Genomic DNA, 46,501 nt, shown 5'->3' on the forward strand with positions numbered 1-46,501 from the left:
ACTGCAGATCGGCCGCGGTCCCGCACAGGTACTCCGCCTGCAGGCGGACTAGCGACTGCAGGCCCGACAGCACCGTGAGATTGACGCTGGCCAGCGCCTCGATGTCCTTGCGACGGGACTCCAGGATCGCCACCGGGTTGAGGCGGTTCTGCTTGACGAATTCGAGCAGCTTCTTGTGCGGGGCGAACGTGTTCGCGGTGTTGGTCGATTCCATTGTCATGGTCTCCATTCAGGTTGCGTTAAAAAACTCATGGACTGCGGCGTGCCGCGCGTCAGGCTTCCATCACATAGCGTCCGGGCGCTGCGCCGCACGGCGCATGGCGTGCGTTACCCGGCGCCGCGGGTGCCTTGCACTTCGGCCCGGACCGCTGCTTCAGCCACTGGCTCCAGTGGCTCCACCACGAATCGGGCGTGGATTCGGCGCCGGCCAGCCAGGCCTCGGGATCGGTCGTACTGTCGCTGTTCGCGAAGAACTTCGCCTTCGGGTTGCCGGGCGGGTTGATCAGGCTTTGAATGTGGCCGCTCGAACTGAGAACGAATTCGGTCTGTCCGCCGAAGGCGCGCGCCGACCGGAACACGCCCTGCCACGGGGTGATATGGTCGGTTACACCGGCCACCACGAATTTGTCGCACTCGACCTCGGACAGGTCGATGGGGGCGCCCAGCACATTCAGCGCCCCTGGCGTCGCGAGCAGGTTGTCAGAGAGGATGTCGAGCAACTGGCAGTGAAACCCCGCCGGCAGTCGCGTGGTGTCGTTGTTCCAGTACAGGACGTCGAACGCCGGCGGAGCCTTGCCCAGCAGGTAGTTGTTCACCCAGTAGTTCCACACCAGATCGTTGGGCCGCATCCATGCGAACACCCGCCCCAGTTCCTCGCCGTCGAGCACGCCGCTGGCCCGGCTGCTTTGCCGTGCCATCGTGACAGCTTCCGGCGTGGCGAACAGGCCGAGCTGTGACTGCTCGTCCAGGCCGAAGACGGACACCATCAGCGTGGCGGCATTCACCAGTTTCTCGCCACGGCTGGCGCAATAGCCCATCAGCGCCGCCATCGTCATCGCGCCGGCGCAGGCGCCATGCAGGTTCACATCGTCGCTACCGGTGATATCGCGGATCGCATGGATGGCTTCGATCAGCGCCGTCACGTAGGTGTCGAGGTCCCATTCACGCTGCGCCACGGTCGGGTTGCGCCAGCTCACCATGAAGACCTGGAATTCCTGCTTGAGCAGGTACTCGACGATGCTCTTGCCCGGAGCGAGGTCGAACACATAGAACTTGTTGACCTGCGGCGGCACGATGAGCTGCGGGCGCGCGTGCACCTTGGCCGTGACTGGTGTGTACTGGATCAGTTCGAGCACTTCATTGCGAAAGACCACCGTGCCCGGCGTCGTCGCCAGGTCCCGGCCAACACGAAACGCGCTCTTGTCGACCTGGGACGGCATGCCCTGGTTGGTCAGGGTGTCGGTCAGCAGGTTGGTCATGCCGGACAGCAGGCTGAGACCGCCCGACTCGAACGTCTCCCTCAGCGCAGCCGGGTTGCCCAGCACCGTATTGGTCGGCGCCAGCGCGTCGAACACGAGCGACGTGAAGAACTGCGCCCTCTCCTTGCTGCGCGCGTCCATGACGGAGCGGCTGACAAAGCCGGTCATGGCATCGCGCCAGGCAAGATAGCCCTGCAACGGCATACGGTACAGCGGGTTGTCGTGCCATTCCGAATCCGCGAATCGACGGTCGCGCGCTGGCGGGGGAGAAGCCGTGCCGTCCAGCACGCTCAGCAGGTCATGCGCCAGCTGCGTCTGCTGTTCCAGCAGCAGCGCGGGCTCCTGGACGCATTGCGCGCCGATCTGCTGGGCGGTGGAGACCAGGTCCTCCGGGCGCAAGCCCACGAAAGGATTGGGGCTGGCCACAGCCAGGCCGCCGTTGTCGGGCAGGACCTGCGGGGTGACCTTCGCCGGCTTCCTGGCTTTGCTTGTGCGCGCTTTCGTCGTTGTCATCGCATCTCTCCTCAGGCMACCAGCARTGCCAGCGAYTCGGCGACCAGGGCCGGCYTGGCCTGSCCTTCGATCTCCATCGTGTTYTCCGTSCKCAGCATGACGCGGCCYTCGCCYTTGTCCTCYGCCGCCAGCAGCYYCACRCGATTGCGCACGCGGGCACCCGCCTTCACCGGCGCCAGGAAGCGCGTCTTCTCCAGCCCGCAGTTCACCGCGGCCTTGGCATCGCCGGGGACGATACCCATGCGGGTGATCTGGCCGCCCAGCAGGGAGAGCGTGAGGAAGCCGTGCGCGACGGTGCCGCCAAAGGGRCTCTCCCGGCCCGCCCGGTCCACGTCCACGTGAATCCACTGGCGGTCTTCCGTGCAGTCCGCAAATGCATCAATGCGCGCCTGATCCACTTCGACCCACTCCGATACGCCCAACTCCTGGCCGACGAACGCGCCAAGCGTCGCCATGCTGTAACCATCGATTGCCATGTTGTCTCTCTCCACCTTCTCTAAATCTGCCCTGACTTCGTCAGAACGTTGCATCGTTTCGGGGCCACGAATCCATGCCCGCGGGGCGCGCCAGGCGCCAGGACATGGCCGGCAAGGAATTCTGCGGTTGCGACCCTGGCGCCGTAGAACGCCTCGTCTTCGCCGTGCATCTCAACTGCAGCGATGTGCGCCCGCGGCTGGTTGGTTTGCTGCACTGCGACATCGATGGGGTGATCGTAATATCGGGCAGCGCGAAGGCGATTACCGGAACCGGCCCTTTCACTGACAAATCCCGCCGTTTTCAGCCGCAATGCGCGGCGCCCGGGCGCCAGATGCCGCTAGCGCCTCCCGAGGTGGCAGGATTTGTCAGTCGACGGCCAGCCTTGCCAATCGGCGCCAATGGCCGACAGTGGCCGACAGTGGCCGAGAAAGTGGCCGAGAAAGTGGCCGAGAAAGTGACCGAGAAAGTGACCGAAAGTGGCCGGCAATGGGCGGGTCAGAGGGTGCGGCGGTAGGCGTTTGGCGTGCTGCCAGTCCAGTGCCGGAAGGCGCGATGGAAGGCGGTGGGATTGTCGAAGCCTACGTCGTAGGCAATTTCGGCGATGGTGTCTTCGGAGCGCGTCAGGCGCTGGATCGCAATATCGCGCCGCACCTCATCCTTGATGGCCTGGAACGTCGTGCCCTCGGCCGACAGGCGCCGGCACAAGGTGCGCACCGAGTGGTGGAGCGCCTGCGCGACAGCGTCGACGGTGGGCGACGCGGGCAGGCATTCGGCCAGGTGCTGACGCACGCGGTGACAGGTCAGCTGCTCAGCGAAGGCGACGAAAATCCAGTCTTCGGGCGCGCGCGCGAGAAATGTCTCGAGGTCCGGCTTGCGTTGCCTGACCGGCAGGTCAAGGTAAGCCGCATCGAAGCTGATCTGCGTGTGCGCGCAGTCAAAGCGCACCGGGCCCGGAAACAGGTAGAGGTGATCGCTGCTCTGCGGCGGAATCGGAAAAGCGAACTCCGCACCGTTGAGCGGGATCCGCTGGCGGATGAGCCACGAGGCCATTCCATGCACCAGTTTCAGCATCAGTTCGCAGCCAATCACGCTGACGCCGGGGCCAGCCGGGTTCGCCACCAGCTCGACATATCCAGCCGCGCCTTCGCGCCGCGACGCCAGGCGGAATTCGTCCAGGACCAGATGGAGGAACTGGCCAAAGCGATGCAGCGCCACCTCCAGCCTTGGCGCGTCGAGCAGGCTGAGACCGAGAAACTTCAGCACGCCGTTGCGCAGTGGGCGGCTGAAAATGCCCGGCATTTCATCGTCGAGTTCCATCGCCAGCCTGCGATAGAGCGTGGCGAACTGTTCCTGGGTCACCCGTGCGCCGGGTTCGCGCAGCAGCTCGTGCGCGATCCCGGACTGCTCGGCAAGCCGCCCGATAGCGGCCGGATCCGCGCCCGACAGGAAGGCGTTGACGACGGAAATGGGGACGGTAGCGGACAGGCCTGTCAAATGGGGGGCGCAGGCAGTGAATGCCGGTCGGGGATGGTGACGGTACATTCTGGCACAGGTGCGCTGCAATGAGAGCGTGGCCCGGTGCCAGGCCTTCGCCTGCCCGCTGCACCACGCCCGCCATTGCGCGACACCGCGCGAGCCACGAGACCAATCCAGGGCGAAATGGGCGTGCCTGGCCGCCTCAGACCGGCTTCTGGTCGCCCGGCTCGCCGGTATGCGGCTGGTCCTCGACCCATTGCCAGAACAGCTGGTAGCCCACCGCGAGCACCACCGGGCCAATAAACAGGCCGATGATGCCGCCGGTAACCATGCCGCCCAGCGCGCCGATCAGCACCACCGCCATCGGCGCGTCGACGCCGCGGCCCAGCAGCAGGGGCTTGAGCACGTTGTCGACCAGGCCCGCGATGAAGACATAGACGGAGAAGGTAATGGCGGCCACGGTGGGACCCTCGGTGGAAAAAACGTAGAGGATCACGGGGATGGTAATCAGCGTGACCGGCAACTGCATGGTCGCGAGCAGCAGCACCGCCAGGGCCAGCAGGCCGGCGGCGGGAATACCCTTGATCACGAAGGCCACGCCAATCAGCAGCATCTGAACGAAGGCAATGCCTACCACGCCCTGGGCTACCGCGCGAATGGTGGCGGTGCACAGCACGGCGATGCGCGAGCCCCGGTCCGGGCCGAAGATGCGCGAGGCAATCTGCACGGCGCTGCGGCTACCCTGCTCGCCATGCGCCATGAAAATGCCCGCGATGATCAGGGCGAAGACAAAGATCAGGAAACCCTCGCCGAGGCCTGCAAGCATGCCCAGCAGCGCGAGGCTGACGTCCTTGAGCTGAGGCGCGACCTTCTGCAACAGACCGGTCAGGTCGGTGGCGGCGTGCTGCCAGAGGGCATAGAGTCGCTCCCCCACCACCGGCCAGCCCGCGACCGACTCGGCCGGCGGCGGAATATGGAATTTCCCGCTCTTGACGATGTCCATGGCATGGCTCACCGAATCGGCCATGGTCGTGCCCAGCATGTAGGTGGGAACCATGATGATGCCGATGGCAACCAGGACGATCAGCGTGGCGGTGCGGCCGTCTTTGTTGCCGAGCTTGCGCCTGAGGCTTATCTGCAGCGGATAAAGGGTGACCGCCAGGATCAGTGACCAGACGATGAGATTCAGGAACGGGCGGAATATCTGGAAGCAGAAGATCGCCAGAACGGCGATCATCCCGGCACGGATCAGTACATCGAGCAAGCCACGGGACAGGGCCTTCTCGGAAATGGGCGTGGGCAACATCCGCTGTCTCCTTGCAGGTCGCTGCAAAGGTATCGCATGGGTAAGCCGTGCCACGGCTTCTTGTCCGCGCCGCCGGGGCATGTCCAGGCAGCCCGATACGTCCAGGTTCGTGCACCGGGGAGCCACGACGGATCGAGGCATGACGCCCGGACTACGGTGATGTCCATCCACGCAACGCACGCCACGCTCAATCCTGATGCCAGTGCGTTCGCCAGACGATGTTAAAGATAGGTCCTATATTCGGTGAATTCCAGTCTAGGCCAGCAGGAAAGCAGGGACAACCTCGAAGGGTACGCCCCAAAGACATAGCCACGGCCCCATGGCGCCGCTTACCGGCGCCCCCTTGTGGTAGCCGCGGTCCGGGTCCGTGCCGCTCGCCAAGGCTTGCTCCCGGTTCGATGCCACGTCGGCGGGGCGATCACGTGAGAATTCGCGATTAAAGAAATGAACGCGCTCTGGCGCGGTCAACGGCGTTCGTGCCGTAGTCACCAGTGGTGCGATGCGCCGGCGCGACATCGTGGAATGGCTGTTCGAACGCGGCGCGGTTGTGCTTCACGCTATCGCAAACACCTCGCCGGTCGCGAGATTCTCCGGCTGGCACGATTTCACTGAAGTGGCCCGGAAGTAGCGGGCAAGACTGGCACGGCGAAGGGGAGCAGGCCAGCGGATATCGCRTTTTCCCTGACTGTCCCGAGATGTAAATTGAGTGTCCCATATTGTCAAATTGTTCCCGGCCGTTGTCCGATACTTCCGTTACCGAAGGCCATTTCATATGAATCAGTTCCGCCGCTGCGCAGCAGCGCCGGCAGACACCAGATACCAGGAGCACACTCATGCAATTCCTCGACGATTCCCTGCACCCCGAAAACATGGACAAAGTAGTCATCACCGTGGCCCCGTACGGTCCCGAGTGGATGCCGGCGGATTTCCCGGATGACATTCCGGTGACGATGGAAGAACAGGTCCAGAAGGCCGTCGATTGCTACAACGCCGGCGCCACCGTGCTGCACCTGCACGTGCGCGAACTGGACGGCAAGGGCTCCAAGCGCCTGTCCAAGTTCAACGAACTGATCGCCGGCGTGCGCGCCGCGGTGCCCGACATGATCATCCAGGTGGGCGGCTCGATCTCCTTCGCGCCGGAAGACGACGGCCAGGCSGCCAAGTGGCTGTCGGACGACACSCGCCACATGCTGGCTGAYCTSGAYCCGRMRCCGGACCAGGTGACCGTGGCGATCAACACCACGCAGATGAACATCATGGAGTTGCTGTACCCCGCATACCTGAAGGGTACGTCGCTCGAGCACCCGGCCTACCAGCAGGCCTACCGCGAAATGACGGTGCCGGCCGGCCCGGGCTGGGTGGAAGAGCACCTGCGCCGCCTGAGCGCCTCCGGGATCCAGCCGCACTTCCAGCTCACCGGCATCCACGCCATGGAAACGCTGGAGCGCATGGTGCGCGCCGGCCTCTACAAGGGCCCGCTGAACCTGACCTGGATCGGCATCGGCGGCGGCTTTGACGGCCCCAACCCGTTCAACTTCTTCAACTTCGTCCACCGCGCGCCGGACGGTTGCACCCTGACCGCGGAATCGCTGCTGAAGAACGTGCTGCCGTTCAACATGATGGCCATGAGCATGGGCCTGCATCCGCGTTGCGGCATCGAAGACACCATCATCGACCAGCACGGCAACCGCATGACCTCGGTGCAGCAGATCGAGCAATGCGTGCGCGTGGCCAAGGAGCTGGGCCGCGAGATCGCCTCGGGCAAGGAAGCCCGCGAGATCTATCGCATCGGCACCTGGTACGACAGCGCCGAGGAAACCCTGGCCGCCCACGGCATGGCGCCGAACCGCAAGGCCGGCCAGAAGAACCTGCCCCTGCGCGCGGCCTGACGCGCGAAGCACTGGCCGCAGGCGCAAAGCCTGCGGCCAGTCCGTTGCCCGCGCCCGGCGCGCCCCACCTAGCCTCATCGAAATCATGAACCCGTCCCCATCCGTCGCGAATCCGTGCATCAACATCTGCCGCATGGACCATGCGGGCAGGCACTGCCAGGGTTGCGGCAGGACGCCGCTGGAAATCGGCTGCTGGGAGCGGATGACCGAAGCCCAGCGCGCCGAAGTGATGGCCTTGCTGCCGGCGCGCCTGCCCTGGCGCAGCGGGCAGGCCTTGCCCACCCCCTGATCCTGAACTGCCTGCCGCGGCCTGCATCGGGCACGCCGGCCGGCGTCATCAAGCCGCCGCCATGAACAATCCGTCCACGCTCTCGGTCGAGGCCTATTTCGACCTGATCTGCCCCTGGTGCCTGATCGGAAAAAAGCACCTGGAAAACGCCATTGGCCTGCTCGGGCGTGAGCGCCCGGACGTTACCGTGCACGTGGAATGGCGCTCCTACCCGCTGATCCCCGCCACGCCTCCGGCCGGCTTGCCCTACCGTGATTTCTACGTGAACCGCCTGGGCAGCCCCGAGGCCGTGGCGTCACGGCAGGCGCAGGTCCGTGCCGCCGCGCGCGAGGCCGGCCTCACGCTGGCGCTGGACCGTATCGAGATCTTCCCGAACACCTTGCTGGCCCATCGCCTGGTACGCCTTGCCAGGCAGCAGGCAGGTGCCGAAGCGGCATCCGCCCTGATCGATAACCTGTTCACGCGCTACTTCATCCGCGCGGCGAACATCGGTGATCCCGTCGTGCTGCGACAGGCCGCGACAGAATGCGGCATCCGCATGCCGGACCAGGGCGCTGCCCCCGGGCACCATGACCTGGACTGGCTGCCGTCACTGCACGCCCCGGCGGATCCGCCCTTGCGCAGCGGGCTCGGCGTTCCGCACTTTGTCTTCAACGGCACCCACAGCGTGTCTGGCTCGCGGCTTCCCGACGCGTTGCTGGAAGCCATGCTGCGGGCGCTGGCGCGCGCGAAGCAACGCGCCACCCTGGCTGCCACCTGAACCCCTTCGCGAAGGCGGAATTTCATCCGCCGGCGCCTCGCTTTCCCGCATGATCCCGTGTACCGCCCCCGACAAGGGAAGACTGGCACGGCTTTCCATATTCCATATCCCATATCCATAACGGAGACAGACATGCCCAACCGCCCCGCCCTCTTTCGCGTGCGCCACGCCGCCGTAGCCGCCGTGCTGGCCCTGTCCGTGCCGGCGGCGATGGCGTGGACCAACAAGCCTGTGCGCATGCTGGTGCCGGCCCCGGCCGGCGGCACCATGGACGTGATCGCCCGCCTGCTGGCCGACCAGCTCTCGGCGGACCTGGGCCAGCCCGTGGTGGTCGACAACAAGCCAGGCGCCGGCGGCGGCATCGCCATCAACGCCTTGCTGGCGGCGCCACCCGACGGCCAGACCATCATGGTGACGGCCACCAACGTGCTGACCGAAGTGCCGCATGTGCTCAAGACGCCGTACAACACCATGAAGGACATCCAGCCGCTGGCCGCGGTCGCAAGATCGCGCCTGCTGCTGGTTGGCGCGCCATCCCTGCCTGCCAGGGACTTCAAGAGCCTGGTCGGCTACGTGCATGCCAACCCCGGCAAGCTGAGCTTTGCCTCCTACAGCGCCGGCACGGCGTCTCACTATGCCGGCGTGATCATGAACCAGAAGGCCGGGCTGGACCTGCAGCATGTGCCTTTTGCGGGCTCCGGGCCGGCGCTGGTCCAGGTGATGGGCGGCCAGATCCCGCTCATGTACGACGGCATGGTGACGTCGTTGCCGATGATCAAGGCCGGCAAACTGCAGGCCTATGCGGTTGCCTCCAAGAGCCGCTCGCCACTGCTGCCGCAAGTGCCCACCTTCGCCGAACTGGGTTATCCGGATGTGGAGTTCAGCAACTGGGTGGGCGTGATTGCCTCGGCCCGCGTTCCGGCCGAGATGGCGCAAAAGATCCAGGCAGCCACCTACAAGGCGGCCGCCACGCCAAAGCTGCAGGAACGGATGCAGGCCCTGAGCTATGAGCCGATGGCTGCGCAGACGCTGCCGCAGCTCAGCCAGTCGCTGCATGAAGAGTTCGAGCGCAATGCGGGGATTGTGAAGGCCTTCAATATCCAGCCCTGACTGCGGCAGCCCTCCGGCTCGCTTGTACGACGCGCCTCCTTCGGGAGGCGCTTTGCTTTGCGCCTGTCGTGGTGGCAAGGATGGTCCTTCGCCGGGTAGCGGGAACGATGGAGGTGGTTGCTGCGCATTTCGCGCGGCTCGCCCTTCCGGCAAGAAAAAGCGCCAGCCCCCGCCTGAGGACTGGCGCATAGTTTTCCTTACTTCACTTACTTCCCTTACTTCCCTTACTTCCCTTACTTCCCTTACTTCCCTTCAGACCGCTTTTTCACGCAGCTGCTTTTTATTGATCTTGCCTACGCTGGTCTTCGGCTGGGTATGCAGGTAGCCGCCCGCCCACAGTTCCTCCGAGGCTGCCGGCTTCCCGAAATAGCCCTTGGTCAGGAACGGTGCGCGCAGCACGATCTCGCCGCGGCTCTTGCCGTCGCGCGGCAGGTCCTGCATGTCTTCGCTGACGATACGGTAGTCCACCAGCGTCACCGGGCGGCCTGTCGAGCAGCGCATGCGGACTTCTTCCGCACGGTCGCTCGGCTTGCACCCTGGCGGCAACTGGGCCAGCGAGACGATCGGGCCGGTCTCCGACATGCCATAGCCGGCGAAGATGTCGATGCCTCGCGCCAGTGCCGCTTCGCACAGGACCGGCGGCAGCGCCGAGCCACCGATGATGATCTTCCAGCCCGAAAGATCCTGGGCGCCGTCCTGCGAGGACTGCAGCAGCATCTGCAAGATGGTCGGCACGCAGTGCGAGAAGGTGACCTTCTCCGTCTCACGCAGCTTCAGCAGCATGTCGGGCGCGTAGCGGCCCGGCAACACGGTGCGCAGGCCCAGCATGACGGCGATGTACGGGATGCCCCATGCCAGCACGTGGAACATCGGCGTGATCGGCATGTAGACATCCTCGCGGTGCATGCGCTGGCCCTCGCGGGGCGAGCACAGGCTCGCAGAGGTTGCCAGCGTGTGCAGCACGATGTCGCGGTGGCTGTAGCAGACGCCCTTGGGGTCGCCGGTGGTGCCGGTGGTGTAGAAGGTGGCGGCCTTGGTGTTCTCGTCGAAATCCGGGAAGGCGAAATCGGGCGAGGCCGCATCCACCAGGGCCTCGTACTCGCCCGCCAGCGGCAGCGTCAGCGCCGGTGCGGCCTCGCCGTCCGCCATCAGGACCAGGCGCGGGTTGCCTGTGAGCTGCCCGCGGATCTCTTCGAGCACCGGCGCGAAGTCGGGGTGAAACAGGATGACGTCCGCGCCGGCGTCGTTCAGCGTGTACAGGATCTGCTGGGGCGAAAGCCGCACGTTTACCGTAAACAGCGTCGCGCCCATCATCGGCACGCCGAAGTAGCATTCCAGGTAGCGATGGCTGTCCCAGTCCATCACCGCGACCGTGGTGCCGTGCCCGGCGCCGAGCGAGGTCAGCGCCGAGGCCAGCTGGCCGATGCGGCGGCGGAAATCGCGGAAGGTGTAGCGCATCTGGCCGCGGTAGCTGATTTCCTGGTCGCCATGGAGACTCAGGGAATTGATCAGCAGCTGCTTGACCAGCAGCGGGTAGGCGTACGCGGACTGCGTGGGAATAACCAGGTTGTCTTGCATGATTGTGTTGCCTCCACGCGCGCTCAGAACGGCTTGCTGCCGATGATACCCGCGCGCTCCATCTTGCGGTGGCACGGCGCATAGTCCATCACCGCATAGTGCTGGGTAGCACTGTTGTCCCAGATSGCCACGCTGTYKGGYTGCCAGCGCCAGCGCACCTGGTACTCAGGGACATATGCCTGGCTGACGAGGTAGCGCAGCAGATCGGCCGCGCCGGGATTGGCGTCCTGGCCAAAACGTACGCGGGCGGCCGTGTGGTAGTTGGTGAAATGCGTGGTGAAGGCATTCACGTAGAGGATCTTTTCGCCGGTCTCCGGGTGCGTGCGCACCACCGGGTGCTCCGCATCGGGAAACTGGGCCTTGAGCGACAGCCGCTTTTCGATCGGCATGGCCGCGCCGAAGGAGGCCTCGATGCTGTGGCGCGCACGAAGGTCGGCAATCTGCTCCTTGATGTGCGCCGGGAGCCTTTCATAGGCRAGCGCCATGTTYGCCCACATSGTGTCSCCGCCCACCGGCGGGCACTCCACGCAGCGCAGCACGGCGCCGAACTGCGGCGCTTCGCGCCAGGTGGTATCCGAATGCCAGGCGTTCTCGTAACGGTCGTTGGGCTGGTCCGGGGTCTTGTAGATGCGCACCAGGCCCGGGTGCTCGGGATCGCTGCCGGCAACGGGGTGATCCTCGAGCTCGCCAAAGCGGCGCGCAAAGGCGACATGCTCATCACGGCTGAAATGCTGGTTGCGCAGGAACAGCACGCGATGCTTGAGCAGCAGTGAGCGGATTTCGGCGAACAGGCCAGCGTCGCCAACGGCGTCGGCAAGATTGACACCGGCCAGTTCCGCGCCCAGTGCGCAGGTGAGTTGATGGACTTGCATGTGCATCCCTCCTCAGATGACGAAGATCGACGAGCCCGTCGTCTTGCGCGATTCCAGGTCACGATGGGCCTGCACCGCATCCTCCAGGGCGTAGCGCTGGTTGATTTCGATCTTGATACGGCCGGCGCCGACGTGATCGAACAGTTCCGAGGCCAGTGCCGTCTTCTCCGCCGGATCGAAAATGTAGTCGGCCAGTGCCGGCCGGGTCAGGAACACGGACCCCTTCATGGCCAGCAGCACGGGGTCGAACGGCGGGATCGGGCCCGAGGCCGTGCCGACGCACACCATGGTGCCGCGGCGCTTGAGCGAATCCAGCGACGCCATGAAGGTCGTCTTGCCCACGCTGTCGAACACCACGGACACACCCACGCCGTCGGTCAGTTCGCGCACCCGCTTTGCCACGTCCTCATGGCTGTAGTTGATGATGTGGTCGCAGCCGTGGGCGCGGGCCACTTCGGCCTTGGCTTCGGTGGAGACGGTGCCGATCACGGTCAGGCCCAGCAGCTTGGCCCATTGCGAAACGATCAACCCGACGCCGCCGGCCGCGGCATGCAGCAGGATGGTGTCGCCCGCCTTGAAGGGATGGATCCGGCGCATCAGGTAGGCCGAGGTCAGGCCGCGCATGGTCATGGCCGCGGCGGTCTCGAAGCCGATGGTTTCCGGCAGGCGGATCAGCGGCGCGGCCGGCACCAGCCGCTCGGTGCTGTAGGCACCCAGCGTGTTGATGAAACCGGTGTAGGTCACGCGATCGCCGACGGCCACGTTGGTCACGCCCGGGCCAATGGCCTGCACCACGCCGGCGGCTTCCACGCCCATGCCCGCGGGCAGCGGTACCGGGTAAGTGCCATTGCGGAAATAGGTGTCGGCGTAGTTCAGGCCGGCCGCCACGTGGCGGATGCGCACCTGGCCGGGGCCGGGATCGCCGACTTCCATGTCCTCGTAGCGAAGAACTTCCGGCGCTCCGGCCTCGTACATGCGGACTACCTTTGCCATGCTTATCTCCTTGATCTGTCGCTGCGGCGCAGAGTGCGCCGCGCATGCAGAGAATGTAGGCCCTGGCTGGCCGCGGCGCTTTGCATTTGCCCCCGCGGACTTTGCATTTCATGCCACGCGCGCCTATCATCCGGCTTGCGAAGACAAGACGGGCAACCCGCCAAGGGCAAACCCGGAGCAGGCAAAAGAGCAAAGAGGAGACTGAATTGGAGACGCTGGTGCGTGCGGCTGCACTGACCAACTTCTTTGAAGTGGCAGGAGACCTTGGCATCAACCCGCAGTCGCTGCTGCGCGCGGCGAAACTGAGCCGTATGCTGCTGGCCGATCCGGACCAGCGCATTCCCGTCAATGCCTGTGCCACGCTGCTGGAGTCCGCCGCGCTGGCGGCCGATTGCCCGACCTTCGGCCTGCGCATGGCCGAATCGCGCCAGTTGTCGGACTTTGGCGTGATGAGCCTGCTGATCAGCCAGCAACCCACGCTGCGGGATGCGCTGGTTACCACCATCCGCTACCGGCACCTGGTCAACGAGTCGGTGGCAATCGTGCTGGAGAACGCTGGCAAGGCCGTCATCATCCGGCAGGAACTCGTGCTGAACGCGCCCTCGCGGCAGGCCACCGAACTTGCCATCGGCGTGGTTTTCCGCATGTGCAGGGCGCTGCTGGGCCCGCACTGGCGACCGCACAGCGTCAACTTCACGCACCCGGCACCCGCCGACCTGGGTGTCCACCGGAGGCTGTTCGGCTGCCCGCTGGAGTTCGACAGCGAGTTCAACGGCATCGTCTGCCTGGCGGCAGACCTGGACGCGCCGAATCCAACCGGGGATCCGGCCATGGCTCGCCATGCGCAGCGCTTCGTCGAGATGCTGCCTCGCGTCAATGAGCCGTCCATCGGCCGTGACGTGCGCAATGCCGTCTACCTGATGTTGCCGATGGGCCGCGCCACCTGCGAGGGCGTCGCCCAAGGCCTGGGCCTGAGCCTGCGAACCATGCAGCGCCAGCTTGATGAAGCGGGCGAGACCTTCACGGACATCCTCAATGAAGTCCGTAGCCAGCTGGCACGACGCTATGTGGGGAACCCGCAGTATTCCCTGCTGCGGGTGTCCGAACTGCTCGGCTACGGCTGCGCTAGCTCGTTCACGCGCTGGTTCTCCGCCCAGTTCGGTGAATCGCCGGTGGCCTGGCGCCGCAGGCATGCCGCCAGCACGCCGGCATCCAGGCAAAGCGAAGGCGCAGCCACAGAGGTGACGCAGAGCGATCCCCCATAGCTGTGTTCCATTGAGCACAGTCGGCGTGTTGCCTTCTTGCATCCCGGACCGGTAAGACGCCACGCTTCAGCTATATTCGAGCAAGTGGGTCAAGCGGCATCCCGCCAGCGGCGCGCCCCGGACTTGCGGGACGCTGGCGAAGACCCGCGCGGCAGAATGCGCTCCTTAAATACGTAGACGGCTTTCCCGAAGTTGCGCAGGTCACCAGGATCGTCAGGGGAGACGGGTGCCATGGTCTTCTACATCTGTGTCTTCGTTGCCGGCATTGCCGACAACGCCGATGACGTGTTCCAGCCCCTGCCGCCTGGACCCGGCGTCGATGCACGCATGGCGAAGACAAGCAGGCCTGATGCGGGCGCGTGCGCCATATGCCGGCCCTGATCCGTCCACGGCGCGCACTGTTGGCCGGCCTGCTCGCGTTGAGCGGCTGCGCGCGCGTGGGTCCGGACTTCCAGGCGCAGCGCGAGAACTGGACCAGCCAGTGGAACAGCCCGGCTGTCGGACAGGCCAGCGAGCAACGGTTGCAACCCGATTTGYGGCAGTGGTGGCAGGTCTTCGCCGACCCGACCCTGGAACGCCTGATCGCCGAAGCCGATGCGCACAATGCCGGCTTGAGGATTGCCGGGCTGCGCGTGCTGGAAGCCCGCGCCCAGTTGGGCATTGCCCTGAGCGGGCGCTATCCGCAACGCCAACAGGTCAGTGCCGACGCCCTGTACATGGATCGCCGGCAGTCCGGCGGCCGCAACGCCCAGAATAGCCGCTTCTGGCAGTACAGCGCGGGCTTCGACATCGGCTGGGAGCTGGATTTCTGGGGACGCTTCAGCCGCGCCATCGAGTCGGCCGATGCCGCTTATTTCGCCGCCATGGCCAACCATGAGGACGTGCTGGTCTTGCTGCATGCGCAGATGGCCGAGACCTACTTCGCCCTGCGCACCGCCGAAGCGCGCCTGCGCATCGCCCGCGAGAACGCCCGCCTGCAGAAGCGCAGCTATGAGATCACCGAGCGCCTGTTCAAGGGCGGCGAAAGTGATGAGCTGGATCTCCAGCAGGCCAAGACGCAGTACCTTGGCACCCTGAGCAGCATCCCCGAACTGGAAAACCAGATCGTGCTTACCCGCAATGCCCTGGCTATCCTGATCGGCCGCCCCCCCGGGCAGTTGCCTGAACTGCCGGAGCTGGCGCAGAGGGAGGGAGTGATCCCGCTGATTGACCGCGCGGTACTGCAAGACGTGCCAGCCAATCTGCTGCTGCGCCGTCCGGATATCCGCGCCGCCGAACTGCAGGTCGCGGCGCAATCGGCGCTCATCGGCGTGGCGAAGGCAGATCTCTATCCTTCGCTGTCGCTGCTCGGCAGCATCTCCTGGTCCGCCAGCTCTCTGGCGGGCACGCCGAATAACCTCGCCCTGATCGGTGGTCCCAGCCTGCGCTGGAACGTGTTCGACTATGGCCGCATCAAGAACAATGTGCGCGTGCAGGATGCGCGTCTGCAGCAACTGATTGTCGCCTACCAGGACAGCGTGCGGCAGGCGGCGCGCGAAGCCGACGATGCCGCCAGCAGCCTGGTCAGGGCACTGGAGCGCGAGGACATCCTGCGCGAGGCGTCGCTGGCCGCCGACCGCTCGCTGACGCTGGCCAGCGCGCTTTTCCGCGAGGGCTACTCGGACTTCCAGCGCGTGCTGGATGCCCAGCGCGCGCTGTTTGCCCAGCAGGACGCCTACCTGGTCAACCGCAGCAATGCCGTGAGCGACCTGATTGCCCTCTACAAGGCACTGGGCGGGGGCTGGTACAGCGGGCAACCGCTGGTCGACCCGGCCACCCGCGAACAAATGCGGCAACGGACCGACTGGGGCGATCTGCTGGATGAGGCGGACCGCCAGCACACCAGCGCGAAGCTCCCCTCGCAGAGGCCCGACTCCGATGAGTGATACCCAGCGACCCCTGGCATCCACCCCGCCCGAAGTGCCGGCCAGTGCGCCAGCCGATGCGCCAGCCAATGCGCCAGCCGATGCGTCGGCCGCGTCGTCGTCCAATACGCCGGCCAGCACACAACCACAGGCCGACCCCGGCAGGAAGGCGCTCAGGCTTGTCATCGGCCTGATTGTGCTGAGCCTGGCCTGGTATCTGCTGGCCGACCGGTTTACCCCTTACACCCAGCAGGCCCGGGTGCAAGCCTTCGTGGTACCGGTCGCCGCGGAAGTGTCCGGGCGGGTGACGCGCGTGCATGTGCGCAACAACCAGGATGTCGCGGCCGGCGCGCTACTGTTTGAAGTCGATCCGGTGCACTACCGGATCGCGGTAGACCGCGCCCGTGCCGACCTCGAATCCACGCGCCGCCAGATCGGCGCCAACACTGCCGGCATCGATTCGGCGCGGGCATCCCTGCGCGCCGCCATCGCCAACGAAACCAAGGCACGCCAGGACAGCGAGCGCCTCGAACGCCTCTACAGCGAGGACCAGGGTACCGTCTCGCTGCGCCGCCTGGAGGTGGCCCGCGCCACCCACGAACAGGCCGCGGGCCAGGTCGCCGCGGCCCGCGCCGAAGTGGAGCGCGCGAAAGAACTGCAGGGCGGCAGCGAGGAAGAGAACGCCAAGCTGCGCAGCGCCGCCACGGCCCTGGAAAAAGCCGAACTGGACCTGGCCAATACCCAGGTACGTGCGCGCACCGCCGGCCTGATCACGGATCTGCGCACCGAAGCCGGGCTGTATGCCGCGGCCGGCGCGCCAGTCATGACACTGATCGCCATCCACGATGTGTGGGTGAGCGCGGACCTGACCGAAAACAACCTGGGCCACGTCGACGTCGGCACACCGGTTGGCATCGTGCTCGATGCCTTTCCAGGCAGGGTCTTCGAAGGCCGCGTGCGCAGCATCGGCTACGGCATCAGCACGGGCCAGAGCACCCCGCCCGGCAGCCTGCCGACAGTACAGAACAGCCGCGACTGGCTGCGCCCGGCCCAGCGCTTCCCGGTGGTTGTCGAGTTCGCGCCCGGCCAACTGGCCGCGCTTCGGGGCATCCGCGTGGGCGGGCAGGCCGAAGTCATGGCCTTTCCCGGCGAGGGCAATCCGCTCCATCCGCCCGGCCGCCTGTTCCTGCGCTTGATGAGCTGGCTTTCCTATGTCTACTGATTGCGTTCATGCCAACGTAGCCGCGCCGCCGTCCCGGGGTCCGCTGCGCCTGGCCAGCGGCACGGCGTTATGCCTGGCAATCAGCTTCGGCCTGGACTTTTCCATCCCCATGGTCGCGCCGGTGCTCGCCGTGTTCCTGCTCGCCACGCTCGACCGCCCGCTCCCGCTCAAGGCAGGGTTGGGGCTGGCCCTGATGGTGACGCTCACCACCGGCAGCGGCCTGCTGCTCATCCCCGTGCTGCGCTATTACCCGTTCAGCGGCGTGTTGCTGGTCGCGCTATGCCTCTACCTGGCCTTTCGCTTCGGCCTGCGCGGCGGAAACAACCTGGTCGCCACCTTCCTGGTGGCTGGCCTCACCATGATCYCCGCCGCCGGATTTGCTGATTTCGGGCTGGCCCTGACGGTCATCGGCGCCCTGGCCAAGGGGCTTCTGCTCGGCGTGCTGGTGCTGGCGCTCAGTCACTGGCTGTTTCCCGAACCCGCCCGCAGGCGTCCCGGGCCCGCCGCCCCGGCCGTGCCGGCCGGCGACGCCGACCGGCTGGCCCTGCGCGCCGCGCTGGTGGTGTTGCCGGCCTTCCTGCTGGCACTGACCGCGCCGGACAGCTACATGCCGATCATCATGAAATCCGTCACCCTCGGCAGGCAAAGCTGCACCACCAAGGCTCACGGTGCCGCCCGCGAGCTGCTGGGATCCACCTTGCTCGGCGGGCTGCTGGCGGTCCTGTTCTGGTGCGCACTCAAACTGTTCGTGCACCTGTGGATGTTTTACCTGTGGATGCTGCTGTTCGGCCTGCTGCTGGGGCGCAAGCTCTATGCGACCAGCCCGACACGCCAGCCGCCCGGCTTCTGGGTGAACACCTTCGTGACCCAGGCCGTCGTCGTTGCCATCTGCCTGCGCCGTTATGCGCGCTTCAGGCGGACCCGGCAAGGACATGAATCCCTATGGGCGGATATCGTGCTGCTGTCTGGCGTGATGCTGCTGACCTTGCTCTGCAATATCGCGCAGATTGCCATATGGGCTACCTTGTTCCTGATGCTCGGCGAGTTCCGTGATTTCTCCACGGCGCTGTATCACTCTGGGGTCAACTTCTCCACCCTTGGCTATGGCGATATCGTGATGTCCGAACGCTGGCGCCTGCTCGGGCCACTGGAAGCGGCCAACGGCATCCTGATGTTCGGTGTCTCTACCTCGTTGATGACGGCTGCGGTGCTGGATGTGATCAGGTATGGCAAGACCGAGGGCGGATCGCCTTGATCGGGTGCGGTCCGGCCCTGCCTGCCCGGACTGGCGTTGGCGCCGCAGACGCGGGCGCCGCCAGTAGTCATTGCGCGACACCGCGCGCCTTCGGATTTGACATACGTCCGGGCATGACTACGCTTAGTCTGGTCTGCACCTCAGGGCCAGACCAGTCGGTTCGAGCACGCCAGCGTCATCGTCACTCAATGGAGAGCGTATGCGGATGTCCCGGAAATCCATGCTGGCCAGCCTGATGGCGCTGGGAATTGCCACCGCTGGCCTGGCCCAGCCCGCGCCGGGCCAGGGTGCCGCCAATGCCATATCCGAGGCCGTACAGAGCGGCGCCAGTCCCTATCGCCCTCCGTCGGCCGACGCACTGAGTCCGGATGACGCCAGGCGCGCCAGGTGCGAGGAGCTCAAGGAGCAATTCAACGCCACCTCGAGCCAGCGGTCTTACCAGTCATCCGGCCCGGCCACGCAAAACGCGCAGGGGCGCACCATTCCCAAGATCGAGCGCGACCAGACGCGCAAGCAATTGCAGGAGACCTACCGCGCCAACTGCACGTAGCGAGGCGGCAACGCGGGGCTGCCCTTGTGGGACTGCCTTGCCGCGTGCGAAGCACGACAYCGTGTCTCGACCATGTGCGTCAAGGATGTTGCGGTGTTCCGGAGTACCATGAAAACGCGGATTCCCGAGGAGAATGCGATGGCGATGAAACACAAATTACGCGTGGCGATGGCCGTGGGATGCATGACGCTGGCGCTGGTATCGGGTACTCCCCGCGCGGAAGACATCCCGTTGGTCACCGGCAGGCATTGGACCGAGTCATCGGAACAAATGAAAAAGGCTTACCTCGTCGGTATCGCCAATCTGGCCCTGGTCGATATCGCCTATCAGGCTGGCAAGCCGCCGACCGACTCCCAGAGCATCGTCCCACGCCTTGCGAAAGGGCTGAAGGGCCAGACCCTCGACACGGTGCGCGAAGGACTCGACCGCTGGTACGCCGCGCATCCGGACCAGTTGCAGCGACCCGTCCTCGAAACGATTTGGTTCGAAATGGTTGTGCCCGGGCTTCAGCGCACCAAGTAGGAGAATCAGATGAAACGACTCGAACGAATTGGCGTGACGCTCGCCCTCGCCGGCGTTGTTGGCTGCACGAACATGACGCCGCAGCAACAAGGGACGGTGACCGGCGCGGGCGTGGGAGCCCTGGCGGGCGCAGGCATTGCGGCCATCGCGGGAGGCAGTGGCTGGACGGGGGCCGCCATAGGTGCGGTCGCCGGCGGCGTCGCGGGCAATATCAAGGGAAGCAAATAGCGCTGAGAGAGCGAGCCTCGGGGACCTCAACCCGGCTGGGGGGGGTGAAGATGGACGCACCGAAGCAGTCGTCCAGGCTTCAACGCGCCGACTGCCAGGCCCGATGCCCGCCAGCCAGCGAGGCGTGCCAGGATTTGCCTCTCCACTCAGCCATCGGTCTCCTCCCGGTCCACCCAATCCACGGGATAGGTCGCGAGATAGCTGCTGACGGCGGCGCCCAGTGTCGGGAAGAATGCCGTCTCGCCTATCCGCGCGAACAGCCCGAATCGTTTCAGCTTGTCCTTGACGGGATCCTTCATCTCGGCCACGCACAGCTCGATGCCAGCCGCGTGCAAGGTTCCGTCCAGCTCGGCAAGCATGTCCGCGGAGGTGACGTCCACGCTGGTGACCGGCTCCGCCGAAACGACCAGCCAGCGTACCGGCGTGGGCGATGCCGCCACCGCATCCAGCACGCGGTCATGGAACAGTTCGGCGTTGGCAAAGAACAAGGGCGCATCCCAGCGAAACAGGACCAGGCCGGGGATCAGGCGCGCTTCGGGGTAGCGCTTGATGTCATGGTAGCCCTTGACGCCCTCGGCGCGACCCAGCACCGCAGAGTAAGGGCGCCAGCCGTCCCAGAGGAATTCGATGACGGCAATCACGATGGCCAGGCCAATGCCTTGAATCGCACCCAGCACAGCCACGCCGACCGTACAGACGATCGATAGCCAGAACTCCCAGCGCTGGATGCGATAGATCCGTCGCAGGTCGGCGACCTCGATCAGCCCGATGGCCGATGCGATCACCACCGCGGCCAGTGCGCTGGTGGGCAGATCCTGCAGCAGGTCCGGCGCCACCAGCAGCAGCAGGGCAACGGCAAGCGCGCCGACTACGCCGGACAGCTGGGTCCTGGCACCGGCGGCCTCGGCCACGGGCGTACGGGACGAACTGCTGCTGATGGCGAAGCCCTGAAAAAATCCGGCGGCCAGATTGGCGACGCCGAGCCCCACCATCTCCTGGTTCGGGTCGACATAGGTACGAGTCCGCGCCGCATAGACACGAGAGAGCACGCTGGTGTCCGCGAACGAGACAAGGGCAACGGCGAAACCGCCGGTCAGGACGGGGACGATATCGCCGGTGGTGATCCACGGGATGGCGAATGCTGGCAGGCCTTGCGGAAGAGGACCCAGGACCGACACCCCGAAGCGCGCGGCAAGGTCCAGCATGCCGACGGCGACGGTCGCTCCCACCACGGCGACCAGGATGGCCGGCACGCGCTTGTTTCCCTTGAGCAGCAGGATCACCACCAGGGTGGATGCGCCGACCATGAACGCGACCCAGTTGGTCTTTCCATCGATCACCGCTGTGGTGATAGCCCACGAATCTCTCAGCGGTCCGTCGGACTTGATCGAAAAGCCGAAAAGCTTGGGCAACTGGCTGATCAATACCGTCAGCGCGATTCCGTTCATGTACCCATAGCGAATCGGTTTGGAAAGAAGCTCGGTGATGAAGCCAAGGCGCGCTATGCCGGCCAGGATACACACCGCACCCGACACGACCGCCATCATGCCCGCAAGGGCGACCGCGCGATGCGCATCGCCCCCGGACAGTGGCAGGATGACAGCGAGGATGACGGCGGCCAGCGAGGAATCCGGGCCCAGCACCAGAATGCGGCTGGGCCCGAACAAGGCATAGACGAACAGCGGAACAATGGTCGCATAGAGACCATGGATGCCAGGCAGGCCCGACGCCACCGCGTAGGCGATGCCCACGGGTACCATCATCGTGGTGAGCACGAGCCCCGCCACGATATCGTGCCGCAGCCACGCCGCCTGGTACGCGCGGAGCGTGCGCAGTCCCGGCAGCCACCGGCCCCAGCCGGCATGATCGGTGACCCGGCGCGGAATCCGGCCAGGTTCGGGGTGCGGGGGTGGAGAATCCGGAGGGCTCATGAGGCCGCGGCTGTTCAGCCTGTTGTACGGCACAGCAAGGGTCCGACCCGGATCTTGGCGACGGCATCGTCACCGCCAGGAACGGAGCGCTCCCTGGCGCCGGTCCTCGCTAACGCCTGAACGCAGGAACAGGCGGGCCAACCGGCCTGCCAATCATTTCTGCCCGGCCTTGGCGCGTGCGGCAGAGATCGCCGTGTCACGCTCCTTGGCCGCGGCAGATTTCTGCTCGTCGAAGACCTTTTGCGCTTCGCCGACCTTGCGCTTGTATTCCTTCCTGGCGGCGGCGATTTCCTCGCGCATCTTCACGATTTCGTCATTTTGACCTTGCGCGGCCGCGGCCGAAGCGGCGTGGACCCAAGCCGGTGAAGCACTGAACGCCATCGCAAGCATGATGGATGTTGCCATCTTTACCATGATCCTCTCCCGCTTCGTTTATCTTCATCGCGGCAGCATTGAAGCCTGCCGCCACCTCGCCACATCGGCGCCTCAAACCAAGCGCTAATATAGTGCCCGGTTCACGAGAATCAAAGGAGCATCGAGAAGCACCACGCTCACGGTGCCTGGAGCACCAGGCAGGAATCCTTCATGCAACGCCGTTCCACCTGCCGCGCCCCGGTGGCGGTTTCATGGCCGGCTGGCCTGCGCCACGACCGAGGCCTGATAGCTGTCGACTGCCTGCTCCAGATCGAAGAACATCCGTTCGCGCCCCAGTGCAGCGCCCAGGGGCGCGCGCTGCACCAGTGCGAGCACCCCCGGGTTCAGCCCGACCAGCCACAACGCCCCGCCGTCCTCGCGCCACCTCGCCTCCGCCTCCGTCAGCATCTTGAGCGCCGTGTATTCGAGATCGAACACGGCACCGAGATCCAGCGCGATGACCTGCGGCTTCGTGGCGACGATCTGCAGGCGCAGCTTCTGGCCAAGCCGCTCGGCATTGGCGAAGAAGATACGGCCTTCCGGCCGCAGCATCAGCAGGCCCGGGAAGCTTTCATCCTCCGGGTGCTCGGCGCAGGCCGGCCGGAACACGTTGGTGCCCGGCTTGCGCCCGAGCACATGGAGCGGAGGGTCGGACACCTGATGGGCAAGCGCCACGAGCGAGACGACAATGGCGACGACGATCCCTTGCAGCGTGCCCAGCAGCACGACGCCGACCATGGCGATCAGCGCCCACAGGAACTCGGTGCGGCGCACATCGAGGATCGCGCGGAACTCCGCCGGCTGGATCAGGCCGACCGAGTACACGATCACCACCGCGGCGAGGGTGGCTTGCGGCATCTTCCCGATAAACGGCGCAAGCAGCAGCATCGTGCCCAGGGTCATGGCCGCGGTCACCAGCGTCGACAACTGCGTGCGCGCCCCGGCGACCCGGTTCACCGCGGTCTGCGACGTGCCGCCACCGGCCGGCATGGCGCCCGATAACGCGCCTGCGACATTGGCCAGGCCCGTCGCCAGCAGTTCCCGGTTTGCTGTCGGCGTGCGCTCGCCTCGCTGCGCAAACGCGCGGCCTGCCGCGATCGACTCGGTAAAGCTCATCAGCGCGATGCCCGCCGCTGCGGGCCAGAGGTCGGCAACCAGAGCGAAGTCCGGCATGACAAGCGTGGGCAAGCCGGTGGGTACGTGGCCGACCACTTCGACCCCGTGGCCTTGCAAGCCGAGCAGACCAACACCCGCTATCCCGGCGGCCACGGCAATCAGCGGGGCCGGCGCGCGCGGGAACACCCGCTCGATCGCCAGGAGCATGACAACGGTGACGGCCGCCACCGCCACGGTGTACACCGACGTGTGCCCAAGCCCGGTGCCGATGGCCAGCACATTGTGGAAAAACGTGCCCTTCGTAAAATGTATGCCCAGCAGCTTCGGGATCTGGTCCACCACGATCACGATCGCGATCCCCGCCTTGAATCCGGTCAGCACCGGGTCGGAAATGAAGTTGGCGACAAAGCCGAGCCGCAGCAGCGCGGCCAGCACGAGGATGACGCCCACCAGCACGGTCAGGGTCGCGCAAGCGGTCAGCAAGGTGCCAGCGTCGCCGCCAGGGGCCACCCGCCCGAGCGCGGTCGCCGCGAGGATGGCAAGCGTTGCCGTCGAACTCACGCTGAGCGGCCGCGACGTGCCGAGCAGCGCGTACACCACCATCGGCAGGAACGCGGTATAGAGCCCCACCTCGACCGGCAATCCGGCGACGGTCGCGTAGGCCAGCGCCTTGGGAATCACCACTGCGCCCGCCGTCAGGCCGGCCACGACATCCGGCTTGATCCAGTCTTTGCGGTACTCGCGGATCCACTCCGGCACCGGCAAGGGAAAGCCGCCGGACGAGTGCTTCGATGACTCATGTTCCATGCGAACCTTGCCTTCGCGCCCTGGACATCGCTACTTACTTGATCGAATAGCCGCGCCCTTCCATGCAGGCCGCGTAGGCCCGATAGTAGGTATCCATCGCGCCTTGACTCTGGGACTGCGCAGAGGCCTGGGCCGAGCGCTGGTTCTGCCGTGCCCGCGCCCCGCCGGCCATGGTCCCGACGGCAGCACCCGCGGCCGCGCCCTTGCCGGCATCGCCCGCAATGGCCCCGATGGCCGCGCCACCCGCCGCGCCGCGCGCCGCACCCCGCACGCGCTCCCCTCCGCCCACCGCGGGCCCGGACGGCGGCGGCGGCGCCGCGGCGACCGCTGCCGGATCGATGCCAGTATTGCTCTTTGCCCACGAGTAGCACGCTCCGTCATCCTTTTGCTGCTGCTGCGAACTCTGGCCCTTGGCCGGGTAGGCGATCGGCTTGGATTGCGCCAGCGCCCCGAGCGGCACCATGGCGGCGACGGCAGCGCAAACCAGGCGCTTGTTCCACGTGTTCATGACAACTCCTTCATTGCAACTGCCCCGGGCTCGCTCATTTGCCGTTTGCCAGTGTGTCGGCCTGCTGCAGCGGCCACCCGGCACCCAGCGACTTGTAGAGCGAGACCATCAACCCGAACTCCGAGCCGCGCAGGCTTGACTGGTCCAGCTGCGCATTGAACAGCGCGCGCTGGGAATCCAGCACTTCGAGGTAGCTCGTGTAGCCGCCCTCATAGCGATCCTGCGCAAGCGACACATAGCGCTGCAGCGCGTCCACTTGCGTATCCTTCGCCGCGCGCTGCTCGCGCGTGCGTTGCACCCCCACCAGCGCGTCCGCGACTTCCTGGAAGGCCGTCTGGATCGCCTGCTGATACGCGAACAGCGCCTGCTGCTGGCGCGCTTCGGCTTGCTTGACATCCCCCGCGATGCCGCCGGCAGTGAAGATCGGCATGCTCACGGCGCCCGCGAATGACCACGTGCGCGCCGAGCCCACCCACAAGCCGGACAAGGCCGTGCTTGCCGCGCCGAACAGTCCGGTCAGGGAGATCGTGGGAAAGTACTCGGCGCGCGCCGCGCCGATCTGCGCGTTGGCCGCGATCAGTTGCTGTTCGGCCTGCAGCAGGTCCGGACGCTGTTCAAGCAGCGCCGACGGCAGCCCGGCGGGAATCTCGGGCGAAGTCAGCTCGCCGATGGACTTGCCGCGCTGGATGTCGGCCGGATTCTGGCCGACCAGGACCGACAGCAGGTTTTCCTGCTGCGCGACGAGCTGCTCGTAGAGCGCCACGGAGGTGAGCGCCGACGCGTATTCCGACTGCGCCTGGCTGACCTCGAGTTCGGACACCACGCCGCCTTCGAAGCGCTGCTGGAACAAGGTCAGCGCGCCTTGCCGACTGGCCAGCGTCTGCTGGGCGATCAGCAAGCGGTTGTCCAGGTCGCGCAGGCTGATGTAGCCCGTGGCTACCGCCGCCACCACGCTGACCTGGGTGCTCCGCCTGGCCTCGCCGGTGGCGACCCACTGCGCGCGTGCCGACTCGGTCTGCCGCCGGAGCCGCCCGAACAGGTCGATCTCCCAGGTAGCGAATACGTCCGCCCGCACCTGGTTGAACGGATTATTGACAGGTACGACGTTGCCCGCCCCGGTGGCCAGACGCTGGCGGCCACCGCCGATCTCCGCGCCGACCTGCGGAAAGAGCCCGGCGCGAGTCGACATCAGCCGCCCGTAGTATTCCTCGACACGCGCCAGCGCGATCAGGATGTCCTTGTTCTGCGCCAGCGCCTTGGCGATGAGGTCGTCAAGCACCGGATCGTTGAACTGGGTCCACCAGTGCATGTCGATGGCAGGGATCGCGTTGGCATTGGCATTGGCATTGGCATTGGCGCTGGCGCTGGCGCTGGCATTGGCGCTGGCATTGGCGTTGGCGTTGGCGTTTGCGTCGGCGTTTGCGTCGGCGCCGGACTGGGCAAAGCGGTACGCGTCCGGCACGTCCAGCGCCGGGCGCTGGTAGTCCGGCCCGACCGCGCAGCCCGCCAGCACGAGCGCGCCGGCCGCGGCAAGCTGCCGCCTCCGGGCGGGTTTCATGACTCCCCTCCGCTCGATGCCGGCGTCTCCGGACGGGGAGTGGGCGCCGGCGCCGCCGGCGCGCTCCCCGCGGCCTTCCTGGCCGCCCTGGCTTCCAGGCCCCAGAAGAACATCGGGATGAAGAAGATGGCAATGACCGTGGCCCCCAGCATCCCGCCGATGACCCCGGTCCCGAGCGAGCGCCGGCTCGCCGCGGACGCGCCGGAGGCGATCGCCAGCGGAATGCACCCGAGGATGAAGGCCAGCGACGTCATGATGATCGGCCGCAGGCGCAGCTTGGCGGCCTTCACCGCCGCCTCATACGGACTGAGGTGCTCCTTGTGGAGCATCTCCACCGCGAACTCGAAGATCAGGATGGCGTTCTTCGCCGCCAGCGCAATCAGCACGGTAAGACCGATCTGGAAGTACACATCGTTCTCCATGCCGCGTATCAGGATGCCCACCAGCGCGCCGAACAGCGCGAACGGCACGGCGAGCAGCACGCCAAGCGGCAGGGACCATTTCTCGTACTGCGCGGCCAGGATCAGGAACACCATCAACAGGGCGAAGCCAAACACCATGGTGGCGGTGGACCCGGCCTTCTTCTCCTCGAAGGCCTGCCCGCTCCAGCCATAGCTATACCCTTCGCCGAGCACCTCGCCGGCCACCTCCTCCATCGCGGCAAGGGCCTGGCCGGAGCTGTATCCCGGCGCCGCATCGCCGGTGATCTTGGCCGCCGGGAAATTATTGAATCGCGTCACCAGATCGGCGCCGGCCACATAGCGCGAGGTCGTCACCGCCTTGATCGGCACCATGTCGCCCTTCGCGTTGCGCGTGTAGAGCTTTTCGATATCCTCCGGCCGGGAGCGGAACTCGGGCTCGGCCTGCAGGATGACCTGGAACAGCCGGCTGTTCTTGGGAAACTGGCTGACATAGAGCGAGCCGAACATGGTCTGCAGCGCCGAGTAGACCTGTTCCACCGGCACCCCCTGCGTTTCCGAGCGTTCGCGATCCACATCGACCAGGAACTGGCGCGAGCGCGTATTGATGGTGGTACTGACGCCACGCAACTCGGGGCGCTGCCGCGCCTTGGCGATAAAGGCACGTACCCTGTCTTCAAGCTGTTGATACGTGCCGTCTCCCGTGCTCTGCAGCCAGAATTCGAAGCCGCCCGTGGCGCCGAGTCCGGGAATGGAGGGCGGATTGACCGGGATGACCAGGCCCTCCCGGTACGTGGAGAATTCCCGGGTGGCCTTGACGATCAGGTCCTCGGCGCTCTCGCCCTTCCCGCGCTCCTTGAAGCCCTTGAGCGTGACAAACAGCGTGCCGGCGTTGGTCTTGTTCTGGGAATCGATCAGGCTATAGCCGTCCGGCGTCGCCACGGATTTCACGCCGGGCTGGCGGGCGAGCCATTCTTCCGCCCGCTTCGAGAGTTCGCTGGTCCTGTCGAGGCTCGCCGCGTCCGGCAGGATCACCGCGCCCAGCAGATAGCCCTGGTCCTCCACCGGGAGGAAGGACGATGGGATGCGGGTGAACATCAAGACGCTGACGACGATCATCACGACAACCAGGCTCAGCGAGATGACGACCCGCTTGATCACCAGCTGCACCGTGCTGCCGTACCCCTCCACCATCCGGTCGAAGGACTTGTTGAACCAGCGGAAGAACCGGTTCTTCTCATGCTCGCCGGGCTTGAGCAGGATGGCCGCCAGGGCCGGGGAAAGCGTCRGTGCCACCACGCCGGACAGCAGCACGGAAACGGCGAGCGTGATGGCGAACTGCTTGTAGAGCTGGCCGGTGATGCCCGAGAGAAACGCCACCGGTATGAAGACCGCCAGCAAGACCAGCACGATGGCGACCACCGGACCACCGACCTCGTCCATGGCGGCCTTGGCCGCCTCCTTGGGCGGCATCTTGAACTCCACCATATTGCGCTCGACGTTCTCGATCACCACGATCGCATCGTCCACCACGATGCCGATGGCCAGCACCATGCCAAACAGCGTGAGCATGTTCACGGAGAAGCCCAACGCCGACATCGCCGTGAAGGCGCCGATGATCGACAYCGGCACCGCCAGGATCGGCACCAGCGTCGCCCGGAAGCTTTGCAGGAAGAGATAGACCACCAGGATCACCAGGATCACCGCCTCCGCCAGCGTGTGGATCACCTCGTTGATGGATTCCTGGACAAACTCGGTGGTGTCGAGGGCGATTTCGTACTGCAGGCCCGGAGGGAAGCTCTTCTTGAGGTCGGCAAGCGTCTTCTTCACCCCGGCGGCCACCGCCAGCGCGTTGGCTCCCGGCTGCTGGTACACGGCAAGCAGCGTCGCGGTCTTGCCCTTGTAGCGGCTGCGCAGGGAATAGTCCTTCGAGCCGAGCTCCGCCCGGCCGATGTCCTTGAGCCGCACCAGCGCCGCTCCGCTCGAGGCCGCGCGCAGGATGATGTTCTCGAAATCCTCGGGCTCGGTCATGCGGCCCTTGGTGGCAACCGGGAAGGTCTGCTTGACCGGGCCGGCCGTCGGCGCCTGCCCGATGCGCCCCGCGGAGAACTGCTGGTTCTGCGCGCTGACGGCGTTCTTGACGTCATCCACCGTGATGCCCAGCCGCGCCATCCTGTCGGGTCGCAACCAGATGCGCATGGCGTAGTCCGGCGTGCCGAAGATCGATGCCTGGTTGGCCCCCGGGATACGCTTGAGCGCATCCAGCACGTAGATATTGGTGTAGTTGTCGACGAAGTTCTGCGGGTAGCTGTTATCCGGAGAGTAGACCGCGATGACCATCATGAAGGCCGAGGACCGCTTCTGCACGGAAACCCCTTGCTTCGTGACAGCGTCCGGGAGCGTCGGAAGCGCGAGGTTGACACGATTCTGGACATCCACCTGCGCCAGCGACGGGTCGGTCCCGATCTCGAAAAAGACCGTCAGCGTCATGTTCCCCGTGGAGGAACTCGTGGACGACATGTAGAGCATGTTGTCGGCGCCGTTGACCTGCTGCTCGATCGGCGCCGCGACATTCTGCGCCACCACCTCGGCACTGGCGCCAGGATAGGTGGTCGATACGGTGATGGTCGGCGGCGTGATCTCCGGGAACTGGGCCACCGGCAGATTGAACATGGCAACCAGTCCGCCGACCACGATGATGATCGACAGCACCGAAGCGAAGATCGGCCGGTCGATGAAGAAATGGGAGATCTTCATGGCTTGCGACCCTCGCTGCCGGCGGCGGGAGCGCTGGCGGCATGCGCGCCCGCCCCACCCTTTGCTGCCGCCGGGACTGGCTTCACCGGGGCGCCGGGCGCCAGGCGGGTGGCGCCATTCACAATCACCATGTCACCGGGCCGCAAGCCCGAGCGGATCACCCAGTTGTCGCCCGACCACTCGCCGACCTCGACCACGCGAGACTGCGCCTTGTTGTCCTTGTCGACCGTCCAGACCGACTCGCCGCGCTGGCCCTGGATCACCGCCTCCTGCGGCACGGCGACCGCCTGGGTCCGCTGCGCGCCAATCAGCCTGACCCTGACAAACTGGCCCGGACGCAACAAGCCCTGCGGGTTGGCCATTTCGGCGCGCACGAGGTACGTGCCGGTATCCGCGTTGAACGACGCGTCGGCAAAGGCAATCCTGCCCCGGCTGCCGTACACCGTGCCGTCGGCCAGGACGATCTCGACCTCGAGCGCCCCGCGCTCCGGCAGCTTCAGCGAACCGGACTGCTGCTGCGAGCGCGACTGGAGCACCTCGTTTTCCGACAGGCTGAAATTCACCCACATCGGATCGAGCTTCGCCACATAGGTCAGCAGGCTATTGGTTGGGTCGATATACGAGCCGACCTGCCTCTTCGCAAAACTGGACAAGCCATTCACCGGTGAGGTGATCGTCGTATAGCCAAGATTGAGCTTGGCGTTGACAACATTGGCGCGGGCCGCCTCGACCGCCGCCGCGGCCGCCTGCTCCTGCCCGACCGAGTCGTCGAGGTCCTTCTGGCTCAGTGCATTCTTCGYGGCAAGCGGCCGCACGCGGTTGAGATTGGCGCGCGCCGTGCTGAGCCGGGCCTGCTGTTGCGCCAGTTCGGCCTCCGCCGCGGTCAGCGCGGCCTGGAATGGCTTCTGGTCCATCCGGAACAGCAGGTCGCCCTTCTTGACCAGCGAGCCTTCTGTGTAGAGGCGCTGCTCGAGGAACCCGTTGACGCGGGCGCGGATCTCGACCTGCTGGGAGCTTTGCGTCTCGCCGACAAACTCGAACACCACCGGGACGTCGCGCAGTGCCACCGTGACGATGCCCACCTCGGTCGCGACCGCGGCGGGAGGTGGTGGCTTCTCTTTCTGGCAGGCGGCGACAAGGATAGTCGCAAGCAACAGGCAAACGTAGCGATAGCTTCGTTGTTTATTGTTCATCACGACTCCCACCCCCAAGATCCTGTGGAATCACTTCTTTTCTGCCGTACGCCGCGGTGCAGGGCGCGGTGCCGGTGCGTCAACTCGCCGCGGGGCTCCATCTGCGCTTGCCGAAAATCGATGAGCCCCGTGGAGCTCATGGCTCCGCTTTTCCTGGGGACCCTCGCCCTCATGTGTGTTTTAGATCATTCTCGTGCTTCTTGCCGAATTCTCGTACTGCATTTTTTCGATGCCGTGTTTCGCGCAAACAGGTGTGCCGTGTCACCGCCAGCGCACAGGCAGCGATCCATCCACAAGTGCGACCGCAGAGCATGCCGCGGCGAACTGTTCGACCGGTCTTGCGGCGCGCATCCGGGGCGTGCACTACAACAGGCGCTCCGCTTCATCGAGGAGCGACATCGGAGACAGCATGCCGGCGCGCGCAAAGCGCACCAGGGCAAAGGTGCGCACCAGCGGCGGATCGCCCGGGACCCGGGCGCTTTGCAGATCGATTGCATCKCCCGGTGCCGTGCTCTGTTCCGGCAGCAGCACATTCATCCGGCTCAGGCGGATGTTCCGGTGCTCCAGGGAGAACCGCGAACCCGCCTCCTCGAACACTTCGCCGAGTCCGTCGATCTGGCGCTCCAGGGCATCGGATGCCACGCCGAGCCGGGCGAGTTCCTGAGCGTTTTCCTCGATCTGTTCGCGCAGCCTGGCATGTTCCGCGGGCGCCACTTCGCTACCGCCCCCCACCACCGAGCGCATACCGGTGCCCCGCCGCTCCAGCAGATGCAAGCGCGCCTTCAGGAGCTCCAGCTCACGTTCGATCACATTGCGCCGCGACATGCCGGCGGCAAACCGGGCCAGGCCCTCCAGCGCCAGCTGATCCAGCATTCGCCGCACGATCTCCTCGCGCAGCCCGGCGTCAGTCCGGCCACAGATCCGCACCTGGTGATCGCTGAAGCAGATCGTGGTTTGCTGCACATCGGTGCGCATCACGTCTCCCTCCAGCGCGACGCCCAGCGTGTGCCGCTCGGCCATCGCCATGCCCAGCACCGCATAGGCCTCCCGCGCGTCCGGTGCGTGCTCGAAGAACTCGCGCAGGTCCGCTGAGCGGCTGAAGGCAAGCTCCACATCGTGCGCCGTACCGAAAAAGGCATGGATGTAGGGATCCGATCCCCACGCCACCGCGCTGGCTTCGCGCGGCGCAGGAAGGCCCGCCGCCAGCCCGCGGACAACGTCCAGCGCCAGCCCGATCTTCGGCCCGAGCCGTTTCTGGTAGTGCGGCACCAGGCGCAGGCGCGGACTCAGGCCGAGGACGCGCTCCGTCATCTCGGCAATCTCGTGCTTGCTCCGCTTGTCGCGCTTGCCTTGCTCGTGCGCGCCCGGCTCGCGCCGGCGCAGCAGGTCCAGTATGCTCATCGATCGGCTCCCCTCGTTGCGCGCGACCCCGCGCCACCGGTTCGTGCTGCAGTTCGCGCTCAGGCCTGTGCGCGGCTGGCGCGCCGCGGCTTATCCAGGGGCGATGCCGGCCCCGGCCGGCACCGCAAGCCGGAGCTTGACCACGCGCAGCATGGCATCGTCGGGGCATGGCGTATCGTCGAAGCCGAGCCGGCGCGCAAGGCCGCGCATGGAATGGTTGGAAGACAACACGAAGCCCTCCATCCATCGGTATCCCCGCGCGCTCGCGGCACCAATCAACGTTTGCATGAGGTGCCGCRCCAGTCCCAGCCCATGCCAGTTGTCGTCGATCGTCACGGCGAATTCGCAGACCTCGCTGCCAGGACCCGCGGCATAGCGCGCGCCGCCGACGATGACCTCTGCCTCGCCATTGCCTGTGACGGCCACCAGCGCGAACTCGCGCTCCGGCATCGGGTGGGTTGCCGATTCGAGCATGGCGTCCGGCAGTTCCCGCATGGAGGCCATGAATCGCGTATAGCGGGAATCCACCGATAGGCGGTGGAAGGCGGCCAGCAGGGCTGCCTTGTCTTGTCCGCCGATCTGGCGCAGCAGAATCTGCCGCCCGTCGCGCAGTGTCACGCGGGCGGGCAGCGATGGCTCCGGGATGGAATCGTCCGGCATGATGATCTCGCTGGTGCTGACATCAAGGGGGCGCTGGTGCGCGAACCGGGTGCAGTCCGGAGGCCGACGCCGTCAGAACCGCTCGGGGACATGCCTGTAAGGATAATCCGCCTCCTTGTAGCCGCCGGATTTTTGCCGCGCCGGCAGCTTCACCTTCTTGTGCGGCACGGCCTCGTAGGGAATCTTGTCCAGCACGTGGCTGATGATGTTGAGGCGGGCGCGCCGCTTGTCGTTCGAGTTGGCCACGTACCAGGGCGCGTAGTCTGTATCGCTGGCGAGGAACATCTTGTCGCGCGCGCGGGAATAGTCATACCAGCGGCTGTAGGATTTCAAGTCCATATCCGTGAGCTTCCAGGTCTTGCGGCCATCGTCGATGCGCGACGCAAGGCGGCGCGTCTGCTCCTCCTCGCTTACCTCAAGCCAGTATTTCAACAGGATGACACCGGAACCGATAATGGCCTTCTCGACCAGGGGCACGGCCCTCAGGAACGCTTCGGCCTGCTCCTCGGAGCAGAATCCCATGACCCGCTCCACGCCAGCGCGGTTGTACCAGCTGCGGTCGAAGATCACCACTTCGCCGGCGGCGGGAAGGTGCGAGATGTACCGCTGAACGTACATCTGGCTCTTCTCGCGCTCCGTGGGGGCCGGCAAGGCAACCACGCGGAACACGCGCGGACTCACGCGCTCCGTGAGGGCCTTGATGGTGCCGCCCTTTCCCGCGCCGTCGCGGCCTTCGAACACGATGCAGACCTTGCAGCCGGTCGCCAGCACCCATGCCTGCAGCTTGACCAGTTCGATATGCAAGCGCCGGAGTTCCTTCAGGTATTCCTTGTTGCCTAGCCGGTCCCCGGTGGCTTGCTCGTGTTCAGCCGCCTTTTTCGCGTTTGCCATGTCCGTTCTCCTCAGCCCCGCGCTTCGCCTTGCACGCTACTCCGAGATCACAACCTTAGTTTGCGTTCCGGCTTATTGCAAATCTTACTTGCGGGCAAAACAGCACTCGCGAAACGCGTCGGCGAAACGGATAACTTCTACGCTGTATCAACAGTGATACACCCGTGCGGTCGCGTTTTGCTTGCAGGCGGGGCCGCCCAGGGCGATGGCGCAAACGCCGTGCATGGGCACCGCACAAACGGACGGAGATCTATTGGCCGGCATCCCCGTGCCTTACGGTCCGCGCCTGCGCCCGCCATTGCGAAACACTGCAGCCGAACTGGCCGCCGAACCAGCGCGAGAACGCGCTCAGCGAAGAGAAACCCAGCAACGTGGCCACCTCCGAAAGCGGACGCCCGCGGTTTTCGATATACGGGATCACCAGGCCGGCGCGCACGTCGTTGACGATGCCGGAGTACGTTGCCTCCTCCTGCGCCAGACGCCGGTGCACCGTGCGGCGGTCCACGCCGAGGAACTGCGCCACGCGCTCGACCGAGCAGACGCCGGACGGGAGCAAGGCGTAGACCAGCTTCTTCACCTTGTCGGGCATGGTGGTGTTGGCCTGCGCAAGCAGCGTGCCGAGATACTGCTTCACTTGCTGCGCCATCACCGGATCATAGGAGGGCAAGGGCGACTCCAGGTCGGACGCCACGCAGATGATGCCGTCGAAGTCCTGGTTGAACTGCACCGGCATGCCGAAAACGCGCAGGTACGTGGCCGTGCTGGCAGGCGCGGCGCTTGTGAAGCAGATGCTGCGCGGACGCCACGATGCGCCCAGGAACAAGCTCAGCATGCGGAACACCACGCCTACGGCCAGATCCGTGGCCTGGCGCAGCGTACCGGGCTCGTCACTCAGGACCTGCAGGTGGATCATCACCATGCCCTCGGACTCTTCGACGCGCATGGCCAGCGCTTCGTTTTGCAGGCCCATATAGCGGACCATGGAGTCCAGCGCACGGCGCAATGTCGGCTCCTCCCGCACCACGAAGGCGAGTGGCCCGAGATTCGAGAATTCTCGCAACTCGGCCATGCGCAGGCCGAAGTCGTCAACCCGGGCCGCCTTGGCGGACATATCCAGCAGCCGCCCCACCAGTCCGGCCGCCAGCCGGATGTCGGGATCCAGCAGCGCCGCACGGCTGATCTTCGCCGCCCTTAGCTGCTGATAGGGATCAAGGCCGACGGCGCGCGCCACCTCGACATAGTGGGTGAGACTGGCACTGCGGAGATAGTAGGCCATTGCCGAAATCGTGGGTTCGCTGACTCTCCCGAAATGTAAATTGAATGTCCCGGATGGTCAAATCACTGCTGGCCATCAGCCGATATTTGAAGCAAGGAAAAACCGCTTTCTCCGCATCGGCTCCGCTGCAGCAGCGTCGGCCGCCGCTGCCCGGCAGGTCACGCCCACCRGGAATCGGGAATCGGGAATCGGGAATCTGGAATCACGAGTCGCCCGTGCCGGGCCAGAAGCACGGTCTATGCATCTGCGATGCCTGACCTGACCAGCCCGAACTCCAGCAGCGCGGGAACAAAGCAATGGTTCCTCACCCCTCTCAGGGACATCTTCGTCAGCACATATCGCTTGAGGATCGAAAGCCCGGACCAAGCCTCCCCGGTAATCGGCGCCAGTTCGGCCAAGGCGTACTGCGCCAGGACCGAGTCAGGTATTTTCGAAGCCTGGAGCCATGCCGCCTGAGCATCCGGCGGGAATGTCTCTGGCACCTTGTTAAGGTGCTTCTGCATGATGTCCCGGAGGCTGGAGGCAAAATCACCCGCGTTGCCGGCCGTGGCGGGTGGAAAACCGGCGAGCGCCTCACGGGCCTCGACGGGAAGGGCTTGCCATTCCAAAAGGGAGAATGTGTATCCGTAAAAATCCAGATTGAAGCGGAGACACATGGGCACGTATTTCAGGTTGTCACATGCCTCTATCTCAAACACAAACAATGGCAATTTCTCATAGAGAAACATGGCAATCCCCTCGGACCTTGTAGTCGGTGTGAAAAGYCAGGCGTGCCGCTGAACTCGCGATCGCCTCACGCATACCACTGCCGCATCCCTTCGTGACTGAGTATAGGACGCGAAGGGGAACCTCTCGCACGAGGAACAGCGAGACACCGGTGGCCACCAACATACCGCTGGATAGCCTGGCGCTGGCGCCAAAAGCTGGTGCCGGAGGATTTGCGACAACCGGCGGGGCGTGCCCGCCGGAGGATTACAACGCGCGCATCGCGCATCCAGGCGGATTCCACCTGCGGGTGCCCGCGCGGGAGCGGGAGTGGCACACGCCCTCGGGAAAGGCGGTGTTCCTGGTCAATGCACTGACCCCGGACTCGCCCATCGCGCGTGCGCGCGAGGCGTACGGGGAACGGCTGATGACGCTGATGACCACGCGGTCGCATGACCAGTACAACACCACGGTGTATGCGCTCGACGATCGGTATCGCGGCGTGTTCGGCCAGCGGCGCGTCGTCTTCATCAACCGCGACGACCTTGCAATGCTCGGCCTGAAGGCCGGCGAATGGATCGATATGACCACGGTCTGGGAAGACAATATCGAGCGCCGCGCCGATGGCTTCCTTCTGGTCGAGTACGACATCCCGCGCGGATGCATCGGCGCCTATTATCCGGAGACGAATCCGCTGGTGCCACTGGGCAGCGTAGCCGACGGATGCAATACGCCGACCTCCAAGTCGGTCCCGGTCCTGTTGCACCGGAGCGCCGCGCCAACGGCAGCCGGACAGGCGTGACGGGCCACGGGTACCCGGCGCCGGTGGGCGGTACAGCGCTAACGCGGGTCGCCGCCCTCGCCCTGCAGGCCCGTCTCCACCATGTCGATCAGCCGCTGCCCGATGTCGTAGGCCTGCCCCGGCGCCTGCGCCAGCAAGTGCAGCGGCCCGTCGATGACCAGCATGGACAGGCCGTGCACCGCGGACCACGCCAGGTATTCCGCGCCGGGCCGGCGCGCAGCGGGTAGCAGGCCGGCGGCGGTCATCTTGTCGAGCGCCGCGCCCAGCAGCTCGAACGGGTTCAGGCCGCTGTCGCCTTCCCTGGCCGGCATGGGCACGCCGCGCAGTTCGCCCGGCACGGAAAAGGCCGTGCGGAACAGCCCCGGCTCGGCCAGGGCGAAACGCATATAGCCGGTGCCGACCGCGCGCAGGCTGGCGCGCGCCGCATCCGCTGGCGGCGCTGTCCCGTCGACCTCGGCGAGATCGGCCTCGATCGCCATGGCCAGCGCCGACAAGGCCGCGAAGCGCACCGCCTGCAGCAGGTCGTGGCGGCTGGCGAAGTGCCGGTACGCGGCATTGGGCACCACGCCGGCACGCCGCGTGGCCTCGCGCAGCACGACCGCATCCGGGCCGCCGTCGCGCGCCAGGTCCATGCCGGCATCGAGCAGCGCGCGCCGCAGGTCGCCATGGCGATACGTATTGCGGGCCGGAGCGCCGGCCGGCGCGTCCGGGGGTACCGCCGCAGGTGCGGATTGCGCCGCCTCGCCTGGTTCCGACATGGCGGCGGCACCCTTGCCAGCCGCCCGGCCCGCGGTGCCGGAAGTGCGCTTGGCACCCGTCATTTTTCCTCCATGTGGACAGCGTCCATTTTCTCGACTATGGTAGTGGACAGTGTACACAACGATGTGGCCGGATCACAGCAGCGGCGCCCATCACGCAATCCGGCGAAATCCGGCGCAATATCGACGCAGCGTGTGACCAGCACCCCCAGGGCGGCGCGCCGCAGGAGGCCTGGGTGCGCGCCACCTTGTGTTTTCGCAAGATCGCCGGCCGGTGGCTGGTGGTGCACGAGCATGCATCGGTGCCGATGCCGCTCGATCCCGAACGACCCTGAGAACGCCATAAGGAGACAAAATGCTGGTCCAACCCTACCTGTTCTTCGAAGGCCGCTGCGAGGAAGCGGCGGAGTTCTACAAGCGCGTACTGGACGCGAAAGTCGAAATGCTGATGCGCTTCAAGGAAGCGCCGCCGCAACCGGCAGGCGCGCCCGAGGGATGCGCGCCCGCCCCCGGCGACGCAGAGAAGGTGATGCACATGGCCATGCGCATCGGCGAAAGCACGGTGATGATGTCCGACGGCCGTTGCAGCGGCAAGCCGAGCTTCGAAGGCATCGCGCTGTCGGTAAGCGTGCCCGATGCGGCTGCCGCGGACCGCGTCTTCAACGGGCTGGCCGAAGGCGGCCAGGTCCAGATGCCGTTGGGCGAGACCTTTTTCGCGCACCGCTTCGGCATGACCGCCGATCGCTTCGGCGTGTCGTGGATGGTAATCGCGGAGAAGAAGCCCTGAGGCACTTCCTTGCCTGGCGGCGCTGACCGGACGGCGCCCCTGGTTCTGCCGGTCCGACCCGATCCAGGCGCCACTTGCTGCGCGGCGGCCGTAAAGCCCGCCGCGCCGGCTTCTCCCTTCCCGCCCTTCCCGCCCTTCCAGCCCTTCCCGCTTTCCTTTTCATTGCGCCGTCGCTACGCCGTCAAGGCGGGTGACTACGCGATCGAATCCCGGCGGGCACCTTGCTGGCCGCGAGCGTGCGCCCGCGCGCGCCTTGCGATCCGGCCGGTCTCACGCTCAGGGCGTGACGCTGGGCGCGGTCGCGGCTGTGGCGGCGGGCACGGCCGACGGCGCGGCCGGTGCCGCCGCCCCCTGCGCTTGCAAGGGGCAGCGCGCCTGCGCGCTTGCCCGCCTGGCCTGCGCCTGCTTCTGGGCGCGYGCGCGTTCKATCACGGTCCAGTCGGGACCGGCCAATGCCGGCAATGATGCAGCGAGTGCCGAGACGCTTGCCAGCGACAGCACGATCTTGTTCAGGGAAATCATGGGGAGGGTGAGACTGTTGGTTGGTACTGCGGGGGACTGCGGGGGACTGCGGTGAACTGCGGTGAACTGCGTGGCGTGGCGTGGCCAGGGACAATCTGCGCGCAACGCGGCGGCAGCGGTCTCGCCGGCCGGCCCGGCCCCGGGCGGAGGATTCCCGGGGCCGGGCCGGTTGCGCCGGTCAGGCGCTGGCTTTGCCTGCCACGCCGCTGTGGGACGGCGTTGCCGACACACCGGTCAGGTCGCGGCCAGCCAGGTCGAGCGCCGCGGCGCCATGGGCGCCATCGGTGAACGCATCGCGGCGGTCATTGACGCGCGCACCGTCGGTAAACGGGTCGCGGCGGTCATTCGCGCGGGCGCCGTCGGTGAACGGGTCGCGCTTGCCGTTGTGCAGGTTGTAGCCGTACTTGTCGCCGGCACTGGTGCTATCTTTCGGACCCTGTGCACTGGCTTGCGTCGATGCCATGACGCAAAGGCCAAAAGCGGCTGCGGAAACGAGGGTCGTGAAGAGCTTCTTGTTCATGATTGCTGCTGGAGTCCAGAATGGGCGGCACTTTCCACTTGTGGTGGAGCGGGATAGGCGGATCTGCGTCCCGCATGTCGTCTGTTTCGCCTTTTTGCATGTACCGGCGCGGTCGGAAGCGCGGTACAGACGACAGTGTAGCCATCGCCTAGCATTCCCGTGATGAATTAATATTCTGCATTCCAGTCGGAATTTTCACAGTATTGGCCGCGGCTCTGCCATGCCGGCGCAGCCGGGCGCGCCCCACGCAGCAACGCCTCCGCGCGGTCAGTGATGCTCGCCTGTGTTCTGCGCCACCTTCGGGCTGTTCTGCCAGCCGCCCCCGAGCGCCAGGAACAGATTGACCTGGTCCATCGCCACCTGGCTGTCCGACGCGGCCAGCGCCGCCTCTGCCGCTGCCAGCGTCCGGTCGGCATCGAGGCTGGACMGATACGGCGTGCGCCCGGCCTGATACAGCTGGCGGTGTTGCCGCGCGGCCTCTTGCGCGTCATCGCGCGCCACGCGCAGCGAATGGTTGCGCTCCAGCTCGCGCGTGTAGTCGCTGAGCGCGCCCTGCGTTTCCTGCAGCGCCTTCAGCACGACGCCGTCGAAACTGGCCAGCGCGGCGTCGGCACCCGCTTCCATCGCGTGAATGCGTGGCCGCACGCCGTTGGTCGGCAGGTTCCAGGTGATCAGCGGCCCGATGCCCCAGCGCGCCGTGGGCCCGCTGCCGAGGTCGCCGAGGATGCCGCTGAAGCCGGCGGATGCGCCGATGCGGATCGAGGGATAGAGATCGGCGGTCGCCACGCCGATCCTGGCGGTGGCCGAGGCGAGCTCGCGCTCGGCCTGGCGGATGTCGGGCCGGCGCCTGAGCAGCGCGGCGCCGTCGCCGACAGGCAAGGGTTGCCGCAGCCTCGGCTCTTCATGGCAGGCGAACTCCGCTTCAGGCAGCGCGCCGGGTGGCTTGCCGAGCATGACGGCGAGGCGCCAGGCGGCGCCTTCCTGCTCCGCCTTGAAGCGCGGCAGCGCGGCGCGCAAGGTCTCGGCCTGCGCGCGCGCGCGCAGCAGATCGGCGGGCTGGCCGCGGCCGGCGGCGACCAGCTTGCCGGTAATTTCCGCGCCGCGCTCCTGCAGCGCAAGCTGCTGCCCGGCGACGTCGAGTTCATGCGTGGCGGCGCAGCCCTGCACATAGGCACGCACGGTCTGCGCCACCACGCCGACGCGCGTCATGTCGAGCGCGGCCTGGCTGGCTTCGGCACTGGCCAGCGCGGCCTCGTCGGCGCGCGCGAGCTTGCCGAAAAAATCCACCAGGTAAGACACCGCGAAACCGACATCGCCGAGGCTGAAGACCGGGACCTTTTCCTTGAGCAGGAAACTCTCGCCAGCCACCTGCGCGCGTTCGGCCTTGGCGGAGATCGCCGCCTGCGGCAGGTTCTCGGCCTCCACCTCGTGGTAGACCGCCACGGCGCGCCGCAGGTTAGCGGCGGCCACGCGCACGCTGGTATTGGCAGCGAGGGCCTGCCGCACCAGCCGGTCGAGCCTGGGGTCGTCATAGAGCCGCCACCAGTCGTCCGGCACGGCGGCCACCGATACCGCCGCATCCTGCGTGCCCCGCAGCGGGCCATTGGCCTCGGGCGCGCGCATCATCGCGTGCGCGGGCACCTTGTAGTCGGGGCCGACCGTGGTGCAGGCGAACAGCAGCGGCATCACCGCCGGCAGCCATGCCAGGCGGAGCTTGCTCATTGCGCCGCACTCCCGCTGGCACCGTCGCCGGGGGGTGCGCGCCGCGCGGCCACGACCTGGCGCGGCACGGCCACCGACACCGTGGCCGTGCGGCCCGAGRCGAGCTGCATGTCGGCCGGGACGTCGTCCAGCACGATACGCACCGGGATACGCTGCGCCAGCCGCACCCAGTTGAAGGTGGGATTCACATTGGGCAGCAGGTTGGCGCCGCTGCTGCGGTCGCGGTCCTCGATGCCGGCTGCAATGCTCTGCACGTGGCCGTGCAGCGTGACGTGCTCGCCCATGATGCGCACCGCTACCGGGCTGCCGATGCGGATGCGGTGCAGCTTGGTCTCCTCGAAATACCCTTCCACATGGAAGGAGCCCGCATCGACCATCGACAGCACCGGGCGGCCGGTGCTTACATAGTCGCCCAGGCGCGGCAGGCGATCGTTCAGGATACCGTCGACCGGGCTGGCCACGCTGGTGCGCGCCAGGTTCAGGCGCGCCACCCCGACCGCGGCCTCGGCCTGCGCCAGCGCCGCTTCGCCTTCCTGCACGCGGGCCTGCCCTTCCTCCACCACCTCGGTGGCGACCACCTCGCTCAGCGCGTGGTTGCGCGCGGCCTCGCGGCGCGCCTGCGCCAGCGTCGCGCGCAAGGCGGCCGCGTTGGCCTGCGCTTGCTGCAGCGCCAGCCGGTAGCGGTCCTGGTCGATCACGAACAGCACCTGGCCGCGCCGCACGCGCTGGTTGTCCCTGACCAGGATCTGCGTGACCAGGCCCGACACGTCAGGCGCGACCTGCACCACGTCGGCACGCACGTGGCCGTCGCGCGTCCACGGCGCCACGGTGTAGTAGTCCCACAAATGCCTGACGACAAACAGCGCTGCCACCGTAGCCAGCAAGGTCAGCGCCACGGGGACCAACAAACGGAACTTGATTTTCATGATTGCAGCCAGCGGGCCAGGGCGACCACGCCGCCGAGCACGATCAGGTAGAGGGCGAGGTTGAAGAGGGAACGGTGCCAGACCAGCCGGTAGAAGCCAGCGCGGGCGAGCAGCGCGCGCAGGCAGGCGGTCATGGCGAAGCTGACCAGCATCAGCGCGAGCAGGCTGGGCACGAACACGCCGTAGACATCGATCTCGGCGCTCAGCATGGTTTCTCCACCGGCGCGCGCGGCAGCGCCGGCGGCGCGGGTACCTTGCCAGTGGGCGCGTGCGGCTGGGCGTGGTAGAGCGTGACCTGCAGGGCGACCAGCGCGGCCAGCGTCTCGCGCACCGCATCGCCGGCGGCCGCATTGTCCACGCCATCGTCCACGCCATCGGCCTGCGCCGCGACCTCGCCGATGGCCTTGTCGATGCGCGCGGACAGCGCCTCGGGCGGCGCCATCGCGTGCCCGGCTTTCAGGCGCGCGCGGAAATGCGCGGCGGCGCCGTTGAGCACGCGCGTGACCGCGCGCCGCGCGGCCGGACGCAGCGCCGCCAGGTTGCGCTGCAGCGCCAGCGCGCCGAAGCCGACCTGCAGTTCGGCGAAGCCGTCGGTGGACATCTTGTCGTCGCTGGCCGCCAGGCGCGGCACCAGCTGGCCGAGGCGGTCCAGCATGCGGCTGCCGAGCCGGGCCTGCTCGGGCGCTTCCCCGCGCGTGGCGGCTTGCGCCAGGTCCTTCCAGCTGGCGCGGATCAGCCGGTGCGCGGCCACGCGCGCGCCGAACGGCCGCGTCGCCATGAACCACAGCGGCGCGAACAGCATGYCGCCCACGCTGGCCAGGCTCGTATTGAAGGTGCCGAGGAAGTTGGCGTCGTAGACACTCTGGAAGTTGCCGAACGATGCCGTATTGACCGACAGCAGCATGGCGATGAGGTTGAAGCCGGGACGCGAGATCAGCATGCCGATGGCCATATAGGGCACCGCCAGCATGCCGACCAGCGTCTCGAAGTTATGGGCCTGCGGCACCACCAGGAACAGGTAGAAGCACGACACCAGGAAGCAGATCACGCTCCAGCGCATGAAGGCGCGCGCCACCGGCCTGGGCTCCTCGACGGTGGCGAAGAAGCAGCTGGTGATGGTGGCCACCACCACGGCGCCGGCACCGTCTTCCCAGCCCGAGGCGATCCACAGCAGGCCCGCGCAGAACACCGCGAGGCTGGTCGAGCAGGCGTAGTACAGCAGCATGCCGTGGTCGTGATGGTGCGCCCGGTCCGCCGCGCGGGCGCGGTAGCGCAGCACCGGCGCGGCGGCCTGGCYCGCCCCGCGCTGGTCGCCGATGCCGCGCTGCAGGGCGTGGCAGTCTTCGCACAGCGCCGCGAGCGTGCGCAGCTGATCGTTGGCGGTGGCCACCAGGCCGGCATGCCAGCCCGGCGCCTTGCCGTATTCGCGCCAGGGCGCGGCCGCCGGCCCGAGCGCGGGCGCCGGCCCGTGGAAGCCGGCATGGATCCAGGCGCGCATGTCGGCCATCTGGCGCGCGAGCTGCGCCGGCATGCCGTGCGCATGGGCGCGCAGCGCCTGCAGCAATCCTGCCAGCGAGGACAGCACCGGCAGCAGCATGGTCATGCGCTCGCGCAAGGCGCGCGCATGGCGCAATGTGTCGGCGCTCTCGGTATCGTAGGAAAGCTGCGCGATCAGCTGGTCGAGCGCGAGGATGTCGGTGGCCAGGCGGTGCCGGCTGCCGTGGCGCGAGGCATTGGCGTCGGGCTCGGGCGAGAGCATGTCGGTTGCCCACAGCGCGGCATCGGCCAGCCAGGTGGCGGAACGGGCGCGCAGCGCCGGCGCCACCTTGGCCGGGAAGACGATCGAGCCGACCAGCCCGGCGCACAGGATGCCGACCACGATCTCTTCGATGCGCGCCACGGCAATGGCGAAGACCTGGGCGGGCTCGCTGACGGCGGGCAGCGCCACGATGGGCAGCGTGTACGCGGCCAGCAGGAAGATATAGCTGCGCGGCGTGCGCTGCAGTAGCGAGAAATACAGCAGGGCGCCGGTCCACAGCGCGATGGCAGCCATCAGCAGCACCGGTTCGTTGACCAGCAGCGGCACCGTGGCGACGGCGCCGGTGGCGCCAAGCAGCGTGCCCGCCACGCGGTAGGCGGCCTTGGAGCGCGTGGCCCCGGTCAGCGGGTGGGAAACGAAATAGACGGTTGCCATGGCCCAGTAAGGGCGGGGCAAACCCAGCGCCAGCGCGATATAGAGCGCGAGCATCGAGGCGGCGAATGCCTTCAGTGAAAAGAGCCATTGCCGTGCGCTCGGCCAAGCCATGACGCAAACCTGTAGAAGAGCGGTGGAATGGAAGTGTAGCCAACTGGCGCTCATTCCGAACATGATTTAAAATTGACGATCACATTCGCTTTTTTCATGGATCAGGAAGCCGCCCGTGCCCATCGATATCCGCGCCCTACGCTATTTCGTCGAGACCGTGCGCCTGCAGAGCTTCACCCAGGCGGCCACCTCCCTGTTCGTCACCCAGTCCACCATCAGCAAGATGGTGCGCCAGCTGGAGGACGAGATCGGCCAGCCACTGCTGATCCGCGAGGGCAAGCAGGTACGGCTGACCGATGTGGGGCGCGTGGTCTACGAGCGCGGGCAGGAGGCGCTGGGCGTGGTGCACCGGCTCACGCTGGAGGTGGCCGATCTTTCCTCGCTGGGGCGGGGCCAGCTCACGGTGGGCATTCCGCCGATGGCCAACCTCTTCTTCACCCCCGCGGTGAGCGCCTTCCGCCAGCGCTACCCCAACCTGGAACTGAGCCTGGCCGAGCATGGCGGGCATACGGTGGAACAACAGGTGGCCAACGGCGAACTGGAGGTCGGCGCGACCGTGCTGCCCGGCGACAGTGGCCTGGCGCTCGCGACGCGCGAGTTTGCCAAGTACCCGATCTGGGTGGCAGGGCCGCGCAAGGCAGGCTGGGCCAGGAACAAGACCGTCAGCCTGGCGGCGCTGCGCGACGAGCCGCTGCTGCTGCTGACCGACGACTTCTCGCTCACGCGCAAGCTGCGCGTGGCCTTCATGGAGGCCCGCGTGGAGCCGCGCATCGTGGCGCAAAGCGGGCACTGGGATTTCCTCGCCTCGATGGCGGCGGCCGGGCTCGGCACCACCTTTCTGCCGCAGCCGCTGCTGGCCAGGGTCCAGCTCGACGACAAGCTCGCCGTGGCGCGCCTGACCGAACCCGCGATGGACTGGGCGCTGGCGCATATCTGGTCGCCGGGACGCTACCTGTCCCACGCGGCGCGCGCGTGGTTCTCGATCTGCGAGGAAGTGCTGGGGGCCTGAGGCAGCGTGCGGCGTGCGGCGCGCGGCCCCCGCCTGCCGCCGTCAGTCCACCGCGATCGATGCGCTCTTGATCAGGGCGCGGCTACGGCCCACTTCGTCGCGGATGGTGCGCGCCGTTTCGTCGGCGCCGGCGCCCCTGACCACGAAGCCCTGCGCGGCAAACAGCTCGCGCGCCTTGGGGGTGGCGAGCGCCTTTGCCATGGACTGCTGCAGGCGTGCGGACACCTCGACGGGCAGGCCGGCCGGGCCGACCAGCGCGATCCAGGCGTCGTACGCATAGTCCTTGACGCCGGCCTCGGCCAGCGTGGGCACCCCCGGCAGGCTTTCCAGCCGCGCCGGCGTGCTCACGGCGAGCGCGCGCAGCTTGCCGGCCTTGATCTGCGGCAGCGCCGACGGGGAGGCCAGGAAGGCGGCGCTGATCTGCCCGCCCAGCACATCGGTCAAGAGCGTATTGACCCCCTTGTAGGGCACATGGAGCATGTCGATGCCGGCCCTGGACTTGAGCAACTCGCCCGCCAGATGAAGCACGCTGCCCTTGCCCGACGAGCCGTAGGTCAACTGGCCCGGCTGCGCCCGCGCCGCCGCGATCAGCGCCTGCGCGGTCTTGTACGGCGAGCCGGCGCCAACCACCAGCACCAGCGGCGTGGTGCCGATCAGCGCCACCGGGCTGATGTCCTTGAGACTGTCGTAGGGCAGGTTGGGATACAGGCCGGGGTTGATGGCATGGTTGGAGGAGACCACGGCCAGCGTGTAGCCGTCGGCGGCGGCCCCCACCAGTTGGCGCGTGCCCGGAATGCCGGCCGCGCCGGCGATGTTCTCCACATAGAACGGTTGCCCGAGATCGTGCCCCATGCCCTCGGCAACCACGCGCGCAACCAGGTCCGCGGTGGAGCCCGGCGAGTTCGGCACGATCAGGCGCACGGTCTTGGCGGGATAAGCGCCGGCGGCATGCGCGGCCGCCACGCCGCAGGCCAGGGCAAGGGCGGCAAGCAGCCGCCCGGCCGCGCGCGTGGCGCGGCTTGGGATATGGAACATGGGTGTCTCCGGTGTCTTGTGGTCCGGCCGGAATCTGCTGCCCGGCTCTGGGGAACCCGGCCCGCGCGGGTGCGGGCCGGTGGCGTGAAACTCAGGCTAGGCCGGCGCTGCCTCCTCGCGGGCGCGCGCCTGCAGTTGCCCGARGGTGCTGATCTGCCCTGCCAGCGCGCTGGCCGCCACCGTGTAGGGGCTGGCCAGCCAGACCTGCCCCGGGCCCGAACGGCCCGGGAAGTTGCGGTTGATGGCGCTGATGGTGACCTGCTCGCCGCTGGTGGACGCACCGGGGCCGCAATTGGCGCAAGAGCCGCAGCCCGGCATCACCAGCGTGGCGCCGGCGGCGTCAAAGGTCTCCAGGTAGCCGCGCGCCTCGCAATACTCGCGCACGCCCAGCGTGCCGAATTGCAGGTACAGCCGCGTGCGTGGCGATACCTTGAGGCCGTGCTCCAGACCCCAGCGCAGCACCTCGTGGTAATAGTCGAAATCTTCGCGCTTGCCGGCCGTGCAGGAGCCGCCGTAGGCAATATCCACCGGCACGGCCTCGCCCAGCGCCTGCGCCGCCACGCCGTTGCCGGGATCGCCGGGCCGCGCCACCATGGGCGTGATGGCGGCCGCATCGATGCGGATCACGTCGCGGTAGCTGGCGCCGGCATCGCTGCGCATCCAGTCCTCGACGACGAAATCCACGCCGCGCCGCGCCTTGAGGAAGGCCACGGTCTTGTCGTCCGGCGCGACGATGCCGGTGAAGCCGCCCAGTTCCGCCACCATATTGGTGAGCGTGGCACGCTCGTCGAC

At 66.7% G+C, this 46,501-nt stretch carries 43 protein-coding genes and 4 pseudogenes; 18 read left to right on the top strand and 29 right to left on the bottom strand.

Features of this window, described 5'->3' with window-relative positions:
• From AC1DO7_RS20055 to AC1DO7_RS20065, 3 genes and pseudogenes are all read right to left on the bottom strand, one after another.
• A pseudogene (locus AC1DO7_RS20055) lies at positions 1–214 on the bottom strand (phasin family protein); the annotation flags it as partial.
• A 58-nt stretch (positions 215–272) separates the two neighbouring features.
• Positions 273–1,991 carry an alpha/beta fold hydrolase gene (locus AC1DO7_RS20060; protein WP_441614416.1) on the bottom strand — a complete coding sequence of 573 codons (1,719 nt, stop codon included), beginning with the start codon at positions 1,989–1,991 and terminating at the stop codon, positions 273–275.
• A gap of 11 nt (positions 1,992–2,002) precedes the next feature.
• Positions 2,003–2,467 (bottom strand): MaoC family dehydratase, encoded by a 465-nt coding sequence (locus AC1DO7_RS20065; RefSeq protein ID WP_477116505.1) that lies wholly within the window; start codon positions 2,465–2,467, stop codon positions 2,003–2,005.
• Between the two features lie 104 nt (positions 2,468–2,571).
• On the opposite strand from AC1DO7_RS20065, the gene AC1DO7_RS20070 reads away from it, so the two are divergent.
• Positions 2,572–2,982: a hypothetical protein gene (locus AC1DO7_RS20070; protein WP_441614418.1), complete on the top strand. Its 411-nt coding sequence runs from the start codon at positions 2,572–2,574 to the stop codon at positions 2,980–2,982.
• On the opposite strand, the gene AC1DO7_RS20075 is transcribed toward AC1DO7_RS20070, so the two are convergent.
• Complete coding sequence (locus AC1DO7_RS20075; RefSeq protein ID WP_441614420.1) at positions 2,964–4,010, bottom strand: AraC family transcriptional regulator; 1,047 nt, start codon at positions 4,008–4,010, stop codon at positions 2,964–2,966. The genes AC1DO7_RS20070 and AC1DO7_RS20075 overlap by 19 nt on opposite strands.
• A gap of 136 nt (positions 4,011–4,146) precedes the next feature.
• Positions 4,147–5,250 (bottom strand): AI-2E family transporter, encoded by a 1,104-nt coding sequence (locus AC1DO7_RS20080; RefSeq protein WP_441614422.1) that lies wholly within the window; start codon positions 5,248–5,250, stop codon positions 4,147–4,149.
• A gap of 833 nt (positions 5,251–6,083) precedes the next feature.
• On the opposite strand from AC1DO7_RS20080, the gene AC1DO7_RS20085 reads away from it, so the two are divergent.
• The 4 genes from AC1DO7_RS20085 (at position 6,084) to AC1DO7_RS20100 (ending at position 9,298) form a co-directional block, all read left to right on the top strand.
• Positions 6,084–7,139, top strand: coding sequence for a beta-keto acid cleavage family enzyme (locus AC1DO7_RS20085; RefSeq protein ID WP_477116495.1), 1,056 nt, complete (start codon positions 6,084–6,086; stop codon positions 7,137–7,139).
• Between the two features lie 85 nt (positions 7,140–7,224).
• Positions 7,225–7,428, top strand: coding sequence for a DUF1289 domain-containing protein (locus AC1DO7_RS20090; protein ID WP_441614426.1), 204 nt, complete (start codon positions 7,225–7,227; stop codon positions 7,426–7,428).
• Positions 7,429–7,489: 61 nt separating this feature from the next.
• Positions 7,490–8,188, top strand: coding sequence for a DsbA family oxidoreductase (locus AC1DO7_RS20095; RefSeq protein ID WP_441614428.1), 699 nt, complete (start codon positions 7,490–7,492; stop codon positions 8,186–8,188).
• Between the two features lie 132 nt (positions 8,189–8,320).
• The gene (locus tag AC1DO7_RS20100; protein ID WP_441614430.1) at positions 8,321–9,298 is read left to right on the top strand and encodes a Bug family tripartite tricarboxylate transporter substrate binding protein; all 978 of its coding nucleotides are present in this window, start codon (positions 8,321–8,323) and stop codon (positions 9,296–9,298) included.
• A gap of 291 nt (positions 9,299–9,589) precedes the next feature.
• Here AC1DO7_RS20100 and AC1DO7_RS20105 read toward each other — a convergent pair.
• From AC1DO7_RS20105 to AC1DO7_RS20115, 3 genes and pseudogenes are all read right to left on the bottom strand, one after another.
• Positions 9,590–10,876: pseudogene (locus tag AC1DO7_RS20105) on the bottom strand (AMP-binding protein); the annotation flags it as partial.
• A gap of 23 nt (positions 10,877–10,899) precedes the next feature.
• Entirely contained in the window at positions 10,900–11,748 is an 849-nt protein-coding gene (locus AC1DO7_RS20110; protein WP_477116496.1) for a TauD/TfdA dioxygenase family protein, read from the bottom strand.
• A gap of 12 nt (positions 11,749–11,760) precedes the next feature.
• Positions 11,761–12,741, bottom strand: a complete 981-nt coding sequence (locus AC1DO7_RS20115) for a quinone oxidoreductase family protein (RefSeq protein WP_441614435.1) — start codon at positions 12,739–12,741, stop codon at positions 11,761–11,763.
• Between the two features lie 206 nt (positions 12,742–12,947).
• Between AC1DO7_RS20115 and AC1DO7_RS20120 the strand changes: the two genes are divergently transcribed.
• The 9 genes and pseudogenes from AC1DO7_RS20120 (at position 12,948) to AC1DO7_RS20160 (ending at position 19,687) form a co-directional block, all read left to right on the top strand.
• Positions 12,948–14,006, top strand: a complete 1,059-nt coding sequence (locus AC1DO7_RS20120) for an AraC family transcriptional regulator (RefSeq protein ID WP_441614437.1) — start codon at positions 12,948–12,950, stop codon at positions 14,004–14,006.
• A 231-nt stretch (positions 14,007–14,237) separates the two neighbouring features.
• Positions 14,238–14,387, top strand: a complete 150-nt coding sequence (locus AC1DO7_RS20125; protein WP_441614439.1) for a hypothetical protein — start codon at positions 14,238–14,240, stop codon at positions 14,385–14,387.
• Positions 14,375–15,931, top strand: a complete 1,557-nt coding sequence (locus AC1DO7_RS20130; protein WP_477116497.1) for an efflux transporter outer membrane subunit — start codon at positions 14,375–14,377, stop codon at positions 15,929–15,931. The genes AC1DO7_RS20125 and AC1DO7_RS20130 overlap by 13 nt, the downstream gene beginning before the upstream one ends.
• Positions 15,924–17,132, top strand: coding sequence for an HlyD family secretion protein (locus AC1DO7_RS20135; protein ID WP_441614443.1), 1,209 nt, complete (start codon positions 15,924–15,926; stop codon positions 17,130–17,132). Before AC1DO7_RS20130 ends, AC1DO7_RS20135 begins: the two co-directional genes overlap by 8 nt.
• Positions 17,122–18,015: pseudogene (locus tag AC1DO7_RS20140) on the top strand (DUF2955 domain-containing protein); the annotation flags it as partial. The gene AC1DO7_RS20135 and the pseudogene AC1DO7_RS20140, both read left to right, overlap by 11 nt.
• Positions 17,995–18,387 (top strand): ion channel, encoded by a 393-nt coding sequence (locus AC1DO7_RS20145; RefSeq protein ID WP_477116506.1) that lies wholly within the window; start codon positions 17,995–17,997, stop codon positions 18,385–18,387. The pseudogene AC1DO7_RS20140 and the gene AC1DO7_RS20145, both read left to right, overlap by 21 nt.
• Positions 18,388–18,586: 199 nt before the next feature.
• Entirely contained in the window at positions 18,587–18,937 is a 351-nt protein-coding gene (locus AC1DO7_RS20150) for a hypothetical protein (protein WP_441614448.1), read from the top strand.
• Between the two features lie 168 nt (positions 18,938–19,105).
• Complete coding sequence (locus AC1DO7_RS20155; protein WP_441614739.1) at positions 19,106–19,459, top strand: hypothetical protein; 354 nt, start codon at positions 19,106–19,108, stop codon at positions 19,457–19,459.
• A 9-nt stretch (positions 19,460–19,468) separates the two neighbouring features.
• Positions 19,469–19,687: a YMGG-like glycine zipper-containing protein gene (locus tag AC1DO7_RS20160; protein ID WP_441614450.1), complete on the top strand. Its 219-nt coding sequence runs from the start codon at positions 19,469–19,471 to the stop codon at positions 19,685–19,687.
• Between the two features lie 146 nt (positions 19,688–19,833).
• Here the strand turns inward: AC1DO7_RS20160 and AC1DO7_RS20165 are convergent, their stop codons facing one another.
• The 12 genes from AC1DO7_RS20165 to AC1DO7_RS20220 form a co-directional block, all read right to left on the bottom strand.
• Complete coding sequence (locus AC1DO7_RS20165) at positions 19,834–21,618, bottom strand: SulP family inorganic anion transporter (RefSeq protein ID WP_441614740.1); 1,785 nt, start codon at positions 21,616–21,618, stop codon at positions 19,834–19,836.
• 153 nt (positions 21,619–21,771) lie between these two features.
• A complete protein-coding gene (locus tag AC1DO7_RS20170; protein ID WP_441614452.1) occupies positions 21,772–22,023 on the bottom strand; it encodes a hypothetical protein in 252 nt (83 codons plus the stop codon).
• A gap of 219 nt (positions 22,024–22,242) precedes the next feature.
• The gene (locus AC1DO7_RS20175; protein WP_441614454.1) at positions 22,243–23,955 is read right to left on the bottom strand and encodes a SulP family inorganic anion transporter; all 1,713 of its coding nucleotides are present in this window, start codon (positions 23,953–23,955) and stop codon (positions 22,243–22,245) included.
• 34 nt (positions 23,956–23,989) lie between these two features.
• Positions 23,990–24,463: a glycine zipper family protein gene (locus AC1DO7_RS20180; protein ID WP_441614456.1), complete on the bottom strand. Its 474-nt coding sequence runs from the start codon at positions 24,461–24,463 to the stop codon at positions 23,990–23,992.
• 34 nt (positions 24,464–24,497) lie between these two features.
• Entirely contained in the window at positions 24,498–26,021 is a 1,524-nt protein-coding gene (locus tag AC1DO7_RS20185; protein WP_441614457.1) for an efflux transporter outer membrane subunit, read from the bottom strand.
• Positions 26,018–29,197 carry an efflux RND transporter permease subunit gene (locus tag AC1DO7_RS20190; protein WP_477116498.1) on the bottom strand — a complete coding sequence of 1,060 codons (3,180 nt, stop codon included), beginning with the start codon at positions 29,195–29,197 and terminating at the stop codon, positions 26,018–26,020. Before AC1DO7_RS20190 ends, AC1DO7_RS20185 begins: the two co-directional genes overlap by 4 nt.
• A complete protein-coding gene (locus AC1DO7_RS20195) occupies positions 29,194–30,390 on the bottom strand; it encodes an efflux RND transporter periplasmic adaptor subunit (protein ID WP_477116499.1) in 1,197 nt (398 codons plus the stop codon). The genes AC1DO7_RS20190 and AC1DO7_RS20195 overlap by 4 nt, the downstream gene beginning before the upstream one ends.
• Before the next feature lie 363 nt (positions 30,391–30,753).
• Positions 30,754–31,791, bottom strand: coding sequence for a hypothetical protein (locus AC1DO7_RS20200; RefSeq protein ID WP_441614461.1), 1,038 nt, complete (start codon positions 31,789–31,791; stop codon positions 30,754–30,756).
• A gap of 90 nt (positions 31,792–31,881) precedes the next feature.
• Positions 31,882–32,451, bottom strand: a complete 570-nt coding sequence (locus AC1DO7_RS20205; protein WP_477116500.1) for an N-acetyltransferase family protein — start codon at positions 32,449–32,451, stop codon at positions 31,882–31,884.
• A gap of 72 nt (positions 32,452–32,523) precedes the next feature.
• Entirely contained in the window at positions 32,524–33,342 is an 819-nt protein-coding gene (ppk2, locus tag AC1DO7_RS20210; protein ID WP_441650417.1) for a polyphosphate kinase 2, read from the bottom strand.
• Positions 33,343–33,592: 250 nt separating this feature from the next.
• Entirely contained in the window at positions 33,593–34,618 is a 1,026-nt protein-coding gene (locus tag AC1DO7_RS20215) for an AraC family transcriptional regulator (RefSeq protein WP_441614467.1), read from the bottom strand.
• 236 nt (positions 34,619–34,854) lie between these two features.
• Entirely contained in the window at positions 34,855–35,346 is a 492-nt protein-coding gene (locus tag AC1DO7_RS20220; protein ID WP_441614469.1) for a nitrate reductase associated protein, read from the bottom strand.
• A 242-nt stretch (positions 35,347–35,588) separates the two neighbouring features.
• Here AC1DO7_RS20220 and AC1DO7_RS20225 point away from each other — a divergent pair.
• Positions 35,589–36,125: pseudogene (locus tag AC1DO7_RS20225) on the top strand (molybdopterin dinucleotide binding domain-containing protein); the annotation flags it as partial.
• Positions 36,126–36,163: 38 nt separating this feature from the next.
• Here the strand turns inward: AC1DO7_RS20225 and AC1DO7_RS20230 are convergent.
• On the bottom strand, positions 36,164–36,883 hold the full coding sequence (locus AC1DO7_RS20230; protein WP_441614744.1) for a TetR/AcrR family transcriptional regulator: 720 nt from the start codon (positions 36,881–36,883) through the stop codon (positions 36,164–36,166).
• Positions 36,884–37,053: 170 nt separating this feature from the next.
• Here AC1DO7_RS20230 and AC1DO7_RS20235 point away from each other — a divergent pair, with 170 nt between their 5' ends.
• Together AC1DO7_RS20235 and AC1DO7_RS20240 are read left to right on the top strand one after the other, a co-directional pair.
• The gene (locus AC1DO7_RS20235) at positions 37,054–37,218 is read left to right on the top strand and encodes a nuclear transport factor 2 family protein (protein ID WP_441614746.1); all 165 of its coding nucleotides are present in this window, start codon (positions 37,054–37,056) and stop codon (positions 37,216–37,218) included.
• Between the two features lie 20 nt (positions 37,219–37,238).
• A complete protein-coding gene (locus AC1DO7_RS20240; RefSeq protein ID WP_441614471.1) occupies positions 37,239–37,670 on the top strand; it encodes a VOC family protein in 432 nt (143 codons plus the stop codon).
• A gap of 276 nt (positions 37,671–37,946) precedes the next feature.
• Here AC1DO7_RS20240 and AC1DO7_RS20245 read toward each other — a convergent pair whose 3' ends face one another.
• The 6 genes from AC1DO7_RS20245 to AC1DO7_RS20270 form a co-directional block, all read right to left on the bottom strand.
• On the bottom strand, positions 37,947–38,192 hold the full coding sequence (locus tag AC1DO7_RS20245) for a hypothetical protein (RefSeq protein WP_441614473.1): 246 nt from the start codon (positions 38,190–38,192) through the stop codon (positions 37,947–37,949).
• A gap of 178 nt (positions 38,193–38,370) precedes the next feature.
• Positions 38,371–38,712, bottom strand: coding sequence for a hypothetical protein (locus tag AC1DO7_RS20250; RefSeq protein WP_441614475.1), 342 nt, complete (start codon positions 38,710–38,712; stop codon positions 38,371–38,373).
• Between the two features lie 267 nt (positions 38,713–38,979).
• Complete coding sequence (locus AC1DO7_RS20255; protein ID WP_477116501.1) at positions 38,980–40,434, bottom strand: efflux transporter outer membrane subunit; 1,455 nt, start codon at positions 40,432–40,434, stop codon at positions 38,980–38,982.
• Positions 40,431–41,360: an efflux RND transporter periplasmic adaptor subunit gene (locus AC1DO7_RS20260; protein ID WP_477116502.1), complete on the bottom strand. Its 930-nt coding sequence runs from the start codon at positions 41,358–41,360 to the stop codon at positions 40,431–40,433. Before AC1DO7_RS20260 ends, AC1DO7_RS20255 begins: the two co-directional genes overlap by 4 nt.
• Positions 41,357–41,569 carry a DUF1656 domain-containing protein gene (locus tag AC1DO7_RS20265; RefSeq protein WP_441614480.1) on the bottom strand — a complete coding sequence of 71 codons (213 nt, stop codon included), beginning with the start codon at positions 41,567–41,569 and terminating at the stop codon, positions 41,357–41,359. The genes AC1DO7_RS20260 and AC1DO7_RS20265 overlap by 4 nt, the downstream gene beginning before the upstream one ends.
• Positions 41,563–43,665 (bottom strand): FUSC family protein, encoded by a 2,103-nt coding sequence (locus tag AC1DO7_RS20270; protein ID WP_477116503.1) that lies wholly within the window; start codon positions 43,663–43,665, stop codon positions 41,563–41,565. Before AC1DO7_RS20270 ends, AC1DO7_RS20265 begins: the two co-directional genes overlap by 7 nt.
• A 115-nt stretch (positions 43,666–43,780) precedes the next feature.
• Here AC1DO7_RS20270 and AC1DO7_RS20275 point away from each other — a divergent pair, with 115 nt between their 5' ends.
• Entirely contained in the window at positions 43,781–44,674 is an 894-nt protein-coding gene (locus AC1DO7_RS20275) for a LysR family transcriptional regulator (RefSeq protein ID WP_441614484.1), read from the top strand.
• Positions 44,675–44,716: 42 nt separating this feature from the next.
• Here the strand turns inward: AC1DO7_RS20275 and AC1DO7_RS20280 are convergent, their stop codons facing one another.
• The gene (locus AC1DO7_RS20280) at positions 44,717–45,709 is read right to left on the bottom strand and encodes a Bug family tripartite tricarboxylate transporter substrate binding protein (protein ID WP_441614486.1); all 993 of its coding nucleotides are present in this window, start codon (positions 45,707–45,709) and stop codon (positions 44,717–44,719) included.
• 96 nt (positions 45,710–45,805) lie between these two features.
• Positions 45,806–46,501 (bottom strand): aconitase family protein (locus tag AC1DO7_RS20285; protein ID WP_477116504.1); only part of this gene is annotated, 696 nt, incomplete at its 5' end.

Source organism: Cupriavidus sp. 05N40 (genome assembly GCF_056397305.1).

What these genes read in the sequence shown, in the direction of transcription:
- AC1DO7_RS20060 (WP_441614416.1), bottom strand. Translation starts at nt 1,991, where the DNA reads ATGACAACGACGAAAGCGCGCACAAGCAAAGCCAGGAAGCCGGCGAAG.
- AC1DO7_RS20070 (WP_441614418.1), top strand. Translation starts at nt 2,572, where the DNA reads ATGGCCGGCAAGGAATTCTGCGGTTGCGACCCTGGCGCCGTAGAACGC.
- AC1DO7_RS20075 (WP_441614420.1), bottom strand. Translation starts at nt 4,010, where the DNA reads ATGTACCGTCACCATCCCCGACCGGCATTCACTGCCTGCGCCCCCCAT.
- AC1DO7_RS20080 (WP_441614422.1), bottom strand. Translation starts at nt 5,250, where the DNA reads ATGTTGCCCACGCCCATTTCCGAGAAGGCCCTGTCCCGTGGCTTGCTC.
- AC1DO7_RS20090 (WP_441614426.1), top strand. Translation starts at nt 7,225, where the DNA reads ATGAACCCGTCCCCATCCGTCGCGAATCCGTGCATCAACATCTGCCGC.
- AC1DO7_RS20095 (WP_441614428.1), top strand. Translation starts at nt 7,490, where the DNA reads ATGAACAATCCGTCCACGCTCTCGGTCGAGGCCTATTTCGACCTGATC.
- AC1DO7_RS20100 (WP_441614430.1), top strand. Translation starts at nt 8,321, where the DNA reads ATGCCCAACCGCCCCGCCCTCTTTCGCGTGCGCCACGCCGCCGTAGCC.
- AC1DO7_RS20115 (WP_441614435.1), bottom strand. Translation starts at nt 12,741, where the DNA reads ATGGCAAAGGTAGTCCGCATGTACGAGGCCGGAGCGCCGGAAGTTCTT.
- AC1DO7_RS20125 (WP_441614439.1), top strand. Translation starts at nt 14,238, where the DNA reads ATGGTCTTCTACATCTGTGTCTTCGTTGCCGGCATTGCCGACAACGCC.
- AC1DO7_RS20135 (WP_441614443.1), top strand. Translation starts at nt 15,924, where the DNA reads ATGAGTGATACCCAGCGACCCCTGGCATCCACCCCGCCCGAAGTGCCG.
- AC1DO7_RS20150 (WP_441614448.1), top strand. Translation starts at nt 18,587, where the DNA reads ATGCGGATGTCCCGGAAATCCATGCTGGCCAGCCTGATGGCGCTGGGA.
- AC1DO7_RS20155 (WP_441614739.1), top strand. Translation starts at nt 19,106, where the DNA reads ATGGCCGTGGGATGCATGACGCTGGCGCTGGTATCGGGTACTCCCCGC.
- AC1DO7_RS20160 (WP_441614450.1), top strand. Translation starts at nt 19,469, where the DNA reads ATGAAACGACTCGAACGAATTGGCGTGACGCTCGCCCTCGCCGGCGTT.
- AC1DO7_RS20165 (WP_441614740.1), bottom strand. Translation starts at nt 21,618, where the DNA reads ATGAGCCCTCCGGATTCTCCACCCCCGCACCCCGAACCTGGCCGGATT.
- AC1DO7_RS20170 (WP_441614452.1), bottom strand. Translation starts at nt 22,023, where the DNA reads ATGGCAACATCCATCATGCTTGCGATGGCGTTCAGTGCTTCACCGGCT.
- AC1DO7_RS20175 (WP_441614454.1), bottom strand. Translation starts at nt 23,955, where the DNA reads ATGGAACATGAGTCATCGAAGCACTCGTCCGGCGGCTTTCCCTTGCCG.
- AC1DO7_RS20180 (WP_441614456.1), bottom strand. Translation starts at nt 24,463, where the DNA reads ATGAACACGTGGAACAAGCGCCTGGTTTGCGCTGCCGTCGCCGCCATG.
- AC1DO7_RS20185 (WP_441614457.1), bottom strand. Translation starts at nt 26,021, where the DNA reads ATGAAACCCGCCCGGAGGCGGCAGCTTGCCGCGGCCGGCGCGCTCGTG.
- ppk2 (WP_441650417.1), bottom strand. Translation starts at nt 33,342, where the DNA reads ATGGCAAACGCGAAAAAGGCGGCTGAACACGAGCAAGCCACCGGGGAC.
- AC1DO7_RS20215 (WP_441614467.1), bottom strand. Translation starts at nt 34,618, where the DNA reads ATGGCCTACTATCTCCGCAGTGCCAGTCTCACCCACTATGTCGAGGTG.
- AC1DO7_RS20220 (WP_441614469.1), bottom strand. Translation starts at nt 35,346, where the DNA reads ATGTTTCTCTATGAGAAATTGCCATTGTTTGTGTTTGAGATAGAGGCA.
- AC1DO7_RS20230 (WP_441614744.1), bottom strand. Translation starts at nt 36,883, where the DNA reads ATGTCGGAACCAGGCGAGGCGGCGCAATCCGCACCTGCGGCGGTACCC.
- AC1DO7_RS20240 (WP_441614471.1), top strand. Translation starts at nt 37,239, where the DNA reads ATGCTGGTCCAACCCTACCTGTTCTTCGAAGGCCGCTGCGAGGAAGCG.
- AC1DO7_RS20250 (WP_441614475.1), bottom strand. Translation starts at nt 38,712, where the DNA reads ATGAACAAGAAGCTCTTCACGACCCTCGTTTCCGCAGCCGCTTTTGGC.
- AC1DO7_RS20265 (WP_441614480.1), bottom strand. Translation starts at nt 41,569, where the DNA reads ATGCTGAGCGCCGAGATCGATGTCTACGGCGTGTTCGTGCCCAGCCTG.
- AC1DO7_RS20280 (WP_441614486.1), bottom strand. Translation starts at nt 45,709, where the DNA reads ATGTTCCATATCCCAAGCCGCGCCACGCGCGCGGCCGGGCGGCTGCTT.